Origin of the sequence: Streptomyces sp. PA03-3a (assembly GCF_033792735.1) — a bacterium.
Taxonomy (GTDB): Bacteria; Actinomycetota; Actinomycetes; order Streptomycetales; family Streptomycetaceae; genus Actinacidiphila.
Genome location: NZ_JARAVM010000021.1, coordinates 1 through 57,671, shown reverse-complemented (window position 1 = coordinate 57,671; position 57,671 = coordinate 1). Strand labels below are relative to the sequence as shown.

The following is a 57,671-nucleotide window of genomic DNA, read 5'->3' as shown; positions in this document are numbered from 1 at the left end:
CGAGGCGGTTGCCCCAGTAGCTCGGGCCTGTCGTCGACGTGCCGAAGGTGACGATCGTCCGGATGCCGGGGTTGTTCTGCTTGACGATCTTGAGCGCGTTCAGGACGCGGTCCTGGACGACCTCGCTCTCGAACTCGTCGGTGTTCTCGATGTCGACGTCGATCGCCTTGAGGGCGTAGGCGTCGATCACCTTCTGGTACGCGCCGGCGAGCGCCTCGGGCGTGGAGCAGTTGGGGCCGAGCTTGTTGCCGCTCCAGCCGCCGATGGACGGGACGATGTCGCCGCCCGCGGCGCGGATCGCGTTGATGGTGGACTGGTCGGTGCCGCCGGTCAGCGGCCGGGAGCCGTCCCAGGCGGGGTTGCAGCCGCCGGAGGAGAGGATGAAGGCCATCGTGAACCACTTGATGCCGGTGGCGCTCATCACCGTGGACGGGCTCGGCGGGTCGCCCCAGCCGAGGTAGAGGTAGGGCGCGGCCTGCTTGAAGCCGGTGCCCCCGCCGCCGCCGGCGCTGGTGGTGACGCTCACCGCGTTGGAGGCGGCCGAGGTGTTGCCCGCGGCGTCGCGCGCCCTGACGGTGAAGGTGTACGAGGTGCTCGCGGCCAGGCCGGTGACGGTGGCGGAGGTGCCGGTCACGGTGGTGGCCAGGGTGCTGCCGCGGTAGACGTCGTAGCTGGTGACGCCGGTGTTGTCGGTGGCGGCGTTCCAGGACAGCGAGACGCTGGAGGAGGTCTTGCCGGTGGAGGTGAGGCCGCTGGGCGCGGTGGGCGCCTGGGTGTCGCCGCCCCCGCCGCCGGGGCCGTCGAGGCTGATGTCGTCGGCGTTGTAGGTGCCCTGGGCGTACCAGCCGTGCACGTAGATCTGGACGCTGGTCTGCGAGGCGCCGGTGGTGAAGGGGACGGTCAGCTGGGTGTAGGAGGCGGCGGACGGGGTCCAGGTGGACGCGCCGCCGGTCACCCCGAGGTAGACGTACGCGCCGCGCACCCAACCGGTCAGCGAGTACGCGGTGTTGGGCTGCACGGAGACGGTCTGGGTGCACTGGGCGGTGTCGCTGCTGCTGACGGCGCCGGCGAGTGCCTTGGTGCCGCTGTGCACGGGACTGCCGACGACCGATCCGCCGGAGCAGGACCAGCCGGAGAGGCTGCCGCTCTCGAAGCCCGGGTTGGCGACGAGGTTGGCGGCGTGGGCGGTGCCGGGCAGGGCGATCAGGCTGCCCGCGGCGGCGAGGAGGGCGGCGGTGACGCCGGCCAGGAAGCGGGATCTGCGCGATCCGGTACGGGGGACATGACGACGGAAGAGCACGTGACCTCCCTGTGGGGGGCGGGGGGCTGCGCTGTGCGAGTGGTCTGGACCGCTGGTCTGGACCTGTCGCGGATTGAAGCGGACTGTCGTGCTCTCGTCAAGAGGTCCGGACCACCGCCGCTTCCTGGTTCGGCGGTGGCCCGGACCGGCCACGGGCTCCCGGTCAGCCGACGCGCTCGATACGCGCCTTCCTGATCAGGAACTTGCCGGGCTCCCGGACCTGCTCGAAGGCGGCGTCGTTCAGCAGCGCGCAACTCCCCGAGGTCGAGGTCACCGACACCGTGGTCGACTTGTTGTTGTCCAGGTTGGTCACCTTGAGCCTGGTCCCCAGCGGGAACTGGTTGCTGGAGGCGGCGGGCGCGCCGGCCTCGCCGGAGAGGGTGACCGTCGAACCCGCGCAGACGACCTGACCGCCGGCGCCGCCCGCCGGCGGCGCGGCCTGGCCCTGGTTCTGGCCCTGGTTCTGGTTCTGGTTCTGACCCTGCTGGTTCTGGCCCTGTCCCTGCCCGGCGGGGGCGGCGGGCGCCGCCGGGGCGGCCCCGCAGCCGGAGGCCTCCCGCTGCACGTTGATCTGCTTGATCACGGCCTCGCGGTTGGCGATCCGCGCCGCCGACTGGGCGTCGGGGTTTGCGCGTTGGCCCGCGATGAAGCTCTCGTTGTTGCGCAGCGCCTGGTCGAGCCCGTCGCACACCACCGAGGCGTGACCCATGCTCATCGTCACCACGGCGAAACCGCCGGCCAGGGTCGCCGCCCCGGTCATGAGCGCGATCTTCTGCTTGGTGCTCATCGTGCGTTTCCTGGACATGGGGCCCCTTTCCTCCGACCGGCCGTCGGTCGGATCCGGTCCACGTGCCCTGGGAAACGGAGCGCGGTTGGTCTGGACCTCAATCCGTTCGGAATCTCGGACAGGAAGGGGGTGTCTGTGCTACGGGCGGGTAGCTTGCCCGTCCCAGCGGACCACCAGCCGCCCGCGCTCCTCCGTGACCTCGTGCCCGAACACCGCGCAGGCGCGCCGGAACCGCCGCGCGATCCAGGCCCGTTCGGCGCGGTCGGCCAGGCGGGTGAAGCAGAAGTCGAGGGCGATCGGCACCGCCTCCAGCCGGACGGGCCGCCGGCCGGCGGGGTCGAAGGTGACGAGGAAGAGCAGACCGCGGTCGTTGCGCAGCCGCGGGTCGGTCGCGTAGTCGTCGACGAAGTCGCCGAGGTCGTAGAGGACCCCGTCCATCACACCGTGGAAGGCGTGCGCGGACGTGCCCGCCACGAGCGTGGCCCCCGCCGTGCGCAGGACCGCGGCGGCGTCGCGGATGTAGCGGGCCGGGGCGGTGGTCATGTTGGGCCCCCAGTGGGGGGTGACCAGCACCGCCGGGACCCGCGCGCGCAGGCTCGCGACACCGTCGGTGAGCCAGCGCGGGACGCCCTCGCCCAGGTCGGCGTAGGCGACCCCGGGGCGGCCGGGTCCCGCCGCGTACTCCGCCGGATGGTCGGTGACGCCGACGACTCCCAGGCCCGGGGAGCCCGCGCCGCAGCCCCGGCCGCTCAGCACCGCAGGAGCGCGCGCGGCGGCCTCGTCCGGTCCGGCCCCGACGGCGGCGATCCCGGCGGCGGCCAGATGCTCCAGGGTGTCCAGCAACGCCGTGCGGCCGTAGTCCAGGGCGTGGTTGTTGGCCAGATTGACGCAGCTCACACCCAGGTGCGTCAGGGCGCGCACGGCGGCCGGCGGGGCACGGAAGAAGAAGGGCTTGAAGGGGTCGGGCCAGGGCTCGCCGCGGTCGGAGATCGCGCACTCCAGGTTGAGGACGAAGAGGTCCGCCTCCCGCGCGACGGCCACGACCCCGTCGGAGAAGAGCGCCTCCGCAGGGGCCTCGGCCAGCCGCGCGGCGACCATGCGGCCGAGCATGGTGTCACCGGCCAGACCGAGCTTCACCCCTCCATCGTGCACCCGGCGCCGGCGGCCGGGTCAGCCCTCCCCTTCCTCCCGCGCGCGGTCCTTCCACCGCGGGTCGTTCTCCCACTGCAGGTTCCGCTCGGCGGCCGTCTCCATCGCCCGCTCCGCGTCCGCTCGGCTCGGGTACGGCCCCATCCGGTCCTTGGCGGGGCACTCGGGCCCCTCCTCGACCTTGTGGTGCTCGATGCAGTAGAACCACTCGCCGGGCTTCCCCGCGGGCTTGCGGACTCGCCTGAACAGCGCCATCGTCCCTCCTCGTACGACGTCCTGCCGCCATGCTGCCCGACCGGCCGCCGATACACTCGCCGACATGTCAGTCCTGGTTCCCGGCAAGCTCTCCCCCACTCGTTCCGTGCCCGCCTCGATCCCGCGTCCGGAGTACGTGGGCAGGCCGGCCCCGCGGCCGTACGACGGCCCGGAGGTGCAGTCGGCGGAGACGATCGAGAAGATGCGGATCGCCTCGCGGATCGCCGCACAGGCCATGGAGGAGGCGGCGAAGGCCATCGCGCCCGGTGTCGTCACCGACGAGCTGGACCGGATCGCCCACGAGTACATGTGCGACCACCAGGCCTACCCCTCGGACCTCGGGTACCGGGGCTTCCCCAAGTCGCTGTGCTCCTCCGTCAACGAGGTCATCTGCCACGGCATCCCCGACTCCACCGAGCTGCGCGACGGCGACATCGTCAACCTGGATGTCACGGCCTACATCCACGGGGTGCACGGGGACACCAACGCCACCTACTTCGTCGGTGAAGTCGCCGAGGAGTCCAGGCTGTTGGTGGAACGCACCCGGGAATCCCTGAATCGCGCCATCAAAGCGGTGAAGCCCGGACGGCAGATCAATGTGATCGGCCGGGTCATCGAGTCCTATGCCAAACGGTTCGGTTACGGCGTCGTGCGCGACTTCACGGGCCACGGGATCAACACCGCCTTCCACTCCGGGCTGATCGTCCCGCATTACGACGACCCGCGCGCCACCACGATCATGAAGCCGGGGATGACCTTCACCATCGAGCCGATGCTGACCCTGGGCACCCACGAGTACGAGATCTGGGACGACGGCTGGACGGTCGTCACGAAGGACCGCAAGCGCACCGCGCAGTTCGAGCACACCCTTGTGGTGACGGACACAGGCGCGGAGGTACTGACGCTCCCTTGACCTTTCCATTACCTTCTCTTTGCGAAAAGGACGAATAGGCGCGAGGTGCCTCGGATAGGTTAGGCAAGCCTTTCACAGGAAAGGCTTGCCTAAGCCGTTTTCCCTGAGCCGCCTGGAGACCGCATGTCCGCCGTCCGCATGTCCGCAGTAGCCGCCGCCGGCATGGTGGTCGCCGTCACCGCTGTCACCGGGTGCGCGGAGAAGGCGGACGGCAAGGCCTCCGACGCGATCACGGTGACCGCGACGGACAGCGCGTGCGAGGTCTCCAAGACCACCTTCCCGGCCGGGCACGTCCGGTTGGCCGTGGAGAACAAGGGCTCCAAGGTCACCGAGGTCTACGTCTACACGCCCAGCGACCAGATCGTGACCGAGCGGGAGAACATCGGCCCCGGCACCAAGGCCACCATCACCGCCGAGATCAAGGCCGGTACGTACCAGATCGCCTGCAAGCCCGGTATGAAGGGCGACGGCATCCGCCAGAAGATCACCGTCACCGGCAAGGGCGCCGCCAAGAGCGACGCGCGTCTGGACGCCGCGGTGGCCGCGTACCGCACCTACGTCCAGGAGCAGGCCGACCAGACCGTCCCGGTGGTCCAGCAGTTCGCCGACGCCGTCAAGGCGGGCGACGTGGAGAAGGCCAAGTCGCTCTTCGCGCCCTCCCGCGTCGGCTGGGAGCGCACCGAGCCCGTGGCGGAGTCCTTCGGCGACATCGACCCGCTGACCGACACCCGCGAGGACGGCCTGGAGGACGGCCAGAAGTGGACCGGCTGGCACCGGCTGGAGAAGTCCCTGTGGCAGGACAAGAAGGCCGGGGCCGAGGAGGGCGCCCTCGCCGACCAGCTGGTCTCCGACCTGAAGGACTGGCAGACCCGTGTCGGCAAGGCCGACATCACCGCCACCAGCATGGCCAACGGCGCCAAGGAGCTGCTGGACGAGGTCGCCACCGGCAAGATCACCGGTGAGGAGGACCGCTACTCCCACACCGACCTGTCGGACTTCCACGCCAACGTCGAGGGCGCGCTGAAGGCGTACGAGCTGCTGAAGCCGGTCGCCGCCGAGAACGACGCGGCGCTCACCGCCGAACTGGACAAGCAGTTCCCGGCGCTGACGGCGCTGCTCGACAAGTACCGCAAGAGCGGCAGCACGACGGAGTTCGTGTCCTACGACACCGTCGGCAAGGACCAGCGCAAGGAGCTCTCGGACGCGGTCAACGCGCTCGCCGAGCCGCTGTCGAAGCTCGCCGCGGCCGTCGCCAAGTAACCCGAGGGGGCATCGGACCATGTCCGAGAAGACCGTCACGTCGCGCCGCAAGGTGCTCGGCTGGACCGGTGCGGGCGTCGTCGTCGCGGCCACCGCGGCCGGCGGCGCCGTGGCCGCGGTCCGCTCCGGGGACGACGTGCAGCCCGCGGGCGCCGCGGGCGGCGCGATCGCCTTCCACGGGGCGAACCAGGCCGGCATCACGACCCCGGTCCAGGACCGGCTCCACTTCGCGTCCTTCGACGTCAAGACCGAGGACCGCGAGGAGCTGGTCGCGCTCCTGAAGGAATGGAGCGACGCCGCCCGGAAGATGACGCAGGGCCGGCCGGTCGGCGAGGGCGCGGTCGGCGGCCTCGCCGAGGCCCCGCCGGACGACACCGGCGAGGCGCTCGGCCTGCCGTCCTCGCGGCTCACCCTCACCATCGGCTTCGGCCCCTCGCTGTTCACCACGAAGGACGGCCGGGACCGCTTCGGCCTGAAGGCGCACCGGCCCGAGGCGCTGGTGGACCTGCCCAAGTTCCCCGGCGACGCCCTCGACCCGAACCGCAGCGGCGGCGACCTGTGCATCCAGGCCTGCGCGGACGACCCGCAGGTGGCGGTGCACGCCATCCGCAACCTGGCCCGGATCGGCTTCGGCAAGGTCGCGATGCGCTGGTCGCAGCTCGGCTTCGGCAAGACCTCCTCGACCACGCCCGAGGAGCAGACCCCGCGCAACCTGATGGGCTTCAAGGACGGCACGCACAACGTCGCGGGCTCGGACCGGGCCGCGCAGGACAAGCACGTGTGGGTGTCCGCGAAGGACGGCCCGTCCTGGATGGCCGGCGGCTCGTACCTGGTCGCCCGCCGCATCCGGATGCACATCGAGACCTGGGACCGCACCTCGCTGCGGGAGCAGGAGGAGATCTTCGGCCGGACGAAGGGCGAGGGCGCCCCGATCGGCCGGCAGCGCGAGCACGACGCCCCCGACTTCAAGAAGATGCTCCCGGACGCGCACGTCCGCCTCGCGCACCCGGACAACAGCGGTGTGACGATCCTGCGCCGCGGCTACTCCTTCACGGACGGCACCGACGGCCTGGGCCGCCTGGACGCCGGGCTGTTCTTCATCGCGTACCAGCGCGACGTCCGGGACGGCTTCGTGCCGCTGCAGATGCGGCTGGCGAAACTCGACTCGCTCAACGAATACATCCAGCACGTGGGTTCGGCCGTCTACGCCGTACCGCCGGGCGTCCGCGACGAGGACGACTGGTGGGGCCGCGAGCTCTTCCAGAACCACTGAGAGGAAGTGACCGGCGGTGTTCGCCAACTACCTGATCGGGCTCCGGGAGGGCCTGGAGGCCAGCCTGGTCGTCTGCATCCTGGTCGCGTACCTGGTGAAGACCGGCCGCAAGGACAAGCTGCCGCCGGTCTGGCTGGGCGTCGGCACCGCGGTGCTGGTGAGCATGGCCTTCGGCGCAGCCCTGCAGTTCGGCTCCTCCGAACTCACCTTCACGGCGCAGGAGGCGCTGGGCGGTTCGCTGTCGATCGTGGCGGTCGGCCTGGTGACGTGGATGGTCTTCTGGATGCGGCGGACCGCCCGGCACCTGAAGGCCGAACTCCACGGGAAGCTGGACGCCGCGATCGCCATGGGCACCGGCGCGCTGGTCGTCACCTCCTTCCTCGCCGTGGGGCGTGAGGGGCTGGAGACCTCGCTGTTCATCTGGACCGCGGTGCAGGCCACCGACGACGGCGTGCGCCCGCTGGTCGGCGCGGTGCTGGGCCTGCTGACCTCGGCGGTGCTGGGCTGGCTGTTCTACCGGGGCGCGCTGCGCATCAACCTCGCCAAGTTCTTCACCTGGACCGGCGCGATGCTGGTCGTGGTCGCGGCGGGCGTGCTCGCGTACGGCTTCCACGACCTGCAGGAGGCCGCCTGGCTGCCGGGGCTGAAGGCCCAGGCCTTCGACGTCAGCGACACGGTCCCGGCCGACTCCTGGTACGGGACGCTGCTGAAGGGCGTGTTCAACTTCCAGCCCGACCCGACCTGGCTGCAGGTCACGGTCTGGGCGCTGTATCTCGCGCCCACGATGTTCCTCTTCCTCCGCCCCGGTAGGGTTGCCGCGCCGGCCGTGAAGCCGTCCGCCGCAGCCACGAAGGAGCCCACGTCCGATGACCCGCAGGCCGCGATTCCTGCCGGCGCTCGCCCTGTTGACACTGACGGCGGCGCCACTGACCGGGTGCGTGACGGTGCACGGGGAACGGGCGCTCATCCCGTCGGTGACCAAGGCTGAGGCCGGCAGGGCACTGGAGCGCTTCACCGAGGTCAACAACGAGGCGAACAAGAACCTCGACGCGAAGCTGATCGCCAGCGTCGAGTCCGGCCCCCTCGGCGCCGTCGACGGGGCCGGTCTGCGCGCCCGGAGCACCGTCGCCCCCGGCGGCAACCCCGGCTTCAAGGCGCTGGGCCTCAGCGACCCGCGCTTTCTGATACCCCGCCAGGTGGGCTGGCCCAAGTGGTTCGTCGCCGACGTGGCGCCGGAGCTGGGCGGTTCGGGCTCCGGCACGAACCGCTGGCTGATGGTCTTCGAGCGGGGCGGTGCCCGCGAGGCGTGGCGGGTGTCGTACGTCGCCTCCGTGCGGGCCTCCGCCGTCCCGGAGTTCACCCGTGACGAGCAGGGGTACGTGGAGCCGGTGGCGGCCGAGGGCTCCGGACTGGTGGTGGACCCCGGCGAGCTGGGCGGCGCCTACACCGGGTACCTGGCCAAGGGCGACGCGAAGGACGCCTCCGTGTTCGCCCCGGGGTCGTCCACGTCGGAGTTGGTCACCAGCCGGGCGAAGACCGCCCGTACCGCCCGTTCGGCCACCCAGTACGCCGACCAGCCCGCCACGGAGGGGGACTTCGCCCCGCTCGGGCTGCGGACCGAGGACGGCGGCGCGCTGGTCTTCTTCGCCACGCACCACACGGCGAAGATCACCATGCTGCGGCCGGGCGTCACCCCGCAGGTCGACGCGTACACCAGGGCGCTGATGACCGGCACCCTCAAGCAGTCGGTCACGCTGGGCCGGGTCGCCCGGCAGACCGTGCTCGTCCCGGCAAAGAAGGACGGCGGCGGTCAGGTCGTCTTCCTCACCCGCACCGTGGGCCTGGTCGCCGCGCGTGGGGAGTGACCCGCGGAGGCGGTGCGGCCGGAGCCGGTGCGGCGCGGGTCAGTGCAGCCAGCCCACCGTCTCGGGCTCGGGCTCGACCTGGGCGCAGGCGTCGGTCAGCACCCCGAGCAGCGGCAGCGGATCGGGCAGCGCCCGGTCCGGGCCGTGACCGGTGACCCATGCGACGACGGCGCCGGAGGGCAGGCGCGAGGGCGGCAGCAGCACATAGCTGGCGCGGCAGTGCCAGCGCAGGCCCGGGTGCTCGTCGAGGGTCTCGGGATGGCAGTCCAGCTCGCACGGCCACCACTCGTCCTCGTCGGCCGTGGCGCGGGTGGCGGTGAAGAACAGCATCCGGCCGTCGGAGACGGCGACGGGCCCGCCCTCGGAGCCCTCGGCGGCCAGCCGCTCCAGGGCGATCCGGCCCGCCTCGGCCGGTACGTCCAGGACGTCGTGGGCGATACCGGTGGCGGTGATGAAGTTGGCCAGCGGGTGCGCGCGCAGCCAGCGCCTGAGCTGTTCCGGGTCGGTGGTGGCCTGGGTCTGCCAGGCGAAGGAGACGGGGTGCGTGCCCGGGGTCGGACAGCCGATCCGGTCACAGGAGCAGCGGTAGCCGGAGACGGGCGAGGGATGGGCGGCCGGTGCCAGGGGCAGTCCCGCGTCCGCGGCCTCCAGCAGGAGTTCGTCCCGGCGCAGGTCGTCGGCGTTCCGGCCACCGGCGGCCGCACGGACCGCGGCCCCGTCCACTCCGGCACTGCGCTCCCCCGCCTTGCGGCGCAGCCAGTCGGACAGCCTGCCCTTGGTGACCATCGAGCCCCTTTCCTCGCCCCGTGAACCCTTGCTCCACCCTACGTAACGAGGGAAAGACCGTAAGCGGAATCCACGGATGGTTGAAACCATCCTGCTCCCCGTGCGCATTCCGGTCGTACGCGGGGTCCCCTGGAAGGGGGAACGCGGTTACGGCCGATTCGGCCTCCAATATCAGGGCAAAGAGTATCGAGCCGCCGATGAGGAACTTTCCGTATATAGGGGAATGTTTTTCTCGTCGTCACTGCTGGCGGCACTCGGGGCGGCGACCGGCGGGAGTCGCGGCTCCGTGACCACCGTCACCCGCCGCGCGACGGGCCGACCGCCCCGGAAGGCGGATCCGCGCTAGCCTGGTTTCCGACAGGTTGTCGGCAACCCGTCGACTCGGGATCGCCCGAGTGCGACGTTCCTGCAGGCCCGACGCAGGAGGTCCCCTTGACGCCAGCCCACGGCTCCGCGACCGCACCCTTCTCCACCGTCATCCGTTCCGCCAGCCACGACCGGCACACCGAGGCGGAGACCTCGACGTTCATCGGCGACCTGCTCGGCGGCCGCCTGGGGGTCGCCGCGTACGCGCGTTACACCGAGCAGCTCTGGTTCGTCTACCGGGCGCTGGAGAACGCCGCCGCGGAACTCGCCGGCGACCCGGTGGCCGGCCCCTTCCTGCGCCCGGAACTGCTGCGCGTCGCCGCCCTGGAACGCGACCTGGACCACCTGCTCGCCCCCGGCTGGCGCGACCGCGCCGCCGCGCTGCCCGAGACCCTCGGCTACGCCGGGCGCATCGCCGAGACCGCCCGCGCGTGGCCGGCGGGCTACGTCGCCCACCACTACACCCGCTACCTCGGCGACCTCTCGGGCGGCCAGGTCATCCGCGGCATCGCGGAGCGGACCTGGGGCTTCGCCCGCAAGGGCGACGGCGTGCGCTTCTACGTCTTCGACGCGATCGGCAACCCCGCGGCGTTCAAGCGCGAGTACCGGAGCCTGCTGGACGCCCTGCCGGCCGACGAGCTCGAGAAGCAGCGCGTCGTGGAGGAGTGCCGGCGGGCCTTCGCCCACAACTCGGCCGTCTTCGCCGCGCTGGGCCGCGAGTTCCCCCTGACGGCCTGACGGGACGTCGCGGCGGCGCCCGCGGCGGGACGCTAGCCGAGGGGGGCGGTCCAGCCGGAGGGGTCGACTCCGCCCGGGACAGGGGCCGCGGGGTCGTAGGGGGTGCGGGTGAGGACGAAGGAGCCGAGGTCCAGATGGCTGACGGCGCCGTCGTCCGTGCGCACGGCACGGAGGGTCTCGCCGTCGTAGTAGCCGTCCAGACCGGTCCAGGCGCCGTCCGGTCGCGCGCGGAAGCGGGCGCCGCGGGCGGTGCCGGACAGGGCCGTCAGCTCGAGGTCGCGGCCGGTGCGCACGCGCAGCACGTACGGGGCGGTGCCCCAGTACCAGTGGCCGGTGAGGGCGAGCAGGTCCGGGTCGGGGTCGGAGACGGGCCGCCAGGGCTCCGGGATGCGGGGCTCGCGTTCGGCGACCAGGCGCAGCAGGTCGGCGGCGATCGAGGTGGCGGGGGCGCCGGTGGTGGAGTTGGCGAGGACGACCGCGCCGAGGCCCTCCTCGACATCGCACCACAGCCCGGCCACGAAACCGGGCATGGAGCCGCCGTGACCGACCAGCACCCGTTCGCCCGGGCCCTTCGACATCTGTAGGCCGAGGCCCTGGTCGCCGCCCGGCGCGGCCGGCCGGCGCATCTCCTCCAGCGTCGAGGGCGCCAGGACGCGCGCGTCGCCCGCGGCGAGGAAGGCGGCCCAGCGGCACAGGTCGTCGGCGGTCGACCACAGTTCGCCCGCGGGGGACATCAGCCCGGTGTCCTGCACGGCCTCGGCCATCATCAGCTCGGCGTAAGGGTGGACGGCCCAGCCTCCGGCGTGCGGGGCCCGCGGGCGGCGCGTCGTACGGGTCATCCCCAGCGGTTCGAGGACCTCGGAGGTCAGCACCTCGTCCCACGGCGTGCCGTCGTGGAGGGCCTCGACGACGGCGCCGAGCAGGGCGAACCCGGGGTTGGAGTAGTGGTGGCGTTCACCGGCCGGGTGCAGCCGGGGCGTCTCGCCGAGGAGGTCGGCCGTCCCGGGACGCAGCGCGCCTGGCGTGCGCTCCCACCAGGGGCCGGGGGTCTCGGCGGCCAGTCCCGCGGTGTGCGTGAGGAGTTGGCGGACGGTGACCCCGTCGGCGGGGGTGGCGCCGATGTGCTTCTCGACGGGGTCGTCCAGACCGAGGCGCCCCGCGTCGCGCAGTCGCAGCACCAGGACGGCCACGAAGGTCTTGGTGATGGAGCCGATCCGGTACTGGGTGTCCCCGTCCGGTGCGTGACCGTCCACGCAGGAGCGCGCCCCGGTCCACACGGCCCGGCCGTCCCGGACGACGGCCGCCACGAGGGAGGGGGTGCGGCTGCGGGACTGCGCGACCGCGACGCAGTGCAGCAGGGCCCGGCGGGTGTCGGGGAGCAGGACGTCGTCGGGCTCGGTCTGCGGTGTCGGCATGCGCTCACCTTAAGGGCCCCCGGCGGCATGCCGGGCGTACGGGTGCGGCCGTCAGCCGGTCAGGAGCACACCGGCGTAGGAGACGGTGGCGATGAGGGTCCAGGAGATGAGGCCGACGGCGGCCACACGCGGCCCGGTCCGCGCCAGGGCGGGCAGGTGCACCATGCTCCCGAGCCCCACCATGGCCATGGCCAGCAGCAGTTGCTGCAGCTGCTGCGCGCCGTCGAGCACACCCGCCGGGAGAACTCCCGTGCTGCGCACCGCGATCATGACGAGGAAGCCGACGACGAACAGCGGCAGCAGCGGGGTGCGCCGGGCGGAGGCAGCGGCGTCCGGTCCCGCGGCCCCCGAGATCGCGCGCCGCCGGCGCAGCGCGTAGGCGACCCCCGCGACCAGGGGCGCCAGGAGCGCGACGCGCATCAGCTTGACGAGCACCGCCTCGCCGAGCGCCGCGGGGCCCGCGGTCTGCGCCGTCGCGACGACCTGCCCGACGTCGTGCACGCCGGCCCCGGCCCAGCGGCCGAACTGCACGTCGTCCAGACCGAGCGGGTGGTGCAGCAGCGGCAGCACGCCGATGGCGAGGGTGCCGCAGAGCGTGACCAGGGCGACGGACGCGGCCACGTCCTCCTCGTCGCTGCCGGTGACCTGGCTCACCGCGCCGATGGCGGAGGCACCGCAGATGGAGTAGCCGGTGGCGATGAGCAGGGGCTGGTCGCCGCGCAGTCCCATGCGGCGGCCGAGCCAGACGGTGCCCCAGAAGGTGGCGGCCACGACGCAGACCACCATGCCGGCCGTGGCCCAGCCGAGGCCGAGCACGTCGTCCAGCCCGAGCTGCAGTCCGAGGACGACGATGCCGATCCGCATCAGCCGTTTCCCGGCGAAGGTCAGCCCGGGCCGGGCCCGGCCGCGCAGGGTCGTGCGCAGGCCCGGCAGGTTGGCGGCGGCGATGCCGAGGACGACGGCGCTGGTGGGCACCGGCAGGGCGGGCAGCAGAAGGTGCAGTGCGGTCGCCAGGGCGGCACCGGCGGCGGCCACCAGCAGGCCGGGCAGGACGGCCGCCACGGCCTTGCGGCGGCCCGCGCCGCTTCCGGCGGTGGGCGCGGCGGGGCGGGCGGCCGGCGCCGCCTCGCGGGGCGCGGTCGCGGGGGTGCGCGTGGGGGTGCGGAGGTTCACCGTTCGCCGACCGGCAGCCGGTAGACGCGCCGCACGCTGGAGCCCAGGCGGGAGATGTCGGCCCCGTAGATGTGCAGCGATATCGCCTTGCCGGGGCCGCCGTTCCACACCTCGTGGATGTCACCGGGCGGCGCGAATCCGCAGACCTCGCCCTGGGCGTTGACGACGTCCTGGGTGGGGACGAGGCGGGAGCCGGCCCCGTCGGGGACCAGCCGGTAGCGGCGCTCGTGCTCACGGCCCCGGTGCACGCCCGTGACGCACCACGAGACGTGGTCGTGGATGGACGTCCGCTGCCCCGGAAGCCAGACCAGGGCGACGACGGAGAAGCTGCCGTCCTCCTCGGCGTGCAGGACGTGCTGGCGGTAGCGGTCCGGGTCGCCCTCGGTGTGCCGCCCGGCCAGCAGGTCGGGGGCGCCGAGGTGCGGCGCGAGCCGTTCGCCCACCAGGTGGGCCGTGGGGCCGGGCGCCAGGCCGCGGCCGACCGCCTCACGCACCTCGTCGACGAGGCGGGCCAGCCTGGCGGTGGGCGCGGAGAGCGCCGGAGCGGTCGCGGAGGTCATGCTCGCAGCGTCCGTGCGCGCGGGCCCGCGCGTCCACTGACAGTTCCTTCACCCCGCTGTGCCCCTCCTTATGGATGGGGTCGGGTCAGCAGCCGCTGCGCCGCTCGGCGACCGCCCGGAGCGCGTCGAGCACCAGGGCCGCGGCCGGGATCCGCAAGTGGTCGCGCGGCACGTACGCCGCGACCCTGCGGCGGGAGACGGGGTCCAGCGGCCGGCCGGTGACCCGGTCCAGCCGCATGAAGGACAGCACCAGCCCGGGCATCATCGCGACCCCCAGCCCCTCGGCGACCAGTGACTGCACCACGAGGTTGTCGTCGGTGGCGAAGGCGATGTCGGGGGCGAAGCCCAGCTCCGCGCACTCGTGGAGGAAGTTGACCCGGCAGCGCATGCAGCCGGCGATCCAGCGTTCGCCGGCCAGGTCGCCGAGCCGGACGGAGCGGGACCTCGCCAGCCGGTGCCCGGCCGGCATCAGGACCATGAGCTGGTCCTCCAGCAGCGGGATCTCGACCAGGTCGTCCGGCACGGCCTCGTGCAGTCCCGGATAGGTGAAGGCGAGGGTGATGTCGCACTCGCCGCGGGTGACCCGCTCCAGCGAGTCGGGCGGCTCGTCCCCCAGCAGCTCGACCCGTATGCCGGGGTGCTCGGCCGCGAGCAGGGCGAGCGCCTCGGGGATCAGGGTGGCGTTGGCGCTGGGGAAGGCGCACAGCCTCACCCGGCCGGTCTCCAGCCGGGTCACCGCCCCTATCTGCTCCCAGGCCACGGACATGCTGTCCAGGATGGTCTCGGCGTGCCGGGCCAGCGCCTCCCCCGCCTCGGTCAGCCGCATGCGCCGCCCGACGCGGACGAAGAGCGCGGTGCCCACCGAACGCTCCAGCGCCTTCATCTGCTGGGTGACCGCGGGCTGCGTGTAGCCCAGCGCCACGGCCGCCGCCGAGTAGGAGCCGGCCGTGACCACGGTGTGGAACGTCTTGATGTGCCTGGAATCGAACACGCATGAATCATAAGAGGAACTTGGGGTGATCCGGCACAGGGCCTCCTGGTGCTTCTGGGCCCACTGCGCCGGGGGGTGTTTGCGTCCGCAATCCGGTGCGGGGTGTCCGCTGTGGGTCCACCATGTCACTACGGGTCACACGAGCCTCAACCACACCGCGAGGAGCCTTCATTGAGCGCAGCGCGAACCGCCTCGTACCGCCGGTATCTGATGTGTCCTCCCACGTACTTCCGCGTCACGTACTCCATCAATCCCTGGATGGACCCCACGAAGCCGGTCGACCCCGCGCTCGCCCTGCTGCAGTGGGAGGACCTGCGCGACCGCTACCGCTCGCTGGGGCACACCGTCGAGATCCTGCAGCCGCTGCCGGGCCTGCCGGACATGGTCTTCGCCGCCAACGGCGCCACCGTGGTCGACGGCCGGGTCTTCGGCGCCCGCTTCGCCAACCCCGAGCGGGCCGCGGAGGCTCCCGCGCACCGCGAGTGGTTCCTGAACCGCGGCTACGGCGAGGTGCACGACCCGCACCACGCCAACGAGGGCGAGGGGGACTTCGCCGTCACCGAGAGCTGGCTGCTGGCCGGGAGGGGCTTCCGCAGCAGCCCGCTGTCGCACTCCGAGCTCCAGGAGTTCTTCGGCCGCCCCGTCATCGGCCTGGAGCTCACTGACCCGCACTTCTACCACCTGGACACCGCGCTGTGCGTGCTCTCCGGCGACGAGATCATGTACTACCCGGACGCCTTCTCCCCCGGCAGCCGCGCGGTGCTGCGCAGGCTCTTCCCCGACGCGCTGACCGCCACCCGGCAGGACGCCGCGGCCTTCGGGCTCAACTGCGTCAGCGACGGCCTCAACGTCCTGGTCCCCTCCGGGGCCACCGGGCTGCTGCGGCGGCTGCGCGAGCGCGGCTACGAGCCGGTGCCGGTGGACATGTCCGAACTGCACAAGGCCGGCGGCAGCGTGAAGTGCTGCACCATGGAGCTGCGCGACTGAGCGTGATACGAAGGGGCGCATGTCGCAGCAGCTGCCCCTCCATACCTCGTACGACGTCGTGATCGTCGGCGGTGGCCACAACGGCCTGGTCGCCGCCGCGTACCTCGCCCGCGCGGGCCGCTCCGTGCTGCTGCTGGAGCGGCTGCCGGGCACCGGCGGCGCCGCCGTCTCCACCCGGGCCTTCACCGGTCTGGACGCACGGCTGTCCCGGTACTCGTACCTGGTGAGCCTGCTGCCCCGGAAGATCGTCGACGACCTGGGGCTGCGGTTCGCCGTGCGGCGGCGGCGCATCTCCTCCTACACCCCGCACGGCGACGGCGGGCTCCTCGTCGACGCCGAGTCGCCGTCCGCGACCCGCGAGAGCTTCGTCCGGCTGACCGGCTCCGACCGCGACTTCGAGGCCTGGCAGCGCTTCTACGGCATGACGCAGCGGGTCGCCGAGCGCGTCTTCCCGACGCTGACCGCGCCGCTGCCCTCCCGGGCCGAGCTGGAGCGGACGGTGGACGACCCGGAGGCCTGGTCGGCGCTGTTCGAACGCCCGCTGGGCGAGACCGTCGAGTCCGTCTTCGAGGACGACGTGGTGCGCGGCGTGGTGCTGACCGACGCCCTGATCGGCACCTTCAGCCACGCCCACGACCCCTCGCTGCTGCAGAACCGCTGCTTCCTCTACCACGTCATCGGCGGCGGCACGGGTGACTGGGACGTGCCCGTCGGCGGCATGGGCGCGCTCACCGACGCCCTGGCGGACGCGGCGCGGGCGGCCGGGGCGGAGATCGTGACCGGCACCGAGGTCACGGCCGTCGAGACCGACGGCACCCGGGCCGAGGTGTCCTTCGAGGGCGGCGCGGTGGGCGCGGGCCACGTGCTGGTCAACGCCTCCCCGTACGCGCTGGCCGGTCTGCTGGGTGAGGCCGCCCCGGAGAAGCCGGAGGGCGCCCAGCTCAAGGTGAACATGCTGCTGCGCCGGCTGCCGCGGCTGCGCGACACCGCGGTGGACCCGCGCGACGCCTTCGCCGGCACCTTCCACATCGCCGAGTCGTACACCCAGCTGGACCGGGCCTACCGCGAGGCGGCCGAGGGCGCGGTGCCCACGGCGCCGCCCTCCGAGATCTACTGCCACTCGCTGACCGACCCCTCGATCCTCTCCCCCGACCTGGCCGCCCAGGGCGTGCACACCCTCACCCTCTTCGGGCTGCACGCCCCGGCGCGGCTCTTCGCGGACGACCCCGCGCAGGCGAAGGAGTCCCTGCTCAAGGCCACCCTGGCGCAACTGGACGCGGTGCTCGCGGAGCCGCTGGCGGACTGCCTGGCGGTGGACGCGGACGGGCGGCCGTGCATCGAGGCGAAGTCCCCGCTCGACCTGGAGCGGGAGGTCGGCCTGCCCGGCGGGCACATCTTCCACCGGGACCTGGCGTTCCCGTACGCGGAGTCGGGCGGCGGCGCCTGGGGCGTGGGGACCGCGCACGCGAACGTGCTGCTGTGCGGGGCGGGCGCGGTGCGCGGCGGCGGCGTCAGCGGCGTTCCGGGCCACAACGCGGCCATGGCGGTGCTGGGCGGCCGGTGACCGCGCGGGCGGGCGGTCGCCCCGCGGACCCGGGACACAGGCCGTGCCCCGGACGTCCACGCCCGCGGGACTACTCCGGCTCCGCGGGGGGAGGCGGCCAGGCGTCGCCCCACGCGACGTCGCGGGCCGCGCGGTACAGCGGGCCCTGCCGCTTGGTCACGGTGTCGCGGCGCAGGCCGTCCTCGACCGTGCACAGGTCGATGAGGACCTGGCCCTTGCGGATCTGCGGGTGCCGGACGACCCGGTCCGGCGCACCGGCCTGGGCCGCGGGGAAGCGGGCGGCGGCGACGTAGCTGAACTTCTCGTCCTCGTACGGCAGCGAGCCCCCCTTGACCTGCCGGTGCAGCGAGGTCCGGGCGACCCGCGCCGCGAAGTGGCACCAGTCCGGGGCCTGCACCGGGCAGGTGCCGTCGTGGGGGCAGGGGGCCAGGACGTGGAAGCCGTCCGCGACGAGCCTCTCGCGCGCCGCGAGCACCCGCGCGTAGCCGTCGGGCGTGCCCGGTTCGACGACGAGCACGGCGCCGCGCGCCGCCCTGGCGGCCTCGGCGACGACCGCGTCGCGGTCGGCCGCGGTGAGTTCGCCGATGACGTACGACAGCGTGACCAGGTCCGCCTCGGGCAGCCGGGCGCCGGCGCCCAGCGGTGTCTTCTGCCAGCGTGCGTCCCGCACCGCCGCGTGCTCCGACTCCGCGGCCAGTTCGCGGCCCAGCGAGAGCGCCGCGTCCGACCAGTCGAGGACGGTGCTGGTGTGCGTCCCCTCCTCCCAGGCGTCGGCGACCGCCCAGGTCGCGGCGCCGGTCCCGCCGCCCACGTCCAGATGGCTCGCCGGCGCCCACTCCCCCGCCCGGGCCCGGAACTCCGCGAGCGCGGCGCCGACCGCGGCGTGGGTGGCCGGCATGCGGTACGCCGCGTAGGCGGCGACGTCGGAGCGGTCGCGCAGGATCGGGGTACTGCTGGGCGTGCGCCCCCGGTAGGTGGCGATCAGCCGGTCGACGGCCTGGGTGGCACGGCCCGGCGGCAGCCCGTCGAGGAGTCCGGCGAGGGCGGATTGCAGAGAGGACACAAAGGTCAAGGGTAAGGGCCGCCCGGACGGGGCCGGCGCGGGCGCCGCCACGGTGCACTGGCACCCGCACCGGGGGCGGCGGCAAGGTCGCCGGCGCCGGGAAGCGACCGGGCCACTGCCGCCACCAGCCGGAAGCTGACGACGGCGCGGGCGTGGACGAGGCCCCGCAGCGGATCGACCGCGTCTCCTCGGTCTCGGGGTCCCGGCAACCCACGCCGGGACTCTCGTCCGGGACCGTCCGGACCCGCGGGCGGACCAGAGGGCGTGTCCTGCCGGCTCGCGGGGTCGCGCCGTCCGGCCCGGTACGCACCTCTGCCGCATGTCGGAGGCACGGTTAGGCTCGGCCGCCATGACCTCGTCGGACGATCAATCGGATGATCAATCGGATGACGCACGCCGGGACTTCGGCCGGCTGTGGGGCGCCTACGCGGTGAGTGCGGCGGGGAGCGCCATCGGCACCGGGGCCCTGCCTCTGGTCGCCGTCCTGGCGCTGGAGGTCACGACCTTCCAGGTCTCCCTCCTCGCGGCCCTGTCCGCGCTCGCGGCCGCCGCCATCACCCTCCCCCTGGGCGGCCGCGTCGAACGCCGCCGCAAGCGCCCCGTGATGATCGCCGCCGATCTGCTCCGCTGCCTCGTGCTGCTCAGCGTCCCGGTCGCGGCGGCGCTCGGCGTGCTCACCTTCGCCCAACTGTGCCTGGTGGGCGTCGTCCAGGCCGCCGCGGGCATCGTGTTCGGCGCGGCGAGCACCGCGCACCTCAAGGGGCTCGTCCCGCCCGGCGACCGGCTCCGGGCGGCCTCGCGGTTCGAGACCACGAGCTGGCTCAGCCTGAGCGCGGGCCCGCCGCTCGGCGGGCTGCTCGTGACGGCCTGCGGGACGACGGTCACGCTGGCCGTGGACGCCTTCTCGTTCCTGCTCTCCGCACTGGGCGTCCGCCTGATCCGCCGGCCCGAGCCGGAGCCCCCGGCGCGGGCCGGGTCGCCCGGCCGCGGCCGGGACCTCATGGCCGGCTGGGCCTACGTCCTGGGGCACCGCGGCCTGCGGCCGCTCTTCTGGAACGCCATGCTCTTCGGCGGAGCCATCATGATGGGCAATCCGCTGCTGATCGTCCTGATGCTCCGCGAACTGCACTTCACCCCCTGGCAGTACGGTCTGGCGCTCGGGCTGCCCTGCCTGGGCGGCGCCCTGGGCTCCCGGCTCACCGCCCCGCTCACCCGGCGGCTCGGCCCGCACCGGGTGCTGCTGCTGTTCGGGGTGCTGCGCACACCCTGGCTCCTGCTGCTCGTCTGGGTGCCTCACGGCCCTCTCGGGCCCGTCGTCATGATCACGGCCGACACCTTCCTGCTGCTGGCCGCCGGGGTCTTCAACCCGTCCTTCACCACGTACCGGATGGCCGCCACGGACGACGGCGTCATGACCCGGGTGGTCACCGCGTGGTCGGTGGGCTCCAAGACGGCCCAGCCCCTGTCCCTGCTGGTCGGCGGCGCCGTCGCCGCCGTGGGGGGCGTCCATGTGGCCATCCTCGTCGCGGGGGTGCTGTGCGTGGCCAGCGCCCTGCTCCTGCCCTGGCGCGCGCTGCCCTCCGCGGCCGGCGGCCCCGGGCGGGCGGGGGTACGGGAGGGGAGCGGGCCCGCGGGAAGGCCCGCCTCGACGTGAACGCCCCCACCCCGCGGGCATGGCCCCGGCGCGGCGTTCCGTGCCAGGGTGGGGCGCATGCTTCCCATCACCGTGTGCAGGGAGGACGGACGGCGGCTCGTCAGGGTCTCCGAGCACGAACTCGGAGAGCTGGTGGCCGAGTTGGGGACCGGAGGCGATTCGTTCCTGATCCTCCAGCGGATACCGGACCTGCCGGAGGTCTTCCTGCAGGTGTGGTACGCCTCCGTGGAGGGCTACTACCAACTGGAGCACCGCGACGGCGGGTACGACCGTCACTACGTGGCCTACGAGGACACCCCGGAACCCGTGGTGGCCGCGATGGCCGGCTGGGCCCGTGGCGAGAACGGCTGGGGCGGCGGGCTCGCCTGGGAGCGCTTGAGGCTCCGGGCCCCCAAACGGGTCCGCCCGCCGAAGCTCGACGAGCACGAGCGGGCGCGTCTGGAGGGGCGGGTCCGCGAGCTGCTGGTCGGCGGCTACGCCACCCGGGCCGAACTGGCCGATGCCGCCGAGCGGTTCCTCGTCTCCGGGCGGCGGCGGCCGGTCTCCGCCGGGCAGGCGTGGGAACTCGTCGACCGGATGTGGCTGGAGCGTCTGGCGGAGCAGGCCCGCTGGGAGGGCGAGACCGACCCGGAGCGGCTCACCGGCGCGTTCGCGGCGCTGGAGCGGGCGGGCATCACGGCGCGGGAGCACTTCGGCGGCGCCGGCTCGCCCCGTGACTCCGGGATCGGCGCGGTGGGGGCGCCGGACGCCCGTGGATTCGTCTACTTCCACTCCGGGTGCACCGACTCGGCGGCCGCCGGACGCGGGCTGCCCCTCTTCTACGGGGGCTTCGACGGCTCGTCCGGGACGACGGCGGCGATCGGCCGGGAGGTCGTCGCGGCGCTCACGGCGGCCGGGCTGCCGTCGGAGTGGGACGGGGACCCGGACAGCGTCATCACGGTCACCCCTCTGGACTGGCGCAAGCGGCTGGTCGGCTAGACCGGGCGGCAGCCTGGGCCCCGGCCCGCGGGGTTGTCCGTCGTGCCGTGCCAGGAACGCCACAGCGCGGCGTAGGCGCCGCCGGCGGCCACGAGCTCGTCGTGGGTGCCGAGTTCGGTGACCACCCCGCGGTCCATCACGGCGACGCGGTCCGCGTCGTGGGCGGTCTGCAGCCGGTGGGCGACGGCGATGACCGTGCGGCCCCGTAGGACAGCGGCGAGGGCGCGCTCGGTGCTGCGCGCCGTAGCCGGGTCGAGCAGGGCGGTGGCCTCGTCCAGGACCAGGGTGTGGGGATCGGCCAGGACGACCCGGGCCAGGGCGAGTTGCTGCGCCTGGGCGCCGCCGAGGGGGTGGGCGCCGCCGCCGAGTGCGGTGTCGAGACCGTCGGGCAGGTCTCCGGCCCAGGCCGCGTCCACGGCGGCCAGCGCCGCGAGCAGCTCGGTGTCGGTGGCGGCAGGCTCGGCGATCAGCAGGTTGTCGCGGAGCGTGCCGTGGAAGACGTGGTGCTCCTGGGTGACCAGGACGACCTGGCGGCGCAGTTCGTCCGGGGCGAGGTCGGCGACCGGCACGCCGCCGACGGTGACGGCACCGCTGCGGGGGCGGTCGACGCCCGCGAGCAGCCGCCCCAGGGTGGACTTGCCGGCCCCGGACGGGCCCACCACGGCGAGCCGTTCCCCGGGCCGTACGTCCAGGTGGACGCCGTGCAGCACGTCGCGGCCGTGGCCGTACGCGTACCGGACGTCCGTGACCTCGATGCGCCCGCCCGCGGGCACGGCATCGGTCGGCGGCCCGGCCGCGGGGACCATCGCCAGTCCCTCCACGCGTGCGTACGACGCGGCGCTACCCTGCAGGTGCTCGACCCACAGCAGCAGGTTGTCCAGCGGCCCGGCCAGCTGCCGCAGGTAGATCGCCGAGGCGATCACGGTGCCGAGGGACACGGCGCCCCGCTGGTGCAGCGCGCCGCCGGTCAGCAGCACGCTGACGACCGGCAGCGCGTAGGAGACGTCCACGGCCGGGAAGAGCACCGTACGCAGCCGGAGTGTGCGCAGCCGGGTACGGCGGGCCTCAGCGATGGCCGTCTCGGCCTTGGCGACGCGGCGTGCCTGCAGACCGAGCGCCTCGACGGTGCGGGCCCCGGCCGCCGTGGCCGACAGCTCCTCGGCGAGCGCCGAGTTGGCCCCGCCCTCGGCGAGGTAGGCGGCGCGGGCCCGGCGCAGGTACCAGCGCAGGGCGACCCCCATCACCGCCATGCCGGCCAGTCCGCACAGTCCGAGCAGCGGGTCGAGCAGGACGACGGCGCCGACGACGAACAGCACCTGCACGCAGGAGACGAGGACCTCGGGCACCGCGTCGCGCAGCGTGACCGCGACGGCGGTGACGTCGGTGGTGCCGCGCGCGGCCAGGTCGCCGGTGGGGACCCGCTCGACGGTGGCGGCGGGCAGCGCGAGGGTGCGGTCGAGGAAGCGTTCGCGGATCCGGGCCGCGGTGCGCTCGCCGAAGCGGGCGCCGGCCCTGAGGGCCTGACGGGACAGCAGGATCTGCAGCACCGTGCAGGCGGCGATGGCGAGTGCCAGCCGGTCCACGGCGGCGAGGGCGGCCCGGCCGGGCGCGTCCTTGACGGTGTCCACGATCGCGCCGAGCAGCCACGGCCCGGCGAGTCCGGCGCCCGCGGCCAGTGCGTTGAGGGCCAGCACGCCGGCGAACGCCCGGCGGTCGGCGCGGAGTTCACCCAGGGCCGCACGGCGGACCCGCGTACGGTCGGCGACCGGCAGCACGTCCGCCATCACCCCGCCCCCTCGCCCGCGCCCCGCGCCACCAGCGCCCGGTAGCCGGCCTCGTCCCGCAGCAGGTCGCGATGCGCGCCGGTGGCGGCCGCCTTGCCGTCGACGAGGAACACGACGACGTCGGCCTGTTCGAGCACGAGCGGGGACGTCGTGGTGACCAGGGTCGTGCGGCCCTGCCGGGCGGCGCGGAGCCCTGCGGCCATCGCCGCCTCGGTGTGGGCGTCGACGGCGGAGGTGGGTTCGGCGGCGAGCAGGGTGTCCGGGGCGGCGTGCAGGGCGCGGGCGAGCCGCAGGCGCTGGCGCTGGCCGCCGGAGAGGTTGCGGCCCTGCGCGGAGACGGCGGAGCCGAGGCCGTCGGGGAGGGCGTCGACGACGTCGCCCGCCGCGGCGGCGCGGACGGCCGCGCGGATCGCGTCGTCGGCGGGCTCGTGGCGCCCGGCGACGACCTCGCGGACGGTGCCGGCGAAGAGGTCGGCCTCGTTGTCCGCGACGAGGATCCGGTCGCGGAGCGCTCCGACGGGGACGGCGTCCAGCCGGACGTCTCCCCAGGTCGTGTCGGCGGGGGCGAAGCCGCCGAGCCGGTCGACGACGGCGACGGCGTCCTCGGGGCGGGTGGCGGCGAGCGCGGTCAGCAGTCCGGGGCGGACCTCGACGCCGGAGCCCGGGTCGCGCAGGACGGCGGCTGCGCCGGGGGCGGCGGCGGGGGCCCGTTCGGGGTCGTCGGCGTGCTCGGGCCGCAGGGCGAGGAAGCGGGTGACCCGCCGGGCGGCGACGGTGGCACGGGCCAGGTCGGCGCCGCCCTCGATGAAAAGCGCCACCGGGATCACCAGCACGGCGACGTACCCGTGGACGGCGACGAGGTCGCCGACGCTGATCGCCCCCTCCGCGGCCATCCGCGCGGCCAGCCAGGTGACGACGGCGAGGAAGAGCGCGGGAAGCCCGTTGCCGAGGGCGCCGACCCAGCTGGTCACGGCGCCGACCCGGTAGCCCTGGTCGCGCAGCGCCGCGGAGTCCAGGCGGTAGCGCGCGGCGTACGCCTCCTTGCCGCCGAGGCCGCCCAGTACCCGCAGTCCGGTCACCACGTCGACCAACCGGGCGGTCAGCGCGCCCTGTTGCTCGCGGTAGCCGGCGCCGACGCCCTGCAGCCGGCGCAGCAGCGGCCCGACGGTGACGGCGAGCAGCGGCACCCCGGCCAGCACCACGGCGGCGAGCAGCGGGGATATGGACAGCAGGAGCACCGCGACGGCCACGTACGCGACGACGGCCCCGACCCCGGGACCGGTCACGGTGAGCGACTGGGCGATGGCCTGCACGTCGCTCATGCCGATGGCGACGACCTCGCCCGCGGTGACCCGGCGCGGCAGTGCGGCGCCGAGGCGCGTGGCGTGGGCCACGGTGACCCGGACGGTGCGGAAGGAGGCGTCCATCCGGACCCTGGTCATCGTCCGGTGCCGGGCGATGCCGAGCCACGCCGTGAACGCGCCGCCGGCGAGGAGCGCCGCGGACCACCCGGCGAGGGCGCCGTGGTTGTCGGCGCGCAGGCCGTCGTCGACGGCGCGCGACAGCAGGTAGGGCGACAGGGCCAGGCTCGCCATCCATGTGCTGCCCAGCAGCGCGCCGAGGGCCACGCGGCGGCGCTGGCTGACGACCAGCCACCACAGGAACCGGACCGGACTGCCGATGTCCCTCGCGGTGGGAGCGGTGCGACTGCCTGGCATGGCCACACCATACTGACCCGGTCCGTCCGCTCTGTCACCCTCCCCCCACCCGTCCCGGAAACGAGCGGTTCCTACAGCGCGCGCCCGTATACGAAAGGACGGGACACACCGCCCTCCGGGCGGGGGCGCGCGAACCGCCCGCCGGAGCGCGTCAGAAGCGCGGACAGGGAGCCCTCAACCCCCTACGATCAGGAACGATCCCCAGACGGCGCCGTACCGCATCACAGAACCCTCCAGCGGACAGATCAAGCCGAATGTGAACTTCAGGACAACTGGCCTCCGAAATTCCGTAAACCGCAGCGAACGCACAACTGTTTGGCATAGCGTTCCGGGTTATTACGGCGCACGGCTGCTTGGGGAAGTAGCGGGTGCGCCCACTTTTGTCGCGTTGTGCCAGGGGGGTCCATGCGGCGTGTCGGTATACCCAATTCAGGCCCGATAGATACGTCCCCCGCGCGCGGCCGTACGGCCACCCCGCGCGGGCTGAGCGACAAGGCGCGCTGGTACCTGCCGGCGGCGCTCGTCACGGACGCGGTGGGGGTCGCACTCCCGGTCGGGATCGTCTTCGACGCCACGTTCCAGCCGCACCCGGTGCTGTGCGCCGTGACCGCGGCGGCGGCCTGGCTGATCGTCCAGACCGCCCGGCGCAGGTACACCCAGCGCGCACTCGGCGAGTCGCGCAGCGGGCTGTCCGTGCTCTACGACTGGATGGTCCTGCTCGGCGTGCTCGCGGTGGTCCGCGCGCTGCTCGGTGAGCACTCCGAGCCCTCGGTGGCCCTCCTCGCCCTCACACCGGGTCTGCTGCTGACCACCGCCTGCCGCAAACTGACCTACCGTCATCTGCTGGCCTCGCGGCGCGAGGCGCACGCGGTGCGCCGCATCCTCGTGATCGGCGAGCCGAGCGCGGCCGACTACGTCGTCGACCAGCTGGCCGCGCGCACCGACCACGAGTACGTCGTGGTCGGCGCCATCCCCGTCGGGCTGGCCAACCTGGAGTGCGGCGCGCCCGTGGCCGCCCGGCTGGAGTCGCTGGCACCGGCGCGGCCGAGCGCCGACTCCGGTGCGGTGCTGACCGCGGCGCGGGAACTCGGCGCCGACCTGGTCCTGGTCGCGCCCGGCCCGCGGATGGCCGGTGAACGCCTGCGGCAGCTCTCCTGGGCCGTGCACGACGCGGGCATCCCGCTGGCCGTGCTCCCGGGCCTCACCGACGTCGCGGTGCGGCGGGTGGAGCTCACCTCAGCCGCCGGGCTCACCCTGCTGCACATCAGTCCGCCGCTGCGGCGCGGGGTGCAGGTGAGCCTGAAGGAGGTGCTGGACCGCGCCGGGGCCGCCGTCGGACTGCTGCTGCTCTCCCCGCTGTTCGGCCTCATCGCGGCGGCCATCCGGCTCGGCTCCAAGGGGCCGGTGTTCTACCAGCAGATCCGGCACGGGGTGAACTGCGTGCCCTTCACCATGTGGAAGTTCCGCACGATGGTGACGGACGCCGACGACCGCAAGCCCGAACTGGCCTCCGCCAACGAGAGCGACGGCCTGATGTTCAAGATGCGCCGCGACCCGCGCGTCACACGGGTCGGGCGCATCCTGCGCCGCTGCTCGCTGGACGAACTACCGCAGCTGATCAACGTGTTGCGGGGCGAGATGTCGCTCGTCGGCCCGCGCCCCCCGCTGCCTGAGGAGGTCGCCCGCTATGACGAGGTCGCGCTGCGCCGGCTGTCGGTGAAGCCCGGCCTGACGGGTCTGTGGCAGGTCAGCGGGCGCTCGGACCTCTCCTGGGACGAAACGCTTCAGCTGGACCTCCGGTACGTCGACAACTGGACCTTCACCAGCGACGTCGACGTGATGGCCCGCACGTTCCGGGCCGTCGTGGACGGCCGCGGAGCGTACTGAATGTCAGGCAGCGCAAGCGTCCCTCCACCACCGGTACGTGGCGGCGATCCCGTCCCGCAGCGGGATCTGCGGCTTCCAGCCGAGGGCGGAGAGACGCGAGATGTCCAGCAGCTTGCGCGGGGTGCCGTCGGGCTTGGAGGTGTCCCAGGCGACGGCACCCTCGTAGCCGGTGACCTCCCGCACGGTCTCGGCCAGCTCGCGGATCGTCAGGTCGTCGCCGCAGCCGATGTTGACCGGCTCCTCGCCGTCGTACGCGCGCAGCAGCACCGCGCACGCGGCGGCGAGGTCGTCGACGTGCAGGAACTCCCGGCGCGGGCTGCCGGAGCCCCAGAGCACCACCTCGGGGGCGCCGTCGCGCCGCGCCTCGTGGAAGCGGCGGATGAGCGCGGGCAGCACGTGCGAGGTCTCGAGGTCGAAGTTGTCGCCGGGACCGTAGAGGTTGGTGGGCATCGCCGAGACGAACGAGGCGCCGTACTGCCTGCGATAGGACTGCACCTGGACGATGCCGGCGATCTTGGCGAGCGCGTACGCCTCGTTGGTCGGCTCCAGCGGACCGGTCAGCAGGGCGTCCTCGTGGATCGGCTGCGGCGCGTGCTTCGGGTAGATGCACGAGGACCCCAGGAAGAGCAGCCTGCCCACCCCGGCCGCGTGCGCCCCGGCGATCACGCTCAGCTGGATGCGCAGATTGTCCTCGAGGAACTGCACCGGGAAGGTGCTGTTGGCCATGATGCCGCCCACCTTGGCGGCCGCCAGCACCACCGCGTCGGGCCGCTGCTCCTTCAGGAACGCCTCGGTGCGCGCCGCGTCGCGCAGATCGAGTTCGCCGCGGCCACGGGTGATCACCTCGTGCCCGTCGGCGGTCAGCCGCCGGGTCACCGCCGATCCGACCAGGCCGCGGTGGCCCGCGACGAAGATCCGGGCGCGGTCGGGCAGGAGTGCGTTCGCTTCGCTCATGGAAGCGAATTCTGCCAGGGGGGTTCACCCCACCGGGGGTGATTCCACACATCAGTACGCAAAAGAAACATAACCGACCCAAGGGGGGAGATCGCATGGGCAAGAGCGCCCTGATCACCGGTGTGACCGGCCAGGACGGCTCCTATCTGGCGGAGCTGTTGCTGAGCAAGGGGTACACCGTGCACGGCCTCGTCAGACGGTCGTCCAGCTTCAACACCGAGCGGATCGACCACATCTACCAGGGGCCGCAGGAGGCCGACCGCTCCTTCATGCTCCACCATGCCGACCTCTCCGACGGCGTGGCCCTGGTGAACCTCCTGCGCGACCTGCGGCCCGACGAGGTCTACAACCTGGGCGCCCAGTCCCATGTCCGCGTGTCCTTCGACGCCCCGCTCTACACCGGGGACGTCACCGGCCTCGGCTCGATGCGGCTGCTGGAGGCGGTACGGGCCAGCGGCGTGGAGACCCGGATCTACCAGGCCTCCTCCTCCGAGATGTTCGGAGCCACCCCGCCGCCGCAGAACGAGCGGACGCCCTTCCACCCCCGCAGCCCGTACGGCTGCGCCAAGGTCTACGGCTACTGGGCGACGGTCAACTACCGCGAGGCGTACGAGATGTTCGCGGTCAACGGCATCCTGTTCAACCACGAGTCCCCGCGCCGCGGCGAGACCTTCGTGACCCGCAAGATCACCCGCGCCGTGGCCCGCATCAAGGCCGGTCTGCAGGACCGGCTCTACCTGGGCAACCTCGACGCCGTACGGGACTGGGGCTACGCCCCCGAGTACGTCGACGCGATGTGGCGGATGCTCCAGCGCGACGAGCCGGACGACTACGTCGTCGCCACCGGCGAGGCCGCCACCGTCCGGCAGTTCGTGGAGACCGCCTTCGCGCACGTGGACCTCGACTGGGCGGAGTACGTGCGCTACGACCCCAAGTACGAGCGCCCCAGCGAGGTGGACGCCCTGATCGGCGACGCCAGCAAGGCGGAGGAACTGCTCGGCTGGAAGCCCTCCGTGCGGGTCGACGAGCTGGCCCGGATCATGGTCGACGCCGACCGCAGGCAGGTCGAGGACCAGCTCGCCGGCGTGACCGTGCGCATCGACCGGTGAACAGGCCTCGGGGGACGGCGGGTTACGTCCCGGCAACGCCCGCTTGAGCCAAGAGTGAACACAATTTCGTCAAACCTTCACACGAGGAGCTTCACATCCCCCTACGCTGCCGTCCACAGGCGGGCGAATGGGCCGCTTGTGCACGAGTGAGGCCTTGGGGGGCACATGCGAAGACTTGGGGCGATGACCGCCGCCGGGACACTGGTGGCGGGGGCTCTGGCGGGGATGGGGGTGGCCGCGGCTCCGGCCGCGACCGCGCTCACCCCGCCGGTGGCGATGACCGCGGACGAACTCCCGACCTGGCAGACCAACGGCATCGTCTGGGCGATGGCCCAGTCGGAGGGGGTCGTCTTCGCCGGCGGGACCTTCTCCACCGTCCGCCCGCCCGGCAGCGGCGCGGGCACCAACGAGCAGTCCGCGGTGAACTTCGCGGCGTTCGACGCCGCGACCGGGGCACCGACCGACTGCCACCTGTCGTTCACGATCGGCCCGGGCAGCACGGCCACCGTGCGCGCCCTGGCCGTCTCGCCGGACGGCGACACCCTCTACGCGGGTGGATACTTCAGCGCCGTCAACGGCGTCCAGGTCAACAGCCTGGCCGCCATCGACATCGCGACGTGCACGCCGGTCGCCTCCTTCCACCCCGGGATCTCCGCGACCGTACGGGCGCTGGACGTGACCGCGGACACCGTCTACATGGGCGGTGACTTCACCACCGTCGCCGGCCAGTCCCGGCAGTACTTCGCGGCGCTGACCACCGCGGGGGCGCTGAAGGCCTGGGACCCGCAGGGCGACGAGCCCGGGCGGGCCGTCCAGGCCGCCCGGGACGGCTCCCATGTGATGATCGGCGGTGACTTCGACACCGTCGGCGGCAGCGACTCGCACGCCCTGGCGGTCGTGGACACCGGCACCGGCGCGCTGACGAAGGCGTACCCGGTGGGATTCTTCCCGGCGACCTCGGTGGTCAAGGACATCACGGACGACGCGACGGGCCTGTACGTGGCCAACGAGGGCACCGGCGGCGGCGTCTTCGACGGCCGCACCGCCTTCGACCTGAGTGACTTCGACCAGCGCTGGCGGGACACCTGTCTCGGCGCGACGCAGTCGCTCGCCGTCTACCAGACCGTGCTGTACAGCGGTTCGCACGCGCACGACTGCAGCAGCATGGGCGCCTTCCCGAACCAGCGGCGCAAGCACCTGCTGGCGCAGTCGGTGGACGACCCGAAGCTGCTCGGCTGGTTCCCGGACACCAACGACGGCCTCGGCGAGAGCATCGGCCCGCGGGTGATGTCCGTGTCGTCCGCGGGCGGCAAGGACTACCTCTGGGTGGGCGGCGAGTTCACCACCGTCCAGGGCGCTCCGCAGCAGGGCCTGACCCGCTTCTCCAACGGTCCCGACACCGGCAACCCGACGACTCCCGAGGCCAGCGCGGCGAGCCTGGCGGCCGGGCAGGTCAAGGTGAGCTGGCAGGCGAGCCTGGACGACGACGACAGCGCGCTGACGTACAAGGTCTACCGGGACGGCTCGTCCACCCCGGTGCACACCACCTCCGGCGACTCGCTGCCGTGGGTGCGGCCGCAGCTCAGCTTCACCGACACCGGGCTGACCGTGGGATCGACCCACAGCTACCGGGTCAGCGCGAGCGACGGCACCAACACCAGCCCGCTCTCCTCGACCGCCACGGCCACCGTGGCCTCCGGCAGCAACAGCTACGCCGCGGCGGTGCTCTCCGACGGCGCCAACCTCTACTGGCGCTACGACGAGAGCGGCGGCACCTTCGCCGCCGACGCCTCCCCCGCGGACGACAACGGCGACTACGTGGGCGGCCCGTCCTACCGCCAGAGCCCGGGCGCGGTGAGCGGTTCCAGCACGGCGATCGGCTTCAACGGCTCCGACCAGTGGGTCTACAGCGACCGCAGCCACCCGCGTCCGGACGCCTTCAGCGTGGAGTCGTGGTTCAGGACCACCACGACCTCGGGCGGCAAGATCGTCGGCTTCGGCAACACCACCAACGGCACCAGCAGCCAGTACGACAAGCACGTCTACATGACCAACAACGGCCGGCTGGTCTTCGGCGTCTACACCGGTGCCACCAACACCGTCACGAGCAGCGCCGCCTACAACAACGGCGCCTGGCACCACGTGGTGGCCACCCAGGGCGCCAACGGCATGAGGATGTACGTCGACGGCACCCTCGTCGGCAGCAACCCGCAGACGTCCAACGAGAACTACACCGGTTACTGGCGGGCGGGCGGCGACAACCTCAACGGCTGGCCGGACCAGCCGTCCAGCGGCTACTTCAGCGGGCAGATCGACGAGACCGCCGTCTACCCGTCCGTGCTGAGCGCCGCCCAGGTCGCCAACCACTTCGCCCTGGCCAGCGCCCCGGCCGACACCGTCACCACGCTCACCCCCGGCGAGGACACCTACGTCAACGCCGGTGCCCCGTCGGCCAACTACGGCACCTCGGGCTCGCTGGCCGTCCGCGGCAGCTCGGCCTACCTGTCGTACCTGCGCTTCAGCCTGCCGCCGGCCCCGGCCGGGCAGACCCTGAAGAGCGCCGTGCTGCGGGTCATGACCAGCAGCGACCCGACGGCGGGCACCAATGACACCGTCTCCGTCGTGCCCGTCACGGGCGCGTGGACGGAGACCGGGGTCGCGTACAACAGCCGGCCGGCGCTGTCCCCGACCGTGCTGGGCACGCTCGGCGGCGCGACGACGATCTCGACGTCGTACACCGTGCCGCTGGACATCTCCCAGCTCACGGGCTCGCTGGGCGGCTCGTACGCCCTGGCGCTGACCAGCACGGGCACGGACGCGATGTGGCTCTGGTCGCGTCAGGCCGCGTCCCAGGCGAACGGACCGCGGCTGGTGCTCACCTTCGGTTCGTAGCGGGCGATCCGGGGACCCCGGCCGAAAGTACCCGCCGGGGTCTCCTCCGGGCCGCCTGTCACGGCGTACGCTGCCGTGGCAGGCGGTCCGTTCCCGCACCGCCGGGGGCGGCGAGGGCTGGGGGGCTCATGCGCACTTGGGGAAGACTGTCCGCTGCACTGGTACTGACGGCGGCCTCACTGGCCGGCGCGGGGATGGCTGCGGCACCGACCGCCGGGGCGCTCACACCGCCCGTGGCCGTCACCGCGGATCCGTTGCCGACCTGGCAGACCAACGGCGTGGTGTGGGCGATGGCCCACCAGGGGGGCACGGTCTTCGCGGGCGGGACCTTCTCCACCGTCAGGTCCTCCGGCTCCGGCGGCACCACACAGTCCGCCGTCAACTTCGCGGCGTTCAACGCCGCCACCGGAGCCCCTGCCGGCTGCCGGCTCTCCTTCACCATCGGCTCGGGCACCGCGACCGTGCGCGCCCTGGAGGTCTCGCCGGACGGGCGGACCCTCTACGCGGGCGGCTGGTTCAACGCCGTCAACGGAGTGGCCGTCAGCAGCCTCGCCGCGATCGACATCGCGAGCTGCACGCCGATCGCCTCCTTCCGGCCCTCGTTCTCGGCGACCGTACGCGCGATCGACGTCAGCGCCGACACCGTCTTCGTCGGCGGTGACTTCACCTCGGTCGCGGGCCAGTCCCGGCCGCGGTTCGCGGCGCTGTCCACCGGTGGCGCGCTGCGCGCGTGGAACCCGAACGCCGACAAGCCGGGCCGCGCGGTCCAGCTGAGCCCGGACGGCGCGCACGCGGTGCTCGGCGGCGACTTCGACACCGTCGGCGGCACCGGCTCGCACGCCCTGGCCGTGGTCGACACCGACACCGGCGCCCTGACCAGGGCCTACCCGGTGGGCTTCATCCCGGCCACGTCGGTGACCAAGGACCTCACCGCGGACGCCACGGCGGTCTTCACCGCCAACGAGGGCACCGGCGGTGGCGTCTTCGACGGCCGTATCGCCCTGAACACCAGTGACTTCGGGCAGCGCTGGCGGGACAACTGCCTGGGCGCCACGCAGTCCGTCGAGGTCTACCGGACCGTCCTGTACAGCGGTTCGCACGCCCACGACTGCAGCAGCATGGGCGCCTTCCCCAACCAGCGGCGCAAGCACCTGCTGGCGCAGTCGGTCGACGACCCGAAGCTGCTGCCGTGGTTCCCCGACACCAACGACGGCATCGGCGAGGGGCTCGGCCCGCGGGTGATGACCGTGGCCTCCTCCGGGGGCACCGACTACCTGTGGGTCGGCGGCGAGTTCACCACCGTCGCCGGGTCGGCCCAGCAGGGCCTGACCCGCTTCGCCTCCGGCCCGGACACCGGGGCGCCGAGCGTGCCCGAGGTGAACGTGGCGAGCGTCCGGCCGGGCCAGGTCACCGTGCGCTGGCGGACCAGCCTCGACCTGGACGACGGCCCGCTGACCTACCGCGTCTACCGCAACGGCTCGGCCACGCCGATCCACACCGCCACCGGGACCTCCCTGCCGTGGGCGCGCCCGCAGCTCACCTTCACCGACACGTCCGTCACCGCGGGCAGCACCTACTCGTACCGGGTCACCGCGAGCGACGGCACCAACACCAGCACCCTGTCCCCCGCCCAGTCGGTGACCGCCGCGTCGGCGACCCAGGCCTACCCGGCCCGGGTGCTCGCCGACGGCGCCACGCTGTACTGGCGCTACGACGAGGCGTCCGGTCAGTTCGGCGCCGACTCCTCCCCCGGCGACGACAACGCGGTCTACCTCAACGGGCCGCTGTACCGGCAGACTCCGGGCGCCGTGGCCGGCAGCACCGCCATGGGCTTCAACGGCACCAACGACTACGCCTACAGCGACGCCCGCCACGCCCGCCCGGCCGCGTTCAGCGTCGAGACCTGGTTCCGGACCACGACCACGGCCGGCGGCAAGCTCGTCGGCTTCGGCGACCGCAACGTCGACGACAACCTGAGCGGCAGCTACGACAAGCACGTCTACATGACCAACAACGGGCGCCTGGCCTTCGGCGTGCGCAGCGGCAGCAGCCGCACCATCATCACCACGGGCACCTACAACGACGGCGGCTGGCACCATGTCGTCGCCACCCAGGGCGGCGCCGGCATGCGGCTGTACGTGGACGGCGTCCTCGCCGGCACCGACCCCACCACCACCAGCCAGAACTACTCCGGCTTCTGGAGGGTCGGCGGCGACAACCTCAACGGCTGGCCCAACCGACCCAGCAGCAACTACTTCGCCGGGCAGCTGGACGAGACGGCCGTGTACCCGTCGGCGCTGACCGCCGCCCAGGTCGCCGACCACCACTCGCTGGGCACCGGGGGCGGCGGCACTCCCCCCGAGTCCGAGGTCACGGTCGAGGCGGCCGAGGACTCGTACGTCAACGCGGGCGCCCCGTCCGCCAACTACGGCACCTCGGGCTCGCTCGCGGTGCGCGGCAGCTCGGCGTACCTGACCTACCTGCGCTTCCCGCTGCCCGCCGCACCCGCCGGCACGGTGCTGAAGAGCGCACGGCTGCGGGTGCACACCAGTTCCGAGGCCAGTGCCGGATCCGCCGACAGCCAGAGAGTCGTGCCGGTCACCGGGAGCTGGAGCGAGACCGGCGTGGCGTACACGGGCCGGCCCGCGCTCTCCTCCGCGGTGCTCGGCACGCTCACCGGGGCCACCGCGGCGCAGAGCAGCTACGAGACGGCGCTGGACGCCGGTGCGCTGGCGGGGGCCCTGGGCGGCTCCTACGACCTCGCGCTGACCGGCGCGGGCACCGACGCGCTGTGGCTGTGGTCGAGCGAGGCTTCGGGGGCGAGCAACCACCCCGTCCTCGTACTGACATTCGGTGCACCTTAGTGCTCACATTTTCTTCAAACACCGTCCATCAGCCGTATGTCAACCCATACCCTGCGGTGCACGGGCGGCCAAAGGGCACGCTCGGGGGCATTGGGGCCTTGGGGGGCACATGCGCAAGCTCAGATCCATCTCCGCCGCCTTGACCATGGCGGCGGGGTCCCTGGCGGCGGGGGCGATGGCGCCGCAGCCGGCGGTGGCACTGACGCCGCCGGTGGCGATGACGGCCGACAGCCTGCCGACCTGGCAGACCAACGGCATCGTCTTCGCCATGGCGCAGGCGAACGGCACCGTCTTCACCGGCGGCACCTTCTCGTCGGTCCGCCCGTCCGGAGAGGCGGCGGGCGGACCGAACGAGCGCGAGGCGGTCAACTTCGCCGCCTTCGACGCGGCCACGGGCGCGCCCACGGACTGCAGGCTGTCCTTCACCGTGGGCTCCGGCACGGCCACCGTGCGGGCGCTCGCCGTGTCGCCGGACGGGGCCACGCTGTACGCGGGCGGCTTCTTCGGCGCCGTCAACGGCACCCCGGTCAGCAGCCTGGCGGCGATCGACATCGCCACCTGCACGGTCAGGACGGACTTCGCCGTCGCGGTCAACGCCACCGTCCGCGCGCTGGCCACCACCGCCGACACCGTCTACCTGGGCGGCGACTTCAGCTCCGTCGACGGCCAGCCGCACGACAACTTCGCCGCCGTCACCACCTCCGGCGACGCCACCTCCTTCACCGCCAACGGCGACGCTCCGGGCCGTGCCCTGGAGATCACCCCGGACGGGGCCAACGTCGTCCTCGGCGGCGACTTCGACCGCGTCAACGGCACGTCCTCGCACGCCCTGGCCGTGGTCGACGCGACGACCGGCGCCGTGGTGAAGGGCTACGGGTCCTCCTTCATCCCGTCGACGTCCGTCGTCAAGGACATCACGACCGACGCCACCGGGGTCTACACGGGCAACGAGGGCACCGGCGGCGGGGTCTTCGACGGCCGCATCGCGCTCAACCTCAGCGACTTCAACCAGCGCTGGCGCGACACCTGCCTGGGCGCCACCCAGTCCGTCGAGGTCTACAAGTCCGTGCTGTACAGCGGCTCCCACGCGCACGACTGCAGCACCATGAACGAGTACCCGAACCAGCGGCGCAAGCACCTGCTCGCGGAGTCCGTCGACAACCCCGCGAAGCTGGGCTGGTTCCCCGACACCAACGACGGCCTGGGCGAGGGCATCGGCCCGCGCGTCATGGCCGTCTCCTCGTCCGGCGGCACCGACTACATGTGGGTCGGCGGGGAGTTCACCACCGTCAACGGCGTGGCCCAGCAGGGCCTGACCCGCTTCTCCTCGGGGCCGGACACCGGCGTGCCGACCACGCCGAACGTCAACGCCTCCAGCGTCACCCCGGGCTCGGTCAAGGTCCGCATCCAGACCAGCCTGGACCTGGACGACAGCTCGCTGACCTACCGCGTGTACAAGAACGGCGCCGCCACACCCGTGTACACCACCACGGCCTCCTCGCTGCCGTGGGTGCGGCCGCAGCTGACCTGGACGGACACCGACGTGACCGCCGGCGCCACCTACACCTACCGGGTCACGGCGAGCGACGGCACCAACACCACCGTCAAGTCGCCCACCCAGACCGTCACGGCGGCGACCACGCCCGAGGCGTATCCGACGCAGGTCCTCACCGACGGCGCGACGTTGTACTGGCGCTACAACGAGACCGCCAACACCTTCGTGGCCGACAACTCGCCCGCCGACGACGGCGGTAACCACGTCGGCGGCCCGACCCGCGGCGTCAGCCCCGGCGCGATCGCCGGCAACGGCAGCACCGCCGTCACCTACAACGGCACCACGCAGTGGTCGTACAGCGACGCCAAGCGCAACCGGCCTAACTCGTACAGCATCGAGACCTGGTTCCGGACGACGACCACCACCGGCGGCAAGATCGTCGGCTTCGGCGACCGGACCACCGAGGCGAGCGCCACCACCGACAAGCACGTCTACATGACCAACGCCGGCCGGCTGATCTTCGGCGTGCGCAGCGGCAGCAACCGCACCATCACCACCTCCGGGGCCTACAACGACGGCGAGTGGCACCACGTCGTCGCCACCCAGGGGTCCAGCGGGATGCGGCTGTACGTCGACGGCTCGCTACAGGCGTCGAACTTCCTGATCACCGGTGGGAACGACTACGTGGGCTACTGGCACGTCGGCGGCGACAACCTGTCGGGCTGGACCAGCCGCCCGACGAGCAACTACTTCGCCGGTTCCATCGACGAGACCGCGATCTACCCGAGCGTGCTGTCCGCCTCGCAGATCGCCCAGCACTACAACCTGGGGAAGAACGGATGACCCACCCGCCCCGCCGGGTCGCCACCGCCGCCGCCGTCCTCGTGACGGCGGCGGCGGTGCTGCTCACCGGCTGCTCCAGCGGATCGGACGGCAAGGACACCGCGGCCAAGGACGCGCCCGCGCCGACCGCCGCCACCTCGGCGCCGGTCCCGGACGAGCCGGCCACGCCCACCGACCCCGCCTCCGACGCGGTCCCCAGCGGGCCCAAGGTCCCCCAGGACGAACTGACCCCTGTCACCGGCTCCTTCACCAAGAAGGAGAAGGACTACCTGTCGGGGCGGGTGCCCAAGGGCACCGATCCCGCGGCGGTCCTGCAACTGGGCCAGGAGACCTGCGGCCGCATCGCCCGCGTCGCCGAGGTCGACAAGGACGCCGCGATCGGCGGCATCATCACGGGACAGATCGGCGGCGCCAAGGGCGCCGTCACCCATCTGTGCCCGGACCAGGAGGACGTCCTCGCGGCTGCCGCGACCGGCTTCGCCGACGGCTCCTACACCGTGGGAGCCAAGGCGAAGGCGGGCAGCGTGGTCGTGCCAGGCACCTACCGCGCCCTGACGCCCACCAAGGACTGCACGTGGACGGCCGGGACGAGGACCGGCACGGCCCACAAGGTCACCATCACCGCGGGCACGAAGACCTTCGACTCGCGCGGCTGCTTCGCCTGGGCACGGGAGGGCCGATGACGGAACTCGAGAGCAGGATCCCGGTCGTGGTGGCGATCCCGACCAAGAACGAGGCGGAGAACATCGCCGCCACGGTCGGATCGGTCATCGGCCACTTCGAGGCGGTGGTGGTCGTCGACTCCGACAGCACCGACGACACCCGCGCCATCGCCGAGTCGCTGGGCGCCCAGGTCGTCCCGTACACCTGGGACGGCAAGTACCCCAAGAAGAAGCAGTGGTGCCTGGACAACGTCCACCCGGACATCCCCTGGCTGCTGTTCCTGGACGGGGACGAGGTGCCCACGCCGGAGCTGATCGACGAACTCCGCGAGGTCTTCGCGCGGCAGCCCATCCTGCCCGCGGCCTTCGACATCCCGTTGCTGTACTGGTTCGCCGGGCGGCCGCTGCGGCGCGGCTACACCGTGGTCAAGCGGTCGCTGCTGGACCGCACCCGGGTGTCGTACCCGGAGGTCGACGACCTGGGCGCACCCGGCATGGGCGAGCAGGAGGGCCACTACCAGCCCCGTGCGGACGGGCCGGTGGGGCAGCTCAGGGGCCGGATCGAGCACCGCGACCTGGACCCGGTGCGCACCTGGTTCGAGCGGCACAACCGCTACTCGGACTGGGAGGCCTGGCTGGAGCACCACCCGGGCGCCAAGGAGCAGGTGCGGGGGCTGAAGACCCGGCAGGGGCGGATCTTCCAGAGGGTGCCCTTCAAGCCGCTGCTGTTCTTCGGCTACACCTACCTCGCCCGGCGCGGCTTCCTCGACGGCCGCGCCGGCTTCGACTACGCCCTGGCGCTCAGCTTCTACCGCTGGCAGATCGGGGTGAAGACACGGGAGAACGCTCCTTCATAGCCGTCCCGTACACGTCCTGGAGGACGTCGAGGACGGCGTCGAGCGACAGCTCGTCCCGGATGAGGCGCCAGGCGGCCTGCGAGGCCGCCTGGTTCGCCTCGTCGCCGAGGAGCTCCAGGACCGCCTTGCCGATGTCCTCGGGGCGCCGCACGACCCGGCCGGCGCCGGACCGCTCGATGTCGGGGGCGAGTCCGTTGGACTCGCGTACGACGACGGGCGTGCCCACCGACATCGACTCCAGCAGCGACATCGCGAACGGCTCGTCCACGGACGGCAGGACGTAGACGTCCGCGGCGCGGAAGGCCTCCAGCGCCTCGGCGTGGCTGAGCGGGCCGACGTGCCGCACGGACTTCTCGACCCCCAGCGTGCGCACCGTCTCCAGGGTGCCGGCCAGCTCACCGGAGTCCGGTCCGGCGAGGACGAAACGCGCGTCCGGGTAGTGCGCCAGCACCTCGGGGATCGCCTCGGCGAACGCCTTGGGGCGCTTGCGGGCCTGGAAGCGGGCCAGGTAGAGCACGGTGGGCGGGCCGCTGCGGACCCTGGGCTGGTGCAGTGCGGTGCCGTTGGGCAGCCGTACGGGCCGGGCCAGCTTGCCCTCGCCGACGACCGCCTCCAGGTCGCCGCGCTCCCACTCGGTCAGGTGCAGCACGGCGTCGGCGCGGCGCAGCAGCCGCTTGGTGGCGAGCGCGTCGAGCACCTTGGCCAGCGGCTTGTCGCTGGGGTCGACCATCCCGTGGGTCTGCAGCACCAGCGGCCGCCCGCACTGCAGCGCGGCCACGGCGACCGGCAGGGTGATCAGGTCGCGCATCAGGTGGACGTGGACGACGTCCGCCGAGCGCACCAGCCGCCGCGCGCCGGCGAGCAGGGACGGCGAGGTGATCCCGGAGACCTCGAAGCGCGGCAGCACGTGCCGGGCGCGGAAGATCCGTGCGGGCACGCCCTCCACCTCGTCCGGCAGCGCCCCCTCGGGGAAGCCGTCGCCCAGGGTGACCAGTTCGGCGTCGACGCCGCGGCCCCGCAGTCCCCGAGCGAGGTTGAGGGCGACCCTGGTCGGGCCGCCGAAGGCGTTGGTGGGCGTGTGCAGGGTGACGACGTGCAGCACCTTCACGGCTGGGGCTCCTTCACGACTGGGGCTCCTTGAGCGTCCGGGTGCCGTCGGCGGTGTGCAGGGTGAGTTCGGGCAGGTCCTTCGACAGGACGGTGCCGGCGCCGACGACGGCGTGGCGGCCGACGGTCACCCCGGCGAGCACGATGGCGCGGGCGGCGACCCAGGCGCCGTCCTCCACGGTGATCGGCGCGTTGCGGTAGCGGAAGTCGACGGTGCGGTGGTCATGGCTGCCGGTGCACAGCAGCGCCTCCTGGGAGACGCAGACGTCGGCGCCGATGGTGACGGGCTCCAGGTTGAGCAGCCAGGCGCCCTCGCCGATCCAGGTCCGGTCGCCGACGGTCAGCTTCCAGGGCCACAGCACCCGGACGCGGTGCCGGATGAGCACCCCCTCGCCGATCGTGGCGCCGAAGGCCCGCAGGATCGCCACCCGCAGCCGGGCCGGGCAGAACCAGGCGGAGAACACGGTGTTCATCACCGCGAACCACAGCGCCTGGACGGCCTTGCCCCGCCCCTTGTCGTATCCGGCCAGTGTGAAGGCCGACAGATCACGTGCCGTCACGGACGCACCCCCAAGAACCCCCGTCCCGGGTGCCCTCCCCGGCACCGTTCGCACAGATTATCCGTGGACACGCTCCCGGGGAGGCAGGATCTATAGACTGCGCGAGGGGAATCGTTGGGGGGCTGTTGCATGGCCGTTCAGGCACACGAAATCCAGCCGCGCGGAATCCCGCCGCGGGGGCCGGGGGGCCCGGCCGGTCCGTCCGGTCCGGCGGCGGGGGAGGTCGAGGTCCCGGCGGTCTCGCCGCGGGCGCTGCTCTCCCGCGCGCTGGCCGTACCGCTGATCCTGGGCCTGGGGCTGTTCCTGCCCGCGGTGGTCGCGGTGCAGCCGGGTCCGGGCGTGCGCGACGGCGTCTTCTGGCTGCAGCTGGTGCTCACCTGCTACTCCGGCACGCGGCTGGCGGTGATGGCGCTGACGGCCCACCGCAAGCTGATCCAGGGCTCGTTCTGGCTCTTCGTGTACGTGGCGATGGGTGTCGCCCCGCTCGTGCAGAACGTCCTCGACCAGACGCCGACGCCGGTGGTCGGCACGCGCGCCGACCTGCTGGTCGCGGTGGCGCTGGTGCTGATCGGCTGTGCGGCCTTCGACGTCGGCGCCCTGCTGTCGCGGCACCGGCCGATCCGCCGGGCCCGGCGCAAGGACCGCTCCGCCTCCTTCCACCGCAGACGGGTGTTCCTGCTGGCGGCGATCGCGTTCGTCGGCAGCGCGCTGCTGGTGGTCAAACTGGGCGGTCCTGCCGTGTTCTTCAGCAGCCGTCAGGCCATCACCGACACGATCCGGGCCGACGGCGCCGCCTCCGCGGAGTCCAATGTCGGCTCCGCCTTCCTGCGCGGCTTCGGCACCGTCCCGGCGCTGCTGGCGCTGCTCGTCTTCACCCGCTGGCTGGTGACCTCGCGACGGGCCCGCCGGCGGCCGCTGGTGATCGCCACCTGGGGTGCGCTGCTGCTGCTCAACGGTGTGGTCAACAACCCGATCAGCAACCCTCGTTACTGGTTCCTGACGGTGCTCTTCTCGTTCCTGTTCACCGCCTTCCCCAAGAGCCCGACGATGTACCGGACGGCCCTGGCGCTGGGCGTGCTGGCCGCCCTGGTCGTCTTCCCGTTCGCCGACCGCTTCCGCTACGACGACAGCGGCTACAAGCCCGTGCAGACCACGTCCGTCTTCGAACCGCTGGCGATCAAGGACTACGACCAGATCGGGATGTTCGCCAACACGATCACCTTCTCGGACACCGGCCCCGGACACTTCTACGGCCGCCAGCTCGCGGGCTCGGTGTTCTTCTTCGTGCCGAGGTCGGTCTGGCAGGGCAAGCCCCGCGACACGGGCGTCATGATCGGCCAGTGGATGGGGATGAAGAACGTCAACCTCTCCTCCCCCATGTGGGCGGAGGTCTGGATCGACTTCGGGGCCGGCGGGGTCGTCGTGGGCTTCGTCGCCCTCGGCTACCTCGCCGCCCGCGGTGACCGCCGCTACGCCCTGCGCACCTCGGTGGACCCGCGTCCGGGCAATGTGATGGCGATCGTCATCCCGCTCGTCGCGGGGTACTCCTTCATCCTCCTGCGCGGCCCGCTGCTCCAGGCCTCGGGCCGCATCGGGGTCGCCCTGATCTGCTTCGCCCTCGTCACGACCCTGCGCTCCGACGAGCGCGGGCAACTGCGCTGAGCGGGCCGCGCCGGACCGGGCCGCGACGGAGGTCAGCGCCCGGCCGCGCCCGCGGCCGGGGCCGTCAACGCGTCGAGCGCGCGGCGCAGTTGCGTACTGGAGGTGTGCACCGTGTACGGGAAGTAGACGACCTCGACGCCGACCGTGGCGAAGTCCCGTTCGAGCCTGGTGCCCTTCTCGGTGCCGCGCCAGTCGTCGCCCTTGAAGATGACGTCGAACCGGACCTGCTCCCAGGTCTCCAGCTTGTCCGGGACGGTCTCGACGAACGCCGCGTCGACGAAGCGCACGCTGCGGACGATCTCCAGCCGCTCGATGAGCGGGACGACCGGCTTGCGCCCCTTGGCCAGGGCGGCCATCTCGTCGGACACCACTCCGGCCACCAGGTAGTCGCACTGGCTGCGGGCGTGCCGCAGGATGTTCAGGTGGCCGACGTGGAACAGGTCGTAAACACCAGGTGCATACCCCACACGGTGCGCCATGTTGCGAATCCCCCCACAGGAATACAACCGTTCCGCGAGTTGCGGAGTCTCAGACATTAGCGTGAAGCCAGTGTGTTTCTCTGGTGAACGGATAAGGTGAGCATCTGGTCACTTCTGGGGGGAAGGGGTCCTTCCGTGCCCGAGTTCAAGGGCCGCACTCTGCTACTCGTCTCCACCAACTACGCGCCCGAGCACGCGGGCATCGGCCCGTACGCCACGCAGATCGCCGAGCACTGGGCGGCCGCGGACGGCGGCGGCGCCGAGGTGCACGTGCTCGCCGGGATGCCGCACTACCCGTCGTGGCGGCTCGACCCGGCGTACAAGGGCGTGTGGCGGATCGAGGAGCGGCGTGCCGGGGTGCGCGTGCACCGTCGGCGGCACACCGTGCCGCCACGTCAGACGGCGCTCAAGCGCGCCCTGTTCGAGGCCTCGATCCTCGCCCACGGGCTGGTCGCGGCGCCGCGCGTCCGGCCGGACGCGGTGGTGGCGCAGATGCCGAGCCTGGCCGGCGGCGTGATCGGCGCGCGCATCGCCGCCCGGCACAAGGTGCCGTACGTACCGATCGTGCAGGACCTGATGGGTGCCGCCGCCGCGCAGAGCGGCATCCGCGGCGGCGACCGGGCTGCGGCGGCCGCCGGGGCCGTGGAGGCGTACGCGCTGAAGCGGGCCACGCTGGTCGGGGTGATCCACGAGAGCTTCGTGGACAAGGTCGCCGCGATGGGCGTGGACCGCGGACGCATCCGGCTGGTCCCCAACTGGTCCCATGTGGCCCGCCCTTCGCGGCCGCGCGAGGAGACCAGGGCGCGGCTGGGCTGGGGACCGGAGCAGACGGTCGTGCTGCACTCCGGCAACATGGGGCTCAAGCAGGGCCTGGAGGTGCTCGTCGAGGCGGCCCGTCTCGACCCCTCGGTGCGCATCGTCCTGATGGGCGACGGCAACCAGCGCGAACATCTGCGGGACCTCGCGGCGGACGTGCCCAACCTGGAGTTCGCCCCACCCGCCGACGACGCCGACTTCCCCGACGTGCTGGCCGCGGCCGACGTCCTGGCGGTCACCCAGCGCGCCTCGGTGCTGGACATGAGCATCCCGTCCAAGCTCACCTCCTACTTCGCCGCCGGGCGGCCGGTGGTCGCCTCCGTCGCCGCGGAGGGCGGCACCGCCCAGGAGGTGCTCCGCTCCGAGGCCGGGCTGCTGGTGGAACCGGAGGACCCGGGGGCGTTCCTGAAGGCCGTGCGCGCCCTCGCCCAGGACCCGGGGGCCGCCGCCGAACTCGGGGGCCGGGGGCCCGCGTACGTGGCGGCGCACCTGAGTCGTGAGGCCGGATTGTCACGGATCAGTGCGCTCCTCTCGGAGGCACTGGACACGGCCGCAGAAGCTGTCGATCCTGAGGGATCGGACGTATGGGGGGTTCCACGCACGTGAGTGATCAACCGCACGCATCGCAGATGTCCGAGGCCCACGACGAACCGGACCTCCTGCGGGACCAGTTCCGTCAGCTCGTCCGCTACCGCGCGCTGCTGGTGGCCGGCGTGCTGATCGGGCTGCTCGGCGGCGGATACCTGGCCGTCTCCGGCAAGGACACCTACGTGGCGACCAGTGAGGTCGTTCTGCGGGCGGCCACCGTCGACGAGTTCGCGGCCGGCGGCACGGCGCCCGACAAGGCGATCAACATAGGCACCGAGCGGCAGACGGCGATGAGCAACGAGATCGCCAAGCGCGCCGCCAAGAAGCTGCACCTGCCGGCGCGTTCCGTTTCCGCGCTCCAGTCCGACCTCCAGGTCACCAACCCGCCCAACACGCTGGTGCTGCGCTTCGCGTACACCTACACCGACCCGGACCAGGCGGCCCGCCGCGCCAACGCGCTCGCCCAGGCGTTCATGGACGCGCGCCGGGAGGCCACCGAGAACACCATCAAGAACACCGTCCACAACCTGCGCAAGCAGCTCGACCCGGTGGTCAAGCAGCGCAAGGAACTCGACGAGCAGATCCTGCGGCTGGGCGAGGGTCCCACCCTCGACGCCGCCACCACCGTGCAGGCCACGCTCGTCGGCCGCATCTCCGAACTCAGCACCAACATCACCAGGTTGCAGACCCTCGACACCACGCCCGGGAAGTGGATCCGGGTCGCCTCCCCGCCGGCGGCGGCCTCCGGTCCCGGGCTGCCCATGATGCTCGGCCTCGGCGCGCTCGTCGGCATCGCGATCGGTCTGCTGGCCGCCTGGGTGCGGCTGGTGTTCGACCCGACCGCGCGCTCCGAGGGCGACGTGGTGCGGGCGCTGCGCGCACCCGTGCTGGGCACCCTTCCGCGCAGCAAGGGCGGGCCGCTGCTCGCCGTCGACAACGCCGACCCCCGGCCGGCCGAGGAGTTCCGCTCGGTCGCCTTCCGGCTCGCGTACGACCAGCGGTTCGCCGAGCACCGCCGGCTGCTCGTGGTCGCCCCGCGCGGGGGCGGCGACACGGCGGCCTCGGTGGCCGTCAACCTCTCCGCCTCCTTCGCCGAGATGGGCATGGAGGTGCTGCTGATCGAGGCCGACCTGCGCACCCCCGGGCTGTCGGCGCGGCTGCGCGCGGCGGACGGCTCCCGGCCCGGCTGGGCCCGCTCCCCGCACCTCAGCGAGGGCGGCTGGCCGGCCGGTCTCCAGGTGCCCATCGACGCGGGCGAGTCCGGCTCCTTCGACCTCGTGCCGGGGCGCCGGGTGCGCAACGTGGCGCGGGCGCTGACCTCGTCGGCGGCGAGCCGGCTGTTCGCGGAGGCGGACACCCCGGGCGCCGCGGTGATCGTGCTGGCCCCCGCGGTCCTCACGTACGCCGACGCCCTCGCGCTGGCCGACCGCATCGACGGCGTCCTGGTCGTCGCCGACCCGCACGCGGTCCACCGCGCCGACCTCGACCGGGTGCGCCAGCTGATCACCGGCGCGGGCAGCACCGTGCTCGGAGCCGTCCTGCACACCTCGCCCGGCCGCGGCTGGTGGGCCCGGCGGGCCCGCAGGGCGGCGCGCAAGCGGAGCGCCGCCGCGGCGCGGTCGGAGGCCGCCGTCCCGGCCGCCGGGGCCGCGTCCTCCCCGGAGGGCGGCGTCACCGTCGCGACGACCTCCACGGCCAGGACGGCCCTCACCCCCGGTGACGACACCCCGGCGCCGACCACCGACACCATCCCGCTGCGCACGGTGACGCGGTGACGGTGCGCCCGGCGCCGGGCGCGAAGACCGCGATCGTCTGCTCCGTGCTCGACCAGGGCGTGGCGGCGCTCACGAACATCCTGGTGCTCGTGGTCGCCGCCCGGCTGTCCAGCGCCGCCGGGTTCTCGGTCTTCTCGATGGTCTACACCGTCTTCTCCGTGCTGCTCGGCGTGAGCGTGTCGTACGTCGGCCAGGCCCTGGTGCTGGAACGGGGCGAGGCGGCGTCGGTGGCCGCGGCCTGCCGCTCGGCGGCGTCCTTCGTGGCCGTGGCCTCCGCGGTGGCCGGGGGAGCCATGGCGGCGGGGCTCGCCTTCGTCCCCGGCGAGACGGCCTGGGCGCTGGCGGTGCTCGGCATGGTGCTGCCGCTGGTGCTCACCCAGGACGGGCTGCGCTACTGCTTCTCGACCCTGCGGCTGCCGCATCTCGCCCTCACCAGCGACGTGCTGCGGCTGGCCGTGGCGCTCCCCGCGCTCGCGCTGCAGCCGCACGGCACAGGCCCGGCGCGGCTGGTGGCGGTGTGGGGCCTGTCCGCGGTGCCCGCGCTGCTCGTCGGCGCGGCCCTGCTGGCCCCCCGGCTGCGCGGCACCAAAGCCGACCTGCGGCGCTTCGTGCGCCGCGGTCACCTCGGGCAGCGCTTCGTCGTCGAGTACGGCGTCGGCAACGCCTCCAGCCAGCTCGCGGTGGTCGGCCTCGGTATCTTCGCCAGCCAGCTGGCGGTGGGCGCGCTGCGCGGTACGACGACGCTCTTCGGCCCGATGAACGTGCTCTTCAACTCCGCCACCGCCTTCGGGCCCCCGCTGCTGGGCCGCGTCCCGGGCATGCGCGGTCAGGTCCGGGCCACGGCCGTCCTCGCCGCCGTCCTCGCGGGCGTCGCCGCCGGCTGGACGGCCGTCCTCATGGCCCTGCCGGACCGCGCCGGCCGTGAACTGCTCGGCGAGACCTGGTCGGCGGCGTCCCGCCTGCTGCCCGCCACGGGCACGCAGTACGCCGCGATCGCCGCCGGCACCAGCGCCCTGCTCACCCTGCGTGTCCTGCGCCCGAAGGCCACCCTGCCCATCCAGGTGGTCTTCTCCCTCGCCTCGGTCGGCTTCATGATCGGCGGCTACGCCCTCGGCGGCGTCCTCGGCGCCGCCTGGGGCCTCGCCCTCGGCTCGGGCCTCAAGGCGCTGGTCCTCTGGGCCCGCGTCGCCGTCGTCCGTCGCGAGTCCGCCCCGGCGGACGACCCCGAGACCCGCGCCGAGCCCGCCCCCGCCTAACGCCCCGCGGGCGGGCCCTGTTCTGCTGCGGGTGGCGGGTCGTCGCCGTCCGCGCGTACGGACGGCCGGTTGCCGCGCCTTCGCCGGATGGTGGGCGCACCCGCCGTGACCGGCGTCTGCGGGTGCTCCAAGGTGCTGTCGGGCGGTGTGCGAGCGAGATCGAGCTCTGTTGCGCCACCTGTGCGGCCGAAACAGAGCCCGTTCCCCTGTGCCCGCGCCCTACCGGAGGGGTCTCACCACCACCCGCCCTCACGGCCCGGGCGTCGCCGCGGCATCCCGGTGGGTGGAGTGCGGGAACAGCGGGGCGGGGGACGGAAGACGGCCGTCGGGGCACGGGGCGCAGCGGCGGGCGATCAGGGCCGCGGCGTCCGGGAGGAAGGGCTCCAGCTCGCCGGCGAGGGTGCGGCAGGCGTGCACGAGGGCCGCCAGCACCGCGTCGAGACGGTGTCCGGCGCAGGCGCTGCGGTGGCGGCGCTCCGCGCGGGCCAGTTCCCAGGGCCGGGTCTCGTCGATACAGCGGTTGGCCTCGTCGACGATCCGCCACACGGCGGCCGCGGCACGCCGGAAGTCCACGTCGTGCAGCGCCGCCGCGACGGCGTCCGGCGCCTCCTGACAGGCCGCCAGCACGCTCTCCGTGCCGGGCTCGCCGGGCCCCTCCGCCGCGGGGACGACCCCGTCGCGGAACCGGTGGACCATGGTCACCACCCGGTGCACCAGGTTGCCGAGCCCCCCGGCCAGGTCCGCGTCGGCGCGGGCGACCAGCCGTTCACGCGTGAAGTCGGTGTCGCCGACCCGCGGCACCTCGCGCAGCAGCCACCAGCGCACCGCGTCGGTGCCGTGCTCGGCGGCCAGTTCCTCCGGGTCGACGGTCGTGCCCGAGGACTTGCTGATCTTGCGCCCCTCCACCGTGAGGTAGTCGTGGACGAGGATGTCCGTCGGCAGCGGCAGCCCGGCCGACAGCAGCATCGCGGGCCAGTAGACGGCGTGGAAGCGCAGCACCCCCTTGCCCACCAGGTGCACGCGCCGTCCGTCGCCCGCCCACCACCGGTCGTACGCGGCGCCCCCGTCCCCGTCGGGGCCGCCGTAGCCGAGGCTGGTGACGTAGTTGCCGAGCGCGTCCCACCAGACGTAGATCACCTGTTCCGGGTCGCCGGGCACCGGGATGCCCCAGCCGCGGGCCCGGGTCTGGGAGCGGGAGACGGAGAAGTCGCGCAGGCCGCGCGCGAGCAGGGCGAGCACCTCGTTGCGGCGGGCGGCCGGTTCGATGCGCAGCCGCCCGTCCTCGATCAGCGCGCGCAGCGCGCCGGTGTGGCGGGACAGCCTGAAGAACCAGTTCTCCTCCGCGACCGCCCGCGGCTCGGTGCCGTGCTCGGCGCAGCGGCCGCCCACCAGGTCGTCCGGGGTGTAGAACTGCTCGCAGCCCACGCAGTACAGGCCCTCGTAGTGCTCGCGGTAGAGGTCGCCCGCCTCGGCGCAGCGGCGCCACAGCCGCTCCACGCCGGCGCGGTGCCGGGGGTCGCGGCTGGTGCGGATGAAGTCGTCCAGGGAGAGCGCGAGCGGCGCGTCCAGTGCGGCGAACGCGGCCGCGTTGCGGTCCACGAGGTCCTGGACGGGGATGCCCTCGGCCTCGGCGGCCAGCACGTTCTTCAGCGAGTTGTCGTCCGTGCCGCTGAGGAAGCGCACCGGTTCGCCGCGCCTGCGGTGGTGCCGGGCGAGTACGTCCGCCTGCACCAGTTCGAGGGCGAAGCCCAGATGGGGGCGGGCGTTGACGTACGGGATGGTGGTAGTGACGTAGAAACGGGACGTCCGGGCTGCGGTCATCGGAACCTCCGGGAAGGGCGGGGGCGGGGCTCCGATGCGCAAAAGGATCGAGGCCCCGGCAGGGGCCTCGGAAGACGCGAACGCGTCCGGTGTCAGCGGCCCCGGGCGGGGGCCGTCATCTGCTGGTGGTGCGGGTTCGCGATCATGCCTCGATGCTAGCAGCGGGGGCGCTCAGTTCGCGGAACCATTTCGCGAGGAAGGCGACGAGGAAGAGCGCGTGCACGGCGAACAGCGCCGCGTACGCGGCGAGGAAGACCCTCGGCGCCCCGAGGGTGAGGAAGACCAGGCAGAACACCCCGTAGTCGACGGGCAGCAGCGCGACGGCGCGCAGCCGTGACGGCGCGGCGGCCGGAACCGCCTGGGCGGACGCAGGGGGCTTCGGCTTGAGCTTGTCCGCCAGCAGGCCGCCGCTGAAGATCATCACGGCGACGAACTGGAAGCCGAGCGGCAGCAGCAGCCAGCCCTCGGAGGGCAGGTCGAAGAAGCGGTGGAAGGAGATCAGGACGGCCGCGTGGATCGCGGTGATCTTCCCGGCGTCGACCACGTGGTCCAGCCACTCCCCCGCCGGGCTGCCCCGCCCCAGCAGCCGGGCGAGCTGCCCGTCCGCGGAGTCGAAGGCGAAGCCGACGACGAGCCCGAGGTAGACGGCCAGGGCCAGCGGCCAGGAGGGCCGGGCCAGCGCCAGCGCCAGCACCGCGCCCAGGCTGAACGCGGCGCTGACCAGGGTGACCTGGTTGGGCGTCAGCCGCGCCCGGTAGGCGCCGGCGGCGAGCACCCGGCCGGCCGGGCGGTTGATGTGGCGCGAGTACAGCGACACGCCCTTGGCGGACTTCTGGGCCGTGCGCAGTTCGCGCAGGGCGCCACCGATGGTCAGCGTCACGTGATCCCCCAGCAATGCGACATTCGTGCGCATCACATCATGGCAGGACGCGGCCCCGCGTGGGGGCCGGTCCGCCTCTGAGGGGTCGTCACACCGGCGGCAGGGCCGCCGCCCCCGTCACATGGGTGAGCAGCAGGGCGATGTCGTCGTTGCGCGGACCGGAGCGCTGGGCGTGCCCGAGGAGGCTGTCGGCCAGGGCGTCCATCGACGCGTCCGGGCCGGCCCGGGCGACCTGGGCCGCCAGATCCGCGGCGGAGGCGTCGAGGTCGACGCCCGGGGTCTCCACCAGGCCGTCGGTGTACAGCGCGAGCACCGCGCCGGGCGGCAGCGCGATCTCCGTCGTCGGGTAGCGGGCGTCGCGGTCCACGCCCAGCAGCGGGCCGGGCGGCAGCGGCAGCACCTCGGTGGTGCCGTCCGGATGCCGCAGGACCGGCGGCGGGTGGCCGGCGGTCGCGATGCAGGCGGTGTGCCGTTCCAGGTCGAGCTGGGCGTAGAGGCAGCTGGCGAGCAGCCCGGGATCGAGGTCGACGAGCAGCCGGTTGGAGCGGGTCAGCACCTCGCTCGGGGAGGCGCCCGCGACGGCGCGCACGGCGGTGCGGACCTCCCCCATGAGCGCGGCGGCGTTGACGTTGTGGCCCTGGACGTCGCCGATCGTCACGGCGCAGGTGGTCGTGTCGAGCCGGATCACGTCGTAGAAGTCGCCGCCGATGTCGATGCCGCGGGTGGCCGGCATGTAGCGGGCGGCCACCTCCAGGCCGGGGACGTCCGGCAGGGCGCGGGGCAGCAGCCGCGCCTGCAGGCTGATGGTGAGGTTGTGCTCGGCGTCGTACAGCCGCGCCCGGTCGAGGGCCTGCGCGACCAGGCCGGCGATCGAGATGAGGATGCTGCGCTCGCCCGAGGAGAAGGGGTGGGGGCGGTCGTAGGCGAGGGCCATGGACCCGACGGGCCGGCCCGAGGTGATCAGTGGCAGGAACGCCCAGGCGGCCTTGCGGTCCCGGACGACCATGTCCGGGTAGATCCGCAGCAGTTCGTCGACATTGGCGAAGAAACTCGGGACGCCGGTCTTGAGGGTGCGCACGGCCGGGTTGTCGACGTCCATCGGCAGGGTGTCGACGGACTCCATGAAGTCCTCGTGGTAGCCCCGGTGCCCGATGACCCGCAGCCGCCCCTCCTCGGCCGTCATCAGCGCCACGGCCTGCACGCCGAAGACCGACAGCATCTGCTCGACGACCAGGTCGATGACGTCCTGGGTGCCCACGGCTTCGGTGAGCGTGGCGGCCATGTGCAGCAGGTGGTAGAGGGCGATGGCCCGGTCTGGCGTGGGGCCCGCCGGGAGCAGCGCCGCGGGCGTCTCCGCGGCCTCGGGCGCGGGGGCGGGGGTGACGCGGACGCTCACGCCCGTGCCGTCCGGGTAGAACTCGAAGGTGAGCCAGCGGTCCGGAGGGCGCAGCGCCGTGGCCGTGCCGGGACGGCGGCTGATCATCGCGCCGCGGAAGCGGTCCTCGAAGACCGGGTCGTCCAGCCAGGGCAGCAGCTCCCAGGGTTCGGTGCCCAGGAGGTCGGCCACCTGGGCGCCGAGCAGCGCGGCGGCGGTCTGTGTGACGAAGGTGATCCGGCCCTCCAGGTCGAGGGCGAAGGAGCCGTCCGGGAACCGTTCGGCGAGGTCGGCGGCGGCCATGGCCTCGTCCGGGCCGTGGGTGCGGGTGCGCAGCACGGGCAGCACCCGCGGCTCGTCGGGGGGCAGCACGGGCCGGCCCTCCTCGGCGGCCCTGCGCAGCAGCCGCCCCATGCGGTCGCAGGCCCCGCGGTACGCCTCGCGGTTGCGCCGGGTGATCCGCCCGGGGTGCCCGGTGTGCCCGCCCGGCCACACCAGGCACAGCGCGCCCCAGGTGGTGGGGCCGCTGGTGATCGGGGCCGCCGCAAGCGGGAAGTCGTACGGCAGGACCAGGGCGAGCCTCGGGTACGCCCGGGCGGTGTCCTCGTGGCCGCCCAGCAGCACCATGCGCCGTTCCCGGACCGCGTCGGCGACGGGGCTCGAGGCGCTGGACACCACCCGTCCCCATATGGTGTCGATCTTGCGGGAGACCCCGACGACCACGGTCAGCCGCAGCATGTCCTGCTCGGGGGCCATCAGGTAGATCAGGCCCATGGAGGCGCCCGTGTCGCGCACCACCTGGCTCAGCGGGGAGTCCAGCAGCGCCGGACCGGGGTCCGCGGCGACGAGACCGGCGAGCTCCGGCGCCATGCCCTCACCGCCCTCCGGCCGCAGCCGGGCCCGGTCGCGTCCTGACCTCGGGGACCATCGCCTCCTGTGCCTCCGTTCCGCCGTGGGGGCCGGCCGGCCGACGCGGCTGCCGGGAGGCATCCGGGGATGGACACTCCCCACCCCGCGTCAGCTGCCAAACTACCCGTGAACAGCATTGTTCACCTTTCGGGCGCCCGACCCCACCGCCCGCCGCGCACGCCACGTCCCTGCGGCCCCACATGCCCCAGCCGCCTCATGCGCTCCACCGGCCTCACAGGATGCCGAGCGCCCTGGCGAACCGGGTGCCCGCCGCCGCCCGGGGCGCGCTCCCGTCGCGCCATGTACGGCAGGGGTGCACCGAGTTGGCGAGCAGCACCAGGAAGCCGTCGGTGGCGGGGTCGATCACCAGGCTCGTGCCGGTGAACCCGGTGTGTCCGGCCGCGCCGCGCCCCGCGAGGGCGCCCATGAACCAGGGCCGGTCCACCTCGAAGCCCGGGTAGGGGCCGCCGCGGTCGAGCAGCGCGCGGCAGAACAGGGCGAGGTCCCAGGCGGTCGAGAACAGGCCCGCGTGACCGGCGACCCCGCCCATCACGTAGGCGTTCTCGTCGTGGACCGTCCCGCGGAGCGGGCCGCGGTCGAGCCGGGCCCAGGGCCTGCGCTGGTCCTCGGTGGCGGCGATCCGCGGGGTCCAGGACGCGGGCGGGTTGTAACGGGTCTCGTACATCCCGAACGGGTCGGTGACGTCCTCCCGCACGAGGGCGTCGAGGGCCTCGCCGGTGGTCCGCTCCAGGACGTGCTGGAGGGCGATGAGATTGAGGTCGGAGTAGATCCGCTCCGTCCCGGGCGCCGCGACCGGGGCCTCCTCCCACAGCAGCTTCGCCCGGGACTCGGCGTCGGCGTGGTCGTGGAAGGGCAGTTCGGGGCGGAGCCCCGAGGTGTGGTCGAGCAGCTGCCCGACGGTGATGCGCCGCTTGCCGGCCGCGGCGAACTCGGGCACGTAGGCCGCGACCTCCCGGCCGGGTTCCAGTCGTCCCGCGGCGACGACTGCCGTGAAGAGCTTGGTCAGCGACGCCAGGTCGAAGACGGTGTCGTGCCGCATCGGCACCCACCGCTCGCGCGGCAGCTCGACGCCGCGGTCGGCGTTCTCGTCGTAGGCGGCGTAGCGCTCCGCCCAGCCCACCGCCTCGTGGACGGCGACGGTTCCGCCGCGGCCCGCGAGGACCACCGCCCCCGCGCACCAGGGGTGCACCGAAGGTGGCACGGGCTCCAGATATGGGGTGATGTCCGTGACGAGCCGGCTCAGCTCGTCACCGCGCAGCTCCGCCTCACGGGAGGTACCTCTCGACAGCTGCGGGGCCATGCTCCTCCAGCAACTTGCGGGCCTTCTCGATGAGGGCCGGTGTCGGCTCGCGGCCGGAGGCCATGACCAGGTCCTCCGGGTCGATCATGTGTTCGGACCCGGTGTGCAGGCAACTGTCTGCGGTCTTCCAGGCCCACTTGCTCTCGTCGATCGGCTCGGACATCGCTGCCTCCTGAGTCGGCGCGGCAATGACTGCACGAATCACCGTGCATCCACAGTACGTCGCCGCGGTCGGCACAGCCCGGCGAAGCAGACCACGGCGGCCAGGGCGCTGCCCAGCTGCACCACGGCCATGGGCACCGCCGTGTGCTCGCCCGCGATGCCGACGAGCGGCGAGGCGACGGCGCCGACCAGGAAGGAGGTCGTGCCCAGCAGCGCGGAGGCCGATCCGGCGGCGTGCCGGGTGCGCATCAGCGCGAGCGCGTTGGTGTTCGGCAGCACCAGGCTCATCGCCGCCATCAGCACGAAGAGCCCCGCGGCGACCGGCAGCAGCCCCACCGGCCCGAACCATCCCGAGGTCAGCGCCAGCAGCACCGCCGCGGCCGCCGTGATCACCGCCAGCCCCACCCCGGTCACCTTGTCCATGCTGACCCGCCCGACCAGGATCTTGCCGTTGACCTGGCCCAGTGCCACCAGGCCCACGGAGTTGAGGCCGAAGAGCAGGCTGTAGGTCTGCGGGGAGGCCCCGTAGATCTCCTGGACGACGAACGAGGAAGCGGAGACGTACGCGAACAGCGCCGCGAAGGTGAAGCCGCCGGTGAGCATGTAGCCGGTGAACGCGCGGTCCGCGAGGAGGCCGCGCATCGCCCCCAGCGTCTCGCCCAGCCCGCCGCCGTGCCGGTCCCCCGGGCTCAGCGTCTCCGGCAGGCAGCGCCACACCACGAGCGTCAGGAGCACCCCGACCACGGTCAGCACGACGAAGACCCCGTGCCAGTCGGTGAGCCGCAGCACCTGGCCGCCGATGAGCGGCGCGACGATCGGCGCGACCCCGGAGATCAGCATCAGGGTGGAGAAGAAGCGCGCCATCGCGACGCCGTCGTACAGGTCGCGGACGATCGCGCGGGCGATCACTATGCCGGCCGCGCCGCTGAGGCCCTGCAGCAGCCGGAAGCCGATCAGCAGTCCCGTGGTGGACGCGAGGGCGCAGACGGCGGTGGCCAGGACATAGAGCACCATCCCCGCCAGCAGCGGGCGGCGGCGGCCCCAGCGGTCGCTCATCGGGCCGACGACCAACTGGCCGAGGGCGAGTCCGGCCAGGCACGCGGTGAGCGTGAGCTGCACCGTCACGGCGGGGCTGCGCAGTTCCTCGGTGACCTGCGGCAGCGCCGGCAGATACATGTCCATGGAGAGTGCGGGGAGGGCGCTGAGCGCGCCGAGGAGGAACGTCACCATCAGGCTGGTGCGAGCTCCTGGGATCTCTCCGGCGCGTCGTACCGGGGTTGACGGCCCCGGTGTGGATATCTGGTCGGGCGGGGTCGCGCCGGCTTCCGGCATGGGTCTCTCTCCGTGGTGTGTGAATCGTTCTCTATGCTCTCAGCAATCACGAGGTGGTCGAGGCCAGGTGGGGGCAGATTCATGACGGAATCGGTCGGTTCCGGTAGGAAAGTGCGCTGGGGCATCCTGGCCACCGGTGGCATCGCCGCGTCCTTCGCCGAGGACCTGCGCGAACTGAAGGACGACGCCGAGATCGTCGCCGTCGGCTCGCGCCGGCTCGAGTCCGCGCGCGCCTTCGCGGACCGCTTCGGCATCCCGCGCGCGTACGGCAGCTGGACCGAACTCGCCGACGACGAGGGCGTGGACGTGGTGTACGTCGCCACCCCGCACTCGGCGCACCGCGTCGCGGCCGGGCTGTGCCTGCGGGCCGGACGGTCGGTGCTGTGCGAGAAGCCCTTCACCGTCAACGCGGTCGAGGCGCGCGAGCTGGCCGACCTCGCCCGGACCCACGGACGCTTCCTGATGGAGGCGATGTGGACCTACTGCAACCCCGTGGTGCGGCGGCTGACCGAGCTGGTCGCGGCCGGTGCGATCGGCGAGGTCCGCAGCGTGCACGCGGACTTCGGCCTCGCCGGCCCCTTCGACCCCGGCCACCGGCTGCTCGACCCCGCGCTCGGTGGAGGCGCCCTGCTGGACCTGGGCGTCTATCCGGTCTCCTTCGCCCACCTGCTGCTCGGCGAGCCCGACGAGGTCCAGGCCTGGGCCCACCTGACCGAGGACGGCGTGGACGACAACACCGGCATGCTGCTCGGCTACGACAGCGGCGCCATGGCGGTGCTCAGCTGCTCCCTCACCGCCGACACCGCCCGGACCGCGGTGGTCACCGGCTCCACGGGACGGATCGAGGTTCCGGCCGGCTTCTTCCACCCGGACCGCTTCGTGCTGCGCCGCGAGGGCCGCGAGCCCGAGGAGTTCGGCGCCCCGGACGACGGTCTGCGCGGGCTGCAGCACGAGGCGGCCGAGGTCATGCGCTGCCTGCGCGCGGGCGAGCGGGAGTCCCCGCTGGTGCCGCTGGAGGGCAGCCTCGCCGTCATGCGGACGCTCGACACGGTCCGGGACCGGATCGGCGTCCGCTACCCCGGCGAGCACTGACCCCCGTCAGGTCTCCCGCAGACCGGGGTCCCCGGCCTCGGTCACGAAGGACGCGGCGGTGGTCAGGGCGGCGCCCGGGGTGGTCACGGCGTCGACGGTCCTGAAGTCGGCCCGCGCCTCCTCGGCGTCCAGCCGGACGGTCACATAGCCGCGGCGGCCGTCGTAGAACCGCAGGTGCGGGTTGGCCTCCATGACCGCCGACCAGTCGGACGGGCGCGGGGAGCCGTCGCGGCCGCTGCTGACCGAACTGGTGACCAGCTCGGTGCCGATGGTGCGCGAGGTCGGGTCGTCCCAGTCCGCCTTGATGTCCATCGCGTAGTGGACGTGCACGTCGCCGGTGAGCACCAGCAGGTTCTCCACGCCGGCGGCGCCCGCCCCGGCCAGCACGCGGTCCCGGGAGGCGGGGTAGCCGTCCCAGGCGTCCATGCTGAGCGGGGACGCCGCGGTGGTGCCGCTCCTGCGCCGGGACAGCACGACCTGCTGCGGGATCACGTTCCAGGTGGCGTGCGAGCTGCGGAAGCCGTCCAGCAGCCAGCGCTCCTGGGTCGCCCCGGTGATGGTGCGGGCCGGGTCCTGCGACTCCGGTCCCGGGTGGTGCCAGCGGCCGCGGTACGCCTGGTCGGTGCGGTACTGACGGGTGTCGAGGATGTCGAACTGCGCGAGCCGTCCGTAGTGGAAGCGGCGGTAGAGCGTCATGTCCGGGCCCTGCGGGAGCTGCGGGAGGCGCAGCGGCTGGTTCTCCCAGTAGGCGCGGTAGGCGGCGGCGCGGCGGACGAGGAACTCGTCGCCGGGACCGCCGCCCTCGTCGGAACCGCCCGCGTAGTTGTTCTCGGTCTCGTGGTCGTCCCAGGTGACGAACCAAGGGAAGGCCGCGTGCGCGGCCTGCAGGTCGGGGTCGGACTTGTAGAGGGCGTACCGCAGCCGGTAGTCCTCCAGCGTGACCGTCTCCTTGGCGAACCAGGAGGGCAGGGTGCGGTCGGTGTAGGCGCGGGCGCCGCCGGTGGCGCCGACGGCGTACTCGTAGAGGTAGTCGCCCAGATGGAAGACGGCGTCGACGTCCTCGTCCGCGAGGTGCCCGAGCGCGGTGAAGTAGCCGTCGTGGTAGGCCTGGCAGCTCACCGCGGCCAGGCGCATCTCGTACGGGAGGGAGTCCGGCGCGGGGGCGGTGCGGGTACGGCCCGGGGGGCTGATCCACGGGCCCGCGCGGAAGCGGTAGTAGTACACCCGGTCGGGTGCGAGGCCCTGGGCGTCGACGTGCACGGTGTGGTTGAACTCCGGGTGCGCCGTCGCGATGCCGCGGCGGACGACCCGGCCGAACCGGTCGTCCCGGGCGATCTCCCACTGGACGGGCACGCGCGCGTCGGGCAGTCCGTTGCCCGGCGCCGGCTCGTACGGGCGCGGCGCGAGCCGTGTCCACAGCACGACCCCCGAGGGCGTGGGGTCGCCCGAGGCGACACCCAGCGTGAACGGGTACTCGGTGAGCGTCCCGGGCACCGCCTCGGCCGCCTGGGCGGCACCGGCGACGGGCAGGTTCGTGCTGAACGCCAGGGTCGCGGCGGCCCCCGTGACGGTCAGGAAGCGGCGGCGGTCGAAGAGCGCGGCGGCGGCGCGCAGGATGCGGTCGTGACGGCCGTGGCCCTGCGGCTCCGTCATGTGCTCCTCCCCGGCGGTGGGTTGCGCGACCCCGGTCCGGTGGCCGGGCGGATGTTCACCTGTGCACGGCACTGCGCTGCCGCGTACACGGCCCCCGGAACCCCCCGTTCGGCCCACGACGCCCCTGCCACGCTGTTGACGCCGCGTCACCTCGGCGACCCGGAACGGCCACCGTAACCGCCACGCCCGACCCCCGCGATCCGAGGCCGCCCGTCCGGGGAGACCCCCGGCGCACCACGTCGGGCAGGGCTTCCCTTCCGAGATCACCCAGAGCGGTGACAGCGGATGCCGCAGGTCACACCCAGGAGGGACTGCCATGACGGACCGTCACCACGTCTGCGGTGCGCGACCGGACGTACGGGGCGGGCCCGCCCGCACCGGCCGCGGGCCACCGGTCCGGCCCCGGGGCGGCTGGGGTGACGGAGCGTCATACACCACATGCCGAATCGGTCCCCGCCGCCGGCCGAAGGCGCCGCGCGGCCCGTTGGAGGACCTCGACGACCGCACCACAGGCCTCAGGCCCGACGAGTTCGGCCTCGGCGCACGGCGTCGACCGGGGCGCGGGGTGCGCCGCGGGCGTACCGGTCCCCGACGAAGGCCCGGATACGCGGCGGCCGGGGCCCGGCAGGGCGGCACGGTCGCCCGCGCGGCCCGCTGCCGTGCGTTCGGCGCCGAGGACGACGAGGCCGCGGCGGCGCGCCGACAGGCGAGCCGGGCGCGGACAGCCGACGGCGGCGGGGC

46 protein-coding genes (1 of these 46 running past the window's edge) are annotated in these 57,671 nt (G+C 73.2%); 23 read left to right on the top strand and 23 right to left on the bottom strand.

All coding sequences use genetic code 11. The features are described 5' to 3' along the window. The 4 genes from PV342_RS24530 to PV342_RS24515 form a co-directional block, all read right to left on the bottom strand. Positions 1-1,300 carry the 5' portion of a carbohydrate binding domain-containing protein gene (locus PV342_RS24530; protein ID WP_400802023.1) on the bottom strand. It extends 395 nt beyond the left edge of the window, so only the first 1,300 of its 1,695 coding nucleotides appear in the window; its start codon is at positions 1,298-1,300; its stop codon lies off the left edge, out of view. Positions 1,301-1,463: 163 nt separating this feature from the next. Next, positions 1,464-2,105, bottom strand: a complete 642-nt coding sequence (locus PV342_RS24525; protein WP_400802025.1) for an SCO2207 family protein — start codon at positions 2,103-2,105, stop codon at positions 1,464-1,466. 120 nt (positions 2,106-2,225) lie between these two features. Then, positions 2,226-3,224 carry a CapA family protein gene (locus PV342_RS24520; protein ID WP_500318692.1) on the bottom strand — a complete coding sequence of 333 codons (999 nt, stop codon included), beginning with the start codon at positions 3,222-3,224 and terminating at the stop codon, positions 2,226-2,228. 33 nt (positions 3,225-3,257) lie between these two features. Continuing rightward, on the bottom strand, positions 3,258-3,491 hold the full coding sequence (locus PV342_RS24515) for a hypothetical protein (protein ID WP_018556917.1): 234 nt from the start codon (positions 3,489-3,491) through the stop codon (positions 3,258-3,260). 64 nt (positions 3,492-3,555) lie between these two features. On the opposite strand from PV342_RS24515, the gene map reads away from it, so the two are divergent. From map to PV342_RS24490, 5 genes are all read left to right on the top strand, one after another. Then, the gene (gene map / locus PV342_RS24510) at positions 3,556-4,404 is read left to right on the top strand and encodes a type I methionyl aminopeptidase (protein ID WP_386988899.1); all 849 of its coding nucleotides are present in this window, start codon (positions 3,556-3,558) and stop codon (positions 4,402-4,404) included. 123 nt (positions 4,405-4,527) lie between these two features. Further along, a complete protein-coding gene (gene efeO / locus PV342_RS24505) occupies positions 4,528-5,664 on the top strand; it encodes an iron uptake system protein EfeO (RefSeq protein ID WP_018556915.1) in 1,137 nt (378 codons plus the stop codon). 19 nt (positions 5,665-5,683) lie between these two features. After that, on the top strand, positions 5,684-6,937 hold the full coding sequence (gene efeB, locus PV342_RS24500) for an iron uptake transporter deferrochelatase/peroxidase subunit (RefSeq protein ID WP_329188220.1): 1,254 nt from the start codon (positions 5,684-5,686) through the stop codon (positions 6,935-6,937). 16 nt (positions 6,938-6,953) lie between these two features. Further along, entirely contained in the window at positions 6,954-7,925 is a 972-nt protein-coding gene (gene efeU, locus PV342_RS24495; RefSeq protein WP_360998924.1) for an iron uptake transporter permease EfeU, read from the top strand. Continuing rightward, a complete protein-coding gene (locus PV342_RS24490) occupies positions 7,843-8,802 on the top strand; it encodes an SCO2278 family lipoprotein (RefSeq protein WP_463047335.1) in 960 nt (319 codons plus the stop codon). Before efeU ends, PV342_RS24490 begins: the two co-directional genes overlap by 83 nt. A 39-nt stretch (positions 8,803-8,841) precedes the next feature. Here PV342_RS24490 and PV342_RS24485 read toward each other — a convergent pair whose 3' ends face one another. Further along, entirely contained in the window at positions 8,842-9,588 is a 747-nt protein-coding gene (locus PV342_RS24485; protein WP_500318691.1) for a bifunctional DNA primase/polymerase, read from the bottom strand. Between the two features lie 432 nt (positions 9,589-10,020). On the opposite strand from PV342_RS24485, the gene PV342_RS24480 reads away from it, so the two are divergent. After that, positions 10,021-10,692 carry a biliverdin-producing heme oxygenase gene (locus PV342_RS24480; RefSeq protein ID WP_400802036.1) on the top strand — a complete coding sequence of 224 codons (672 nt, stop codon included), beginning with the start codon at positions 10,021-10,023 and terminating at the stop codon, positions 10,690-10,692. A 32-nt stretch (positions 10,693-10,724) separates the two neighbouring features. Here the strand turns inward: PV342_RS24480 and PV342_RS24475 are convergent, their stop codons facing one another. The 4 genes from PV342_RS24475 to PV342_RS24460 all read right to left on the bottom strand — a co-directional run bounded on the left by PV342_RS24475 (position 10,725) and on the right by PV342_RS24460 (position 14,831). Beyond that, the gene (locus tag PV342_RS24475) at positions 10,725-12,107 is read right to left on the bottom strand and encodes a serine hydrolase domain-containing protein (RefSeq protein ID WP_400802038.1); all 1,383 of its coding nucleotides are present in this window, start codon (positions 12,105-12,107) and stop codon (positions 10,725-10,727) included. 51 nt (positions 12,108-12,158) lie between these two features. Beyond that, the gene (locus PV342_RS24470) at positions 12,159-13,280 is read right to left on the bottom strand and encodes a YeiH family protein (RefSeq protein ID WP_400802040.1); all 1,122 of its coding nucleotides are present in this window, start codon (positions 13,278-13,280) and stop codon (positions 12,159-12,161) included. Beyond that, a complete protein-coding gene (locus PV342_RS24465; protein WP_360998936.1) occupies positions 13,277-13,840 on the bottom strand; it encodes a cysteine dioxygenase family protein in 564 nt (187 codons plus the stop codon). Before PV342_RS24465 ends, PV342_RS24470 begins: the two co-directional genes overlap by 4 nt. 85 nt (positions 13,841-13,925) lie before the next feature. Continuing rightward, complete coding sequence (locus PV342_RS24460) at positions 13,926-14,831, bottom strand: LysR family transcriptional regulator (RefSeq protein WP_400802042.1); 906 nt, start codon at positions 14,829-14,831, stop codon at positions 13,926-13,928. Between the two features lie 171 nt (positions 14,832-15,002). Here PV342_RS24460 and ddaH point away from each other — a divergent pair, with 171 nt between their 5' ends. Both ddaH and PV342_RS24450 read left to right on the top strand, forming a co-directional pair. Next, positions 15,003-15,818, top strand: coding sequence for a dimethylargininase (gene ddaH, locus PV342_RS24455; protein ID WP_400802044.1), 816 nt, complete (start codon positions 15,003-15,005; stop codon positions 15,816-15,818). Between the two features lie 31 nt (positions 15,819-15,849). Next, a complete protein-coding gene (locus PV342_RS24450) occupies positions 15,850-17,382 on the top strand; it encodes a phytoene desaturase family protein (protein WP_400802189.1) in 1,533 nt (510 codons plus the stop codon). 70 nt (positions 17,383-17,452) lie between these two features. Here PV342_RS24450 and PV342_RS24445 read toward each other — a convergent pair whose 3' ends face one another. Further along, the gene (locus tag PV342_RS24445; RefSeq protein WP_500318690.1) at positions 17,453-18,445 is read right to left on the bottom strand and encodes a small ribosomal subunit Rsm22 family protein; all 993 of its coding nucleotides are present in this window, start codon (positions 18,443-18,445) and stop codon (positions 17,453-17,455) included. 349 nt (positions 18,446-18,794) lie between these two features. On the opposite strand from PV342_RS24445, the gene PV342_RS24440 reads away from it, so the two are divergent. Both PV342_RS24440 and PV342_RS24435 read left to right on the top strand, forming a co-directional pair. Beyond that, positions 18,795-20,099 (top strand): MFS transporter, encoded by a 1,305-nt coding sequence (locus PV342_RS24440; protein WP_500318689.1) that lies wholly within the window; start codon positions 18,795-18,797, stop codon positions 20,097-20,099. 57 nt (positions 20,100-20,156) lie between these two features. Beyond that, on the top strand, positions 20,157-21,077 hold the full coding sequence (locus tag PV342_RS24435) for a DUF6891 domain-containing protein (RefSeq protein ID WP_400802050.1): 921 nt from the start codon (positions 20,157-20,159) through the stop codon (positions 21,075-21,077). Here the strand turns inward: PV342_RS24435 and PV342_RS24430 are convergent. Together PV342_RS24430 and PV342_RS24425 are read right to left on the bottom strand one after the other, a co-directional pair. Continuing rightward, positions 21,074-22,861 carry an ABC transporter ATP-binding protein gene (locus tag PV342_RS24430; protein WP_500318688.1) on the bottom strand — a complete coding sequence of 596 codons (1,788 nt, stop codon included), beginning with the start codon at positions 22,859-22,861 and terminating at the stop codon, positions 21,074-21,076. The genes PV342_RS24435 and PV342_RS24430 overlap by 4 nt on opposite strands. Continuing rightward, complete coding sequence (locus tag PV342_RS24425) at positions 22,861-24,579, bottom strand: ABC transporter transmembrane domain-containing protein (protein ID WP_500318687.1); 1,719 nt, start codon at positions 24,577-24,579, stop codon at positions 22,861-22,863. Before PV342_RS24425 ends, PV342_RS24430 begins: the two co-directional genes overlap by 1 nt. A 405-nt stretch (positions 24,580-24,984) precedes the next feature. On the opposite strand from PV342_RS24425, the gene PV342_RS24420 reads away from it, so the two are divergent. Continuing rightward, entirely contained in the window at positions 24,985-26,466 is a 1,482-nt protein-coding gene (locus tag PV342_RS24420) for a sugar transferase (protein ID WP_400802056.1), read from the top strand. A gap of 3 nt (positions 26,467-26,469) precedes the next feature. Here PV342_RS24420 and PV342_RS24415 read toward each other — a convergent pair whose 3' ends face one another. Continuing rightward, positions 26,470-27,420 (bottom strand): GDP-L-fucose synthase family protein, encoded by a 951-nt coding sequence (locus PV342_RS24415; RefSeq protein ID WP_400802058.1) that lies wholly within the window; start codon positions 27,418-27,420, stop codon positions 26,470-26,472. A gap of 95 nt (positions 27,421-27,515) precedes the next feature. On the opposite strand from PV342_RS24415, the gene gmd reads away from it, so the two are divergent. From gmd to PV342_RS24385, 6 genes are all read left to right on the top strand, one after another. Beyond that, on the top strand, positions 27,516-28,529 hold the full coding sequence (gmd, locus tag PV342_RS24410; RefSeq protein WP_400802060.1) for a GDP-mannose 4,6-dehydratase: 1,014 nt from the start codon (positions 27,516-27,518) through the stop codon (positions 28,527-28,529). A gap of 183 nt (positions 28,530-28,712) precedes the next feature. Then, positions 28,713-31,421, top strand: coding sequence for a CBM96 family carbohydrate-binding protein (locus PV342_RS24405; RefSeq protein WP_500318686.1), 2,709 nt, complete (start codon positions 28,713-28,715; stop codon positions 31,419-31,421). Positions 31,422-31,549: 128 nt separating this feature from the next. Continuing rightward, complete coding sequence (locus PV342_RS24400; RefSeq protein WP_500318685.1) at positions 31,550-34,285, top strand: LamG-like jellyroll fold domain-containing protein; 2,736 nt, start codon at positions 31,550-31,552, stop codon at positions 34,283-34,285. 109 nt (positions 34,286-34,394) lie between these two features. Next, positions 34,395-36,623, top strand: coding sequence for a LamG-like jellyroll fold domain-containing protein (locus PV342_RS24395; protein ID WP_500318684.1), 2,229 nt, complete (start codon positions 34,395-34,397; stop codon positions 36,621-36,623). Beyond that, complete coding sequence (locus tag PV342_RS24390) at positions 36,620-37,306, top strand: hypothetical protein (RefSeq protein WP_500318683.1); 687 nt, start codon at positions 36,620-36,622, stop codon at positions 37,304-37,306. The genes PV342_RS24395 and PV342_RS24390 overlap by 4 nt, the downstream gene beginning before the upstream one ends. Then, positions 37,303-38,142, top strand: coding sequence for a glycosyltransferase family 2 protein (locus PV342_RS24385; RefSeq protein WP_500318682.1), 840 nt, complete (start codon positions 37,303-37,305; stop codon positions 38,140-38,142). The genes PV342_RS24390 and PV342_RS24385 overlap by 4 nt, the downstream gene beginning before the upstream one ends. On the opposite strand, the gene PV342_RS24380 is transcribed toward PV342_RS24385, so the two are convergent. Together PV342_RS24380 and PV342_RS24375 are read right to left on the bottom strand one after the other, a co-directional pair. Further along, positions 38,087-39,250 (bottom strand): glycosyltransferase, encoded by a 1,164-nt coding sequence (locus PV342_RS24380; protein WP_391577329.1) that lies wholly within the window; start codon positions 39,248-39,250, stop codon positions 38,087-38,089. The two genes, PV342_RS24385 and PV342_RS24380, sit on opposite strands and share 56 nt — an antisense overlap. Positions 39,251-39,263: 13 nt before the next feature. Then, entirely contained in the window at positions 39,264-39,809 is a 546-nt protein-coding gene (locus PV342_RS24375; protein ID WP_018556890.1) for a WcaF family extracellular polysaccharide biosynthesis acetyltransferase, read from the bottom strand. Between the two features lie 129 nt (positions 39,810-39,938). Between PV342_RS24375 and PV342_RS24370 the strand changes: the two genes are divergently transcribed. Continuing rightward, positions 39,939-41,471, top strand: coding sequence for a hypothetical protein (locus tag PV342_RS24370; RefSeq protein WP_386988840.1), 1,533 nt, complete (start codon positions 39,939-39,941; stop codon positions 41,469-41,471). 32 nt (positions 41,472-41,503) lie between these two features. Here PV342_RS24370 and PV342_RS24365 read toward each other — a convergent pair whose 3' ends face one another. Further along, on the bottom strand, positions 41,504-41,950 hold the full coding sequence (locus PV342_RS24365; protein ID WP_018556888.1) for an FAD synthase family protein: 447 nt from the start codon (positions 41,948-41,950) through the stop codon (positions 41,504-41,506). A 135-nt stretch (positions 41,951-42,085) separates the two neighbouring features. Between PV342_RS24365 and PV342_RS24360 the strand changes: the two genes are divergently transcribed. Genes PV342_RS24360 through PV342_RS24350 form a run of 3 tightly spaced genes read left to right on the top strand, consistent with a single transcriptional unit; the run spans position 42,086 to position 46,385 of the window. Then, complete coding sequence (locus tag PV342_RS24360) at positions 42,086-43,372, top strand: glycosyltransferase family 4 protein (protein WP_433419316.1); 1,287 nt, start codon at positions 42,086-42,088, stop codon at positions 43,370-43,372. A gap of 23 nt (positions 43,373-43,395) precedes the next feature. Then, positions 43,396-45,129, top strand: coding sequence for a hypothetical protein (locus tag PV342_RS24355; protein ID WP_018556886.1), 1,734 nt, complete (start codon positions 43,396-43,398; stop codon positions 45,127-45,129). After that, positions 45,126-46,385 carry an MATE family efflux transporter gene (locus PV342_RS24350; protein ID WP_500318681.1) on the top strand — a complete coding sequence of 420 codons (1,260 nt, stop codon included), beginning with the start codon at positions 45,126-45,128 and terminating at the stop codon, positions 46,383-46,385. Before PV342_RS24355 ends, PV342_RS24350 begins: the two co-directional genes overlap by 4 nt. A 249-nt stretch (positions 46,386-46,634) precedes the next feature. On the opposite strand, the gene PV342_RS24345 is transcribed toward PV342_RS24350, so the two are convergent. From PV342_RS24345 to PV342_RS24320, 6 genes are all read right to left on the bottom strand, one after another. Then, on the bottom strand, positions 46,635-48,206 hold the full coding sequence (locus tag PV342_RS24345; RefSeq protein WP_500318680.1) for a methionine--tRNA ligase: 1,572 nt from the start codon (positions 48,204-48,206) through the stop codon (positions 46,635-46,637). A 142-nt stretch (positions 48,207-48,348) separates the two neighbouring features. After that, positions 48,349-49,119, bottom strand: coding sequence for a CDP-alcohol phosphatidyltransferase family protein (locus tag PV342_RS24340; RefSeq protein ID WP_378360594.1), 771 nt, complete (start codon positions 49,117-49,119; stop codon positions 48,349-48,351). Between the two features lie 55 nt (positions 49,120-49,174). Next, positions 49,175-51,331: a SpoIIE family protein phosphatase gene (locus PV342_RS24335; RefSeq protein WP_500318679.1), complete on the bottom strand. Its 2,157-nt coding sequence runs from the start codon at positions 51,329-51,331 to the stop codon at positions 49,175-49,177. 271 nt (positions 51,332-51,602) lie between these two features. Beyond that, positions 51,603-52,691: a serine hydrolase domain-containing protein gene (locus PV342_RS24330; protein ID WP_500318678.1), complete on the bottom strand. Its 1,089-nt coding sequence runs from the start codon at positions 52,689-52,691 to the stop codon at positions 51,603-51,605. Then, a complete protein-coding gene (locus tag PV342_RS24325; RefSeq protein WP_018556880.1) occupies positions 52,657-52,854 on the bottom strand; it encodes a hypothetical protein in 198 nt (65 codons plus the stop codon). Before PV342_RS24325 ends, PV342_RS24330 begins: the two co-directional genes overlap by 35 nt. A 38-nt stretch (positions 52,855-52,892) precedes the next feature. After that, on the bottom strand, positions 52,893-54,185 hold the full coding sequence (locus PV342_RS24320) for a multidrug effflux MFS transporter (RefSeq protein WP_400802088.1): 1,293 nt from the start codon (positions 54,183-54,185) through the stop codon (positions 52,893-52,895). An 81-nt stretch (positions 54,186-54,266) separates the two neighbouring features. On the opposite strand from PV342_RS24320, the gene PV342_RS24315 reads away from it, so the two are divergent. Continuing rightward, on the top strand, positions 54,267-55,277 hold the full coding sequence (locus tag PV342_RS24315) for a Gfo/Idh/MocA family protein (protein ID WP_500318677.1): 1,011 nt from the start codon (positions 54,267-54,269) through the stop codon (positions 55,275-55,277). Between the two features lie 6 nt (positions 55,278-55,283). Here the strand turns inward: PV342_RS24315 and PV342_RS24310 are convergent, their stop codons facing one another. Then, a complete protein-coding gene (locus PV342_RS24310) occupies positions 55,284-56,930 on the bottom strand; it encodes an alkaline phosphatase D family protein (protein WP_018556877.1) in 1,647 nt (548 codons plus the stop codon). A gap of 484 nt (positions 56,931-57,414) precedes the next feature. On the opposite strand from PV342_RS24310, the gene PV342_RS24305 reads away from it, so the two are divergent. Further along, positions 57,415-57,671, top strand: a 257-nt coding sequence (locus tag PV342_RS24305) for a hypothetical protein (RefSeq protein ID WP_500318676.1), incomplete at its 3' end; no start/stop codon positions are given.

Bases quoted from the DNA above. Each gene is read 5' to 3' on its own strand.
- PV342_RS24525 (WP_400802025.1), bottom strand. From the start codon at position 2,105: ATGTCCAGGAAACGCACGATGAGCACCAAGCAGAAGATCGCGCTCATG.
- efeO (WP_018556915.1), top strand. From the start codon at position 4,528: ATGTCCGCCGTCCGCATGTCCGCAGTAGCCGCCGCCGGCATGGTGGTC.
- gmd (WP_400802060.1), top strand. From the start codon at position 27,516: ATGGGCAAGAGCGCCCTGATCACCGGTGTGACCGGCCAGGACGGCTCC.
- PV342_RS24395 (WP_500318684.1), top strand. From the start codon at position 34,395: ATGCGCAAGCTCAGATCCATCTCCGCCGCCTTGACCATGGCGGCGGGG.
- PV342_RS24405 (WP_500318686.1), top strand. From the start codon at position 28,713: ATGACCGCCGCCGGGACACTGGTGGCGGGGGCTCTGGCGGGGATGGGG.
- PV342_RS24390 (WP_500318683.1), top strand. From the start codon at position 36,620: ATGACCCACCCGCCCCGCCGGGTCGCCACCGCCGCCGCCGTCCTCGTG.
- PV342_RS24370 (WP_386988840.1), top strand. From the start codon at position 39,939: ATGGCCGTTCAGGCACACGAAATCCAGCCGCGCGGAATCCCGCCGCGG.
- PV342_RS24315 (WP_500318677.1), top strand. From the start codon at position 54,267: ATGACGGAATCGGTCGGTTCCGGTAGGAAAGTGCGCTGGGGCATCCTG.
- PV342_RS24320 (WP_400802088.1), bottom strand. From the start codon at position 54,185: ATGCCGGAAGCCGGCGCGACCCCGCCCGACCAGATATCCACACCGGGG.
- PV342_RS24340 (WP_378360594.1), bottom strand. From the start codon at position 49,119: ATGCGCACGAATGTCGCATTGCTGGGGGATCACGTGACGCTGACCATC.
- PV342_RS24385 (WP_500318682.1), top strand. From the start codon at position 37,303: ATGACGGAACTCGAGAGCAGGATCCCGGTCGTGGTGGCGATCCCGACC.
- PV342_RS24465 (WP_360998936.1), bottom strand. From the start codon at position 13,840: ATGACCTCCGCGACCGCTCCGGCGCTCTCCGCGCCCACCGCCAGGCTG.
- PV342_RS24330 (WP_500318678.1), bottom strand. From the start codon at position 52,691: ATGGCCCCGCAGCTGTCGAGAGGTACCTCCCGTGAGGCGGAGCTGCGC.
- PV342_RS24430 (WP_500318688.1), bottom strand. From the start codon at position 22,861: ATGGCGGACGTGCTGCCGGTCGCCGACCGTACGCGGGTCCGCCGTGCG.
- PV342_RS24440 (WP_500318689.1), top strand. From the start codon at position 18,795: ATGACCTCGTCGGACGATCAATCGGATGATCAATCGGATGACGCACGC.
- PV342_RS24420 (WP_400802056.1), top strand. From the start codon at position 24,985: ATGCGGCGTGTCGGTATACCCAATTCAGGCCCGATAGATACGTCCCCC.
- efeB (WP_329188220.1), top strand. From the start codon at position 5,684: ATGTCCGAGAAGACCGTCACGTCGCGCCGCAAGGTGCTCGGCTGGACC.
- PV342_RS24335 (WP_500318679.1), bottom strand. From the start codon at position 51,331: ATGGCGCCGGAGCTCGCCGGTCTCGTCGCCGCGGACCCCGGTCCGGCG.
- PV342_RS24310 (WP_018556877.1), bottom strand. From the start codon at position 56,930: ATGACGGAGCCGCAGGGCCACGGCCGTCACGACCGCATCCTGCGCGCC.
- PV342_RS24475 (WP_400802038.1), bottom strand. From the start codon at position 12,107: ATGCCGACACCGCAGACCGAGCCCGACGACGTCCTGCTCCCCGACACC.
- PV342_RS24515 (WP_018556917.1), bottom strand. From the start codon at position 3,491: ATGGCGCTGTTCAGGCGAGTCCGCAAGCCCGCGGGGAAGCCCGGCGAG.
- PV342_RS24400 (WP_500318685.1), top strand. From the start codon at position 31,550: ATGCGCACTTGGGGAAGACTGTCCGCTGCACTGGTACTGACGGCGGCC.
- map (WP_386988899.1), top strand. From the start codon at position 3,556: ATGTCAGTCCTGGTTCCCGGCAAGCTCTCCCCCACTCGTTCCGTGCCC.
- PV342_RS24485 (WP_500318691.1), bottom strand. From the start codon at position 9,588: ATGGTCACCAAGGGCAGGCTGTCCGACTGGCTGCGCCGCAAGGCGGGG.
- PV342_RS24365 (WP_018556888.1), bottom strand. From the start codon at position 41,950: ATGGCGCACCGTGTGGGGTATGCACCTGGTGTTTACGACCTGTTCCAC.
- PV342_RS24355 (WP_018556886.1), top strand. From the start codon at position 43,396: ATGTCCGAGGCCCACGACGAACCGGACCTCCTGCGGGACCAGTTCCGT.
- PV342_RS24415 (WP_400802058.1), bottom strand. From the start codon at position 27,420: ATGAGCGAAGCGAACGCACTCCTGCCCGACCGCGCCCGGATCTTCGTC.
- PV342_RS24345 (WP_500318680.1), bottom strand. From the start codon at position 48,206: ATGACCGCAGCCCGGACGTCCCGTTTCTACGTCACTACCACCATCCCG.
- PV342_RS24435 (WP_400802050.1), top strand. From the start codon at position 20,157: ATGCTTCCCATCACCGTGTGCAGGGAGGACGGACGGCGGCTCGTCAGG.
- PV342_RS24325 (WP_018556880.1), bottom strand. From the start codon at position 52,854: ATGTCCGAGCCGATCGACGAGAGCAAGTGGGCCTGGAAGACCGCAGAC.
- PV342_RS24425 (WP_500318687.1), bottom strand. From the start codon at position 24,579: ATGCCAGGCAGTCGCACCGCTCCCACCGCGAGGGACATCGGCAGTCCG.